Below are 57,671 nucleotides of genomic sequence, written 5' to 3'. Positions count from 1 at the left end.
GAAGTATGTAGCATAATTGACCAAGAGATCAAATGGAGTTTCATCTTTGCTATTTTTAACATCAAGCCTTGCACCTTTACTAAGAAGTGACTTGACAAAACCTTGGTATTTCGATTTACCCAAATCCAACCATTTTAATGTATGATGTAAAGCTGTATTTCCTTCTTTATCTTTATAGTTGATATCTAATTTATCTAAGTACTTATTAAAAAAATAATCCAAAAACTCTTCAGATTGGTATTCATAAGCATAGCTTAAGATTTCATTTCGTGATATTTCTATCCTTCCTTCAAAGAGCTTGAAAAATGCCACACGATCGTACATAATAGCAATTTGCACTAGAAATGTAATGTCACCAGCATCAATTGTAACTTTCTTTATTATATCATCACACTCTTCATACTTATTTGACTGGATATGTAACAACAATCCCAGAATAGTTCTTACATATTCGGATTCAGTTGGTTCTTCAGTCTCTTTAGCTTTGCCCATCTTGCCTATTTCTTTTAAACTCTTCTTTAGCCTTTCTATTTTCTCTTCGATTAATTTTTGACTTTTCGAACAATACATAATATATATTTCATTAAAAAATTTTTCTCTTTTCTCTTCTTGTTTAAGTTTACTCATCTCTTCCCGCAACAACTCCAGTTCATCACTACAATCCCCATACTCATACTTTCCTCTATCGTACTGGCTTTTTTTTGTTGGGTCAGATAACACTTTGCGTGCTACTGATATTTCCTTGAACTTTGTCAATTTCTCTTCAAGTTGAGCCCGTTGATCTTCTTCCGACTGTGATAGTAGCCTTCCGTCCTTCTTCTTTCCTTCTAGCCTATCTAGCTCTTTCACTTCCTCAAGCAATTTATCTGGATGAAGCTTCAATGCTAATTTGCGATATGCTTTTTTTATCTCACCATGAGTAGCATCTCTTTTTACTCCTAATATTTCATAATAATCAGGCATTTTTTTCTCCACTATTTTGATACATTTTTTATAACATTAGTAATACTATGTCTTTAAAAGAATTGGTACTATATAAGTATTTTAGCAAAGATTATAATATTTGTTAATTTATCAACAAATTGAGTGAAAATTTAAAGAGTTGTTTATGGTAATTGAGGAGCTACAACCGCATGACGTCTGCCATTAATCACTATTTCACTTATTGCAACTGCTGCAAAAACAAAACAATAATATACTTTTGTTAGTACGATGATAGGTGACAGAGAGGCAATGCTGCTTGCTAGTAATACGTGAGAACCATAAGGTAAGATACTTTTTGTGATAGAAGTAAATGTTTCTAATAAATACGCACTACGGTGTGGTGCAATGTTATATCTTTGTGCAAGTCTTTTCGCAATATTACTAGTTAATAAAATAGCAACAACATTGCTGGAAACTAAAATAGTAAACAGAGATGATATTCCCGCAATCATAAATTCAGCTTGAGTTTTTGTCATATTCACCTTATCGGTGAATATATCTATCTTTTTCTGACTGTATTCGTACATTAAGTGGCTTAATCCACTACTGAAGAGAATAAATATCATTACTTCATTCATCTTATAAAAACCCCTATATATGTCACGAGAATATTCAATAAGAGAATAATCAAAAAAAGCTATTCCTAATATCCCAGCAATAACCATATTAATAGCTAATGTTACTAGAGTGTTTATTTCAAATAAACCCATAATTATTAAAGATATATAAGGGATAATTTTGACTATGGATAAATAATTCAGACTTGAGATAGAAACAACTTCTGTACTATTTGAAATTATTACTAGATAAATAAGTATTATAAGACCTGTAACAGATCCTGTCTTGAAAGTGAGTTTTATTTTATCCTTTACTGAAGCTCCTTGTGAAGAAGTAGCAGCAATAGTAGTGTCAGATATCATTGAAAGGTTGCTGCCAAACATAGACCCATCTATCACAGCTCCAACACCCACTGCACAATCAAAAGCTCCATTTTGTGCTAAATTAACAGCTATTGGTGTTATAAGTGCAATAACTCCGATTGATGTGCCGATTGCACTTGAAATAAAAGTAGAAAGTAAAAACATTCCAGGAAGTAATAATCTTGCTGGAAGAAATCGAATAGTTAAGTTAGTAATAACATTTATACTACCAAGCGATTCAGTAACAGTAGAAAATGCTCCAGCAAATAGAAAAATCAAACATACGGTAAGAGTAGTTTTATTACCCATACCTTTTATAAGAGTATCAATACTATGTTGAATTTTGTTTTTATTGAATAGAACAGCAAAAAATAATGCTGGTAATAAGCAAACTAACGGTGAAATTTGATGAAGAGGATTACCAAGTCCGATAAAAGAAAAATAAATACCACTTCCAAGGTATAAGGCTAGAAAGATAATAAGAGGAAGAAATGAAAACACTTATCGTAGTTGAACAAACCAGAAATATACTAGAATAAGCTATTTTAAGCAAATACTAATACAGTGTTTTTCTAATAATTTTGAACATCTTAAGCCATCTACTTTTGAATAAATTCCATTTGCATTTCTTGTATACTATCCTCTATTTGCTTTATTTGTTCTATTAGCCTTTCCTCTAAGTCAAAATTACCGCCCAGCCTTGCTTTAATTTTTTCTTCTTGTAATACATTTAATTCTTTCCGTAATACTATGTTATTCCAGACAGTTTCTGCCGATCTCTTCTCACTTAATTGACTATTTAGTACGCTAGTTTTTTCAAATATAAACTTTATAACACTAGACTCCTGTAGCAGAATTTCTTTATTAAAGTTGCTCTCATTAGTTACCATATTAATTACGCACTGTTGTAATTTTTTCATCTCATTAGTAAATTCGAAATGAGAAAATTGCTCAAAAAATATAGGACGGTTCAAGATTTCAGGAAATTCTACGGCTATACGCAAAATTATGGCCTGATTTTGCTCTGCTTCAATTAGCTCTGGAGATTTATTGTAAAGATACTCACCTTTTGTTGCTTTGCTATTAAAAATCAGCTTTTTAAAGTTTCTTCTTAATTCACTGACCTTATTGTAAAAATAATCTCTATAATACCTTCTAATACTGCTGTTACCGATAGCATTGACATATTTCATGAACTTGTGCTCAAGAATTGAATATTTTTCCGGAGCAAATTTTTCATAATTTTGCAAATTGCTACCAATTATGTGATGCCATAAATATTCAGAGTGCAGTTCTGTTGAGTGGTTAAAAGCAGAGAGTACGTCTTCTGTCTTATATTCTAGCTCATTGCATATATCGTATGGGTCCTTATTGTTTGGCAAAGTTACGAACTTCAATGTGTATCCAGGCTCCAGTATCGGTAGAACAAGTTCTGCAATTCGAATAGCAGCATGACGTCCGGCACTATCGCCATCCATACAGATGGAAATTTCTTTAGCAAATTTCCATAGATTTTTTATCTGCTCTGCAGAAATTGCGGTACCAAGCGGAGCAACTGTATTGCTAATTCCCGCTTGATGTAGTGCTATTACATCCATATATCCTTCAACAACAAATAGATGCTGTTTTTTGCGTATTTCACTCAAAGCAAAGTTTAATCCATATAAATTTTCTCTTTTCTTAAAGAGCTGACTCTCTGGGCTGTTTAGATACTTCGGCTGTTGCTCAGAGTTCAGCGCACGTCCGCCAAAACCAATAACTTTGCCCGTGATGTTGTGTATAGGAAATATCAGCCGATCATAGAAATAATCACGAGAATTCTTATTTATTAACCCAACATCGATCAAAATCTCGTCTTTAATACCAGAGGAGTTCAAATATTCCTTCAAGCCAGAACTTGGTGCATAACCTATTCTAAATTTATCTATGATTTTGAGTGAGATCTTGCGCTGCCTTAAATAAGCCATAACACCTCGATTTTTCTGCGCGAACCAACTTGCAGCTAAATTCAGTGCTGAAAACAGTTTGTCATTTTCTTTAGCAAAGCTGAGGTTTTTGGGTAACTCAACACCTGCAACAGATGCCAAATTTTCCAACGCTTCCTTAAAACTTAAGCCCTCAGTTTGTGAAATAAATTCAAACGCATCACCATGAGCTGAGCAACCGAAACAGTAATATAAGCCCTTAACATTGCTGACCGAAAAAGATGGAGTTTTTTCGTTATGAAATGGGCAGAGTCCAACAAAACTATCTCCTCTTTTTATTAACCTAACTTTTTTTCCTACTATGTCGGACAACAATAATTTTGACTTTATAATATCTATATGATCCATTTTACCGAATGAGTAGTGGTAGGATAAAAATTATATAGAATTTATGCATATCTGACTCGAAATTTATTCAGAAAGATCAGGAGAGCTTGACAAAAAGCTCAAAATAAATTACCCATATAAATACCCTTAAGTTGCAATTTCTTATATGTCAGATGTGATATCAGTTGCTTCAGACCACGCAGGTTATGAACTAAAATCAGAAATAAAGGCTTACTTGGAAACTTTAGATTATACAGTGATAGACCGTGGCTGCACTGCTGAACAAAAGAGTGTAGACTACCCTGACTATGCTGCTGAAGTTGTAGAAGATATAACAAACAAAAAAGCAAATTATGGAATATTAATTTGCGGTACAGGTTTGGGCATGAGTACTGTGGCAAATCGTTTTGAAGGAATCTACGCTGCTTTATGTAATAGTGTTGAGATCGCAAAATTAGCTCGCGAGCATGGCAACGCGAATATACTTTGTCTTGGTGCAGGGTTTACTGCGAGTGGATTAGCAAAAGACATAGTCAAACAATTCCTCGAAACAGAATTTTCAAAAGAAAGTAGACATAAAGAACGCCTTGATAAACTTAGCAATATTAGCAAGAAAAAAACCACAAAAACTTATAACGAAGATGAAATATCAAAATTCGCTAAAATAGCAGGTGAATGGTGGAATGAGAATGGCAAATTCAAGCCATTGCACATGATGAATCCTGTGAGAGTATCATACATCGTTGAGAAAATAAAAGAATTAAAAAAATGCGATTTAAAAGAACTATCATTGCTCGATGTTGGTTGTGGTGGTGGCATTTTGTCAGAGTCAATGGCGCGTATTGGTATTAGCGTTGCAGGAATAGATGTATGTGAGGAAAACATAAAAGTGGCACAGTTGCATGCGAAGAAAGTAGGGTTAAATATAGAATACACACACACTAGCATTGAAGAGCTAAGCAATGACAAGAAGTATGACGTGGTTTTGTTGATGGAAGTGGTTGAACATGTCGATAATTTAGAGTTTTTCATGAAAAAAGCAATAGAGCTGTTGAAGCCAGAAGGGCTAATTTTTATATCGACGATAAATAGAACTATTAAATCCTTCTGTCTTGCAATAGTCGGCGCAGAGTACATATTAAACTGGCTGCCAAAAGGCACACATAATTGGAATAAATTTCTCAAGCCATCAGAAATTGCAAATCATCTAAGAGAGAACAATGTAACACTACAAGATATGACTGGTATGGAATATAATGTAATAAAGCGTGAATGGAACTTGACCAAAGGTGTGGATGTTAATTATATACTTTGTGGAAATGTTGTAATTTGAAATCTCATTCAAGTACTAGAAGGTAATGCAAATATTCTAGGCAGTTTTACTTTACTTAGCAGCTAATTTATCATATGTATTTCCATAGGGTATCGCTATATTAGAATATGTTACAATTACTAACCTTACTTGCTGTTATCACTTCGGTTGTATTCTTTGGTCATCTAGTTCCAATGGAAGTGAAAACCTTCTTGTATTCAATAAGCCTTAGTATAAAAGAGATCTTACTATTTATAATGCCTTTTATTGTTTTTGCATTAATCTTTAGTAGTGTTAACAATCTTAAGCAGTCGGCTATAAAGTTTATATTGTTACTTATTATAACGATTTTCTTGTCGAATCTAGCTTCAAGTTTAATAGCTTATTCTGTTGGGCATTTCATCACACAAAACACTTATTCAATACAAGATATAACATATGAAGAAACAATTGTTCCTTTATGGTCATTTAGGATACCTGCATTGCTTTCTAATTTTTATGCCCTTGCTTGTGGATTTGTGTTAAGCATATTAGTGTCCACAATATTACCAAAAAAAAGCAAAGAGCTCTCGAACAAAATGTTAGATTTAACTCTCTTTATTTTGAAGACATTTTTGACGCCAATTATTCCAATGTTTGTACTTGGTCTTGCTTTAAAAATGGAACATGATCAGGCTTTACCCATAATATTTAAGGATTACTCAATAATTTTTATTATTATATCATCTGCAACCTACCTTTATGTTTTTCTCTTATATGGAGCAGCAAATTCGTTCAAGATCACAAGCTGGATAGCTAGTATAGGTAATATGATACCAGCATTTATTACTGCAATGAGCACAATGTCTAGTAATGCAGCTATGCCGCTTACTCTTGAAGGAAGCAAAAAAAATGTAAAGCAGCATGATATAGCATCGTCTGTTGTGCCAATAACCGCTAGCTTTCATTTAGTAGGTGATTGCTTTTTTATTATAATACTATCAATGATAATGACTTTTGGTGGTGCATTGTCTGCAACAGACTATGTGACTTTCCTTCTCTACTTTCTGTTATTTAAATTTGCTATTGTTGCAGTTCCAGCGGGAGGGATTATGGTAATGTTGCCCGTTCTTGAGAAGTATCTTAAATTCTCCCCAGAGATGCTTTCATTAATTACAGCATTGTATATAGTGTTTGACCCAATAATAACTTCAGCAAATGTTATGGGTAACGGTGCGTTCACTATGATGTTTACAAAGCTCTATGATAAGCTTAAGTGATGTCCATTCTAGCAATTAATACTGTAGGTGCTGGTAGTTCAATAGCAGTAATTGATTACGATGGTAATTGTTTTGTAGAACGCAATTCTGCAAACAATAGTCATGCAGAATCATTTTTTCAAATACTGAATACTTTGTTTGATAAGCATAATTACAGCTACGATAAAATAGACCATTTAGCAGTGATAGTTGGACCAGGAAGTTTTACTGGAATCAGAGTTGGTATATCAACTGCACAAGGTATAAATCTTGCTACAAATAAGCCGTTATATGGGGTTAGTGCCCTGGAAGCTCAAGCATATGCAATATCGCTACTTTGTACAAATAGCAAAAAAAATATTAAAGCTATAATCGAAGATGATCAAAAGTTTTATACGCAGTTATTTGATTTCAATTTGTTACCGCTATCAAATCCTGCTGTAGTAAGTGAACTCCAGCCTGAAACGCACTGCATTACATATATGGATTGCAGTTTACCAAAGTTGGATGCTAGCCATGCAGGGCTATTAGTCCGTTATAGACTAAAAAATAAACAAAAATTAAATGGAGTTGAGGCTCTATATTTAAATGAGCCTCAGTATATGAAATCGTTGCCTATTGCGTAAACACTATTAATTTGGCCAAGTTTGTACATCTGACTTACTATTTCTTCTGCTACTTCTTTTATACTCATATTTGAATTTTCTACCTCTATAGCATTTTGTGGTACAAATAAATCTTCCTCCCTAAATTTAATACTATTTATATTAGTAACCTTCCTATTTTTTCTTTGCTTTTTTGATATAGTACGCTCTTGTAATATCAATGGATTGCACCTAAGTACTATAGGGAGGATTTTTGTGCTCATTTTTTTACTAAGTTCTACTACTGAGTTATATATTCTTATGTTGTAATCATTATTTTTAATTAATTCATCAACAAATATATAATTTTTTGAGTCAATAGGATAGGCTTCTATTGCCTGAAACATAACATGTGTAGTGTTATATATTCTATCTCGAGCTTCTTTGGAAGTTTGATTATATTCAAGTCCACTTACAATTACTGCATTTATCATACTAGATAATACTATTGCTGTAGAAAGTTTACCACTTCCTGGAAGACCAGTGATATATATGAAAAATTTTGTTAGCTGTTTTTTTATCTCAACGTTTATCATATTATTTTTAATATTAAAACCTACAATTATAATAACATAAAAACAAGGCTTTAAAACATATGAAACATTACATAAAAAGTCGCTTTTATAGTTAAAATACTATGTAATCTAGAAATGTAAACTCTAATCACCTAAGGCAAGTAAAAGTGCTTAGTATTTTAACGTAGGTTCACCTTTTAGTTTGTAATAAACTTTTTTTTACGTATAAATCTTTAGAAAATTTTAGTCAAGAGCTATGTTATTAACAAATAGTGAGTTGAAAAGAGACCTAGTTAACGCCTATCAAATTTTATCTTATCTTAAATTAGATGATCATACGTATACTCATCTCTCTGTACGTTCTGAAGATAAAAAGTCATTTTATGTTTATCCGTTTGGTATACGTTTTTATGAAGTAGATGAAAGTTCATTGATGAAAGTATCGTTTGATGGGAATATAATTGAAGGCAAAGAATATCAATATAATAAAACTGGCTATGTAATCCATGGCTTCATTTATCAAGCAAGGAAAGATATTCAAGCAATTTTTCATCTACATACACCTTCTATTGTAGCAGTTTCTTCTCTCAAGGATGGATTACTCCCAATAAGTCAGTGGGCGCTGCACTTTTATAATAAGGTATCTTACCATGATTATAATTCCCTGGCACTTGATGATACAGAAGGAAAAAGATTAATAGCTGATTTGAAAGAAAATTTTGTGATGTTAATGCGCAATCATGGATCTATAACATGTGGTCAGACTATACAAGAAGCAATGTTTTATACGTATCACTTAGAACAAGCTTGTAAAACTCAATGCCTGATGCTAGCAATGAATAGGGAGTTGTCAATTCCAAGTGAAGAAATTTGCTCAAAAGCCGTAAAGGATCTTCTGTCTTTCGAAAGCAATCTTGGTGAGAGAGATTGGCACGCATGGGTTAGGTTGATTAAAGGTAAGTTATAAAAGTTTCTGACTCTTCGATAGATATTAGATTTCTTGCATAACCAGCCAGTCTGAAATCCAATAATGGTTTCACACGCTGTAATTCATGCAAGAAGTCTAATGTCTCCATCTCTACTTAAGTTAACACCCTTAACTAAGCAGATACAAGTAAATATAGCCCTTCCCATAATAGTCCAAAAAGGTCATAAGAAAGAAGAATCGACAGCATGACGAAAAGATTTGAATAAAGGAATGTTTTTTCTGGTTCTGTTTTTTATAGCAAACCAATAATGCTCAATTTTGTTGAAATCTGGAGAATATGGAGGAAGATATAAAATTTCTGCACCAACTCCTTTAGCAAATCTTATTAGACTTATGAAAAGTAGCATTATCAAGGATAACAGTTTGTCCAGGTTCCAAAATCGGTGTCAGAAACTGCTCAAACCATTTATTAAAGATATCCATATTGCAGTGGCCTTTAAAGGTTAACGGAGCAATTATTTTTCTTCCACTTAAGGCTGCAACCATGCTAATTCGTTGAGTTTTCTTTCCAGATTTTAGGGCATAAAACCGCTGTCCTTTCTGGCAATACCCATAGGTTCAGTGTTATCAATGCCAGACTCATCTATATACACTAATTCTTTAGGTTCTTTTGTTGCTATAACCTTTGAAAATTGAGCTCGCTTTTCTTCATTTCTTTCTTTATATCCGTAGGTCTTTTTTTTCTTGTGAATCCTATATTTTTAAGTGCTCGATGAATTGTTTGTCTACTAATATTGCCCCAGCATCTCTGACTGAGTTTTGCCACCTTGCTCATTTGCAAATTCGGCAAATGCATTCCAGTCGGTAATTTTATGCCACGCTTCCAAGCTTTTTTGATTGAAAATCTCCCGTTTTCTCACGTCTTTTCTTCCACTCATATAAAGTTGTTTCTCCAATCTTAAATCTCTTGGCAACAGTTTCTCCACTCTCTCCTTCATCCAATGCTTCCATTACCTTTTTCCTTAAGTCATAACTATATGCTGCTGGCATGCTTACCATCACTACTATAAATCCATATCTTACCTTTTTTGGACTATTATGAGAAGTGCTATAACTAGTAAGTTTTTTCAATCCTGCTCCACAGCAAATTTTAATGCTATGTGAGTAGTTATAGTGCTGTTAACAATTAAAATGACAAAAACTAAGATGGTGATTAGTAGTGTATAAATATTCAAGGATAAATTTTCAAATTGAGTTAGCAATTTGAAATATACAAAAGTTGGCATTATCATTGGCAAAACAAGAATTTGCGACACTCCTGATGCTAAGTTATTTCGACCAATCATCAATGCATTTCCAGTAGCTGAAATATTAATGATTATCAGCGTATTAAATAATAAAGACACTCCAACTGCTATTGAATGTTCAATATTATTGCCTAGAATTGCAAAGCTGAACATGAAAGAAATCACTGAAATCGGTAACCCAAATAACAACCAGTGAGCGAAGATTTTATAAGCAACTATCAGCCTAGAAGAGAGTGGCTGTAAAAAGATTTGCTCTAATATTCCATCATGATAATCAGATGTAAATAAATTATTTGTAGAGATCTGCAAAACAAATGTAGCACATATCCATGTTAATGTTAATATGACTTCTTGTTTACTGTTGTTTTCAAGTGTATATGAAGATAAACTTAACATTATAATAAAAATACATACTATATAAGTAAGATTATTATCATTTATTACTAATTTTTTTACCAAACTAATCATACCAGGATTTTAAATGTTTATTATAAATTATAGTGTTTACTTTGAGGGTAGTATAATTTTTTGTGTTTACAAGTTATATAAGTTTTAATATATTTTATTGATAATGCTATGGAAAAATTAATAAAAATAAAGTTACCGGAAGATTACGTTCCTTCAGAAAATGAAGAATATATGAACGTAAAACAACTGGAATACTTTAGCTTAAAGTTACAATCAATACTCTCTGAACTGGAGAAACAAGATCTAGAAGATAGTAGTATTTATTCTGATAGTGAAAATGGAGAATTAATTAAGCGCCGAAAAGATAGAAAAGAAAAAATTAAGGAGGCGTTGGAAAAAATAAAATTAGGCATTTATGGTTACTGCGATGGAACGGGAGAAGAAATAGGAGTCGAAAGACTTAAAGCTAATCCGCTTGCTATGTATTGTATTGAAGAACAAGAGAGAATAGAAAAAGAAAAGAACGTGTATAACATTAATGATTAGAACTTGTTCGCGAATTCAAGCATATTTCTCTCTCCTTAACATAACTCTACTCATAGCCAGATATATGAAATTTTCAGTGAGTAAATCTTATTCTTTCGATAGTCTTCTATTCCTAAAGCAAAAGTCCTTTCTACAACCCACCTTCTTGGCTGTACTTTAAACCCCTCATTGGTAGTAGCTAAGGCGGTGTGTCTTTGTTGACTTAGAACCTACATGAAGGCCTTTTGACAATCTCAATATCCATACCATATTCTTCCTTTATATGATTTTTAAATTTTCTCCTTGGTATCCCATCACATTTTTTTAACTATAGTATATTTTTTTCTTACTTTCCTGTATGATACTCTGGAATAGCTTTCTATTCTTGTCCATTCCCTTTGACTTAGGTCTGCTGGATGCTTTTTTCTCATCTTTACCCAGCACTAAAACTTTAGATATTATAGCCTTTTACTAATCTCTGGACAAGCTCTAGCTTCGGTAAACTCAGTAGAAGGTTCTTTTGCAAAAAATGCAGCATGTACAGCATTTTTAATGAAAAAACACGCGGCAAGTGCAAATATTGCTGTTGGTATATAACACCAAGGAGAAGCTATACTAAAAAAAGTAGCAGAAGCTACTGTTAAGCAACAACAAGTAAATATTGCTTGAAGCATAATATACTGTCTATCAACACCACCATACTCGGCCATTAATTTTCTAACTTTGTTATTGCTGCCGTATGGCAGAGTAAGCGTTTTAATCAAATTCATTACACAATTATTAGTGAAATATGGAGCACACTCTATAACTCTGGAGCCATTAACCTTCTGATTAGGATCTGCACCATACTTTAGAAGCAACTCTACATATTTTTCGCGTTTATCGTTGTCACAATTGATTGCTTGATATAATGGAACTCGACCATTTTTATCTAACATATTAGGATTAGCACCATATTTCAAAAGTATTTCCATAGTATGATCATCATCACACAAAAACGCTTTAAACAACGGATTTTTACCATTTTTATCTAACATATTAGAATCAGCACCATATTGTAACAATAACTCTACAATTCTGCTGTCATCGATAACCCTACAATAGTATAACGAAGCTTCATTATGTAATAGCTTTATATTAGGATCAGCACCATTTTCTAAAAGAAGTTTCAAAATACTATAATTTCTTGAATCTTTAGCTTGCATTAAAGCAATAGATAATGGAAAGTAAATATAAATAAGTTTTTCATTGATGTAATCACCAAATCTTCCATCTTTACTGCTTTTGAATTTGGAAAAAAGCTTTTCAAGAAACTTTATATCCTGATTATATAGAGCCCTACTTAAGTAAAACCTCAAATCTCCAGGCGAATTAATTTCATTTAAATTTTCGTCAGTTAGATTTGTAACCTCTTCTATGCTTTCCTTAGTAAGAAATTCATATGCAGAACCTAGCTGCTTAAATTTTTCTTCATTTTGTTTCTTCACAACCTCATTTTTACCTGAATGTTTATCAGGATGATATTTCAAGGCTAATTTTCTATACGCTGATTTAATTTCTTGTTCACTGGGCGCATCGCTTGATTGAAAACCTAATATTTTTAAAGCTTCCTTTCTACCTACAATAAATTCCCCACTGAAATATGTTAAATTAAACGTAACCCAAAATTTCAAAAAGTAAAGCTTTTATGTCAAATTGCATCTATTTCATAACTGTACAAATATTGTAGATCAGGAAACTTCAGTCCTTGATACTGGAATAACATCTCTATACTACTCCGGGCCAATCTAAATATTAAGAAATTTACCATATAAAAAAAAGGCAGAAGAAACCCTATTATCTATTTTTTAAATTTACGTTCTTTATTGTCTCATTTGACGTTCACTAAACAGAATGTAGTCTAAGTACAAACTTGTGAAAGGCTTATGTGTAATGCTTCTCCACATAATCACTAATAATTTCCTTAAATTCTTCAAAAATATTATCACCTTGTAAAGTTTTGAAATATTTGCCGTCTTTGTAGACTGCTGAAACAGGTTTTTCTCCATACCCAGGCAGGCTGATCCCCAGATTTGCATGTTTGCTCTCTCCAGGACCATTTACTATGCATCCCATAACAGCAACTTTCATATACTCTACACCAGGATTCTTTTTCTTCCATACCGGCATATGAGTTTTTATGTAGCCATTTACTTCCTCAGTTAATATACGAAAACGATCGCTACTTGTGCGTCCACAACCAGGACATGAACTCACCTGAGGGTTAAAGTAGCACAAACCTATAGACTGCAGTATTTCCTGACATACTACCACCTCATTAGTGCGTGATTCACCAGGGCGCTGAGTTAAAGAAGCCCGGATAGTGTCTCCAATACCATTTTGCAATAAATAAGTAAGCCCTGCTGTGGTATTTACTACGCCTTTGTTACCCATACCAGCTTCGGTTAAACCCAAATGCAGCGCATAATTGGAAGATTTTGCAAGTGCCGTATAAACTAAAATTAAATCCTGCACTCTACTGACTTTACATGAAATGATTATTTTCTCTGCATTAAGGCCAATCTTTTCAGCTTTTTTTGCACTACCAAGAGCAGACATTACAAGCGTCTTACGTAATATAACATCAGAAGTTTTTGGATTACTAGATAAGGAGTTTTCATCCATTAATTTTTGTGAAAGGTACTTATCAAGACTACCCCAATTTACTCCAATTCTGACAGGAAGATCATGCGTTATTGCATACTCTATAATTTTTTCGAATTTTTCATCACGTTTATCACCAAAGCCTATATTACCTGGATTTATCCTAATTTTACCCAGAATTTTAATGTTGTCTGGATAATCCTGAATCAGCCTGTAGAGCTCATATTGTCCACAGCCTACTAATATCTTACCATCAAAGCCTTCTTTATTTATTTCCTCTACTATATAAGGTATTGCTTTTGCTACTTCCTCTGAGTTCAAAGCAATTCGCACCAATTCTGAACCTGCATGCGCTAGTTCTATTACTTCTTTTGCATATTTCTGAGCACTACTTTTTATGTTGTCAGAATCTATATGTGCACCAAGTGCCATGGATTGAACAACTATAGGATTATTTCCACCTATCTTCACTTGTCCAACTTTTACAGTATGAGTTTTATGCCTGGAAACCGGCGATGACTCATATGCATCATCACTCAATGTCAGGTCTCTATCTAGCATATTATTAATCGTGACACTATTTTACTGTGTCAACTACACTGCCAAATGAACTTGAACCATTTAAACTATGCTGTGGTGTTCTATTTAGATCAGTAATAGAATCATGAGAGCACGTTCTTCTTGATGGAGTTTCTTTTATAGTAACATTTATAGGGGAAACTTTTTTTTCTCGTGTTGAAGTAACTTTTTTCCCTTTTTGTTGTTCACTTTTTTTATGCTGCTTACTTTCATACTGAGAAACTGGCTCTTGATCTATAAATACAGCACCCTTTAAACGTGCAAGATTAATACCATGCTGATTGATCATAGCATCCTCCCCATCTTCAACTATGCAAGCTCCCACGTTGTTTGGCTCGTTATCAAGGCTAGCAATTTTTTTTTCTTTTAATTTTTTGATTAGATCTTCTTTATTCATAGCTAGATCTTGTAACTTTTTTTTCTTGAGGAGCTCCCTACGCTTCTCATACAGTTTATATGACTCAGCAAAATCCTCGTCTGCATGAAAGTTTGCACCACCAGGGTTACCAGGAGGTATGTACCTCTTACTGAACTTTACCTTAGACTTCGCTTCAACATTATGTACAGTAAAGAAACTAGAAACCAAAAGTATTAATATAAATAAAACTTTAGAAAAGATCTTAAGCATACTATAGTGAATATTGTGCTTTAAAAGATACCAATTAACAAACTTCAAGTAAATCAGAATCTCTACCAACTTTATAATACAAACATCTTTCTAAAAAATTTACTACCAAAACCTACATAATCTAAAGGAAATTTAAGGTGTTACAAATTTTACGTAACACCCTTTCAAGAAGAGCATTACACTCTTCCTTGCTGTAAGTTATTCTTCAGTTTTTCGGTATCATTCACATTATTAAACTTTCCGCTTGGCATATCTTGAGACAAGTCGTTTTTCTTCTCTTTATCAAGCTTAACTCCCTGATAGATACAGAATGCAACAAAACTAGTTACAGCTATTGCAGCAACAGCACTGACTATGGCACAAGTTAGTATTGCTTGTTCTTGTCCCCCTACCATGTCTGCAAATGTTTCTACTTTTTCTTCTAAGCCTGTAAATTTTTCTTGCAAGCCGCTTAAGTGCTCTTGCATAGCTTGAAACTGCTCAGTACCAATCTTGTCTTCTAATGCACCAAAAACTTTTTCAAACTGCTCAACATCTATCTTTTGAGCTTCTTGCCACTCTTTTAATGCACTAAATACCTCTTCAAACTGTTTAGCATCTATCTTTTGAGCTTCTTGCCATTCTTTTAATGCGCTAAATACTTCTTGAAACTTTTTAGCATCAATATTTTGACTTTCCTGCAATGCTGTTACATCCGATTTATCAAAACCGAATACAAATTTGGTTATACCCATTTTTAACCCCCTAGCTAATTAATATATTACTATTGTACGTTTTTAGTAGTTAATTTAGTATTAAACACTATACAACTGGGATCCAATAAGAAATATCTGGTCATGCGCTGGAACTTTTGAATTCCAGTTATGCAAGAGATCTATTGATCTTAAAATAACTTTCTTTGGTTTAAGTTAAGGGTTATTCTACCAATATCTCTCTCTTTCCTGAGTAACTCGGAGCACTGACAATACCTTCTTTCTCCATTCTTTCAACAATATTTGCAGCTCTGTTATAGCCTATTCTAAGTTGCCTTTGAATGTAACTAGTTGAAACCTTTTGATCTCTCTGAATGATGGCCACTGCTTGCTTGTATAGATCGTTCTCTTCATCTTCTGTTTCACCTTCTGATTCCGCGAAAGAATTTTCATCTTCTTGAGTGATTTCCTCCATGTAGTTTGGCTCACCTTGCGTTTTCAGATGATCAACTATATTTTGCACCTCATCATCACTTACAAATGGACCGTGCACTCGAATAATCTTACCACCAGAGGCCATATAAAGCATATCACCCATACCGAGTAACTGTTCGGCCCCTTGTTCACCAAGTATTGTACGGCTATCTATCTTAGAAGTAACAGCAAAACTAATTCTCGTTGGAAAGTTTGCTTTTATCACACCTGTTATCACATCTACAGATGGGCGTTGTGTTGCCATTATGATGTGTATTCCTGCAGCACGAGCCATCTGAGCTAAACGTTGAATAGAGCATTCTATATCTTTGCCAGCAACAAGCATTAAATCTGCCATTTCATCTACGATCACCACAATATACGGAAATGTCTCCATTTTAAGTGGTATTTTTTCAAATAAAGGTTTACCCGTTGTTGAGTTAAAGCCAATCTGTACAACGCGCTCCAACTCTATTCCGCTATTCATCGCTTCTGTAATTTTTTGATTATAGTTTATTACATTGCGCACATTTAAATATGACATCATGCGATAGCGATTTTCCATCTCTTTCACTATCCACTTAAGAGCAATAACAGCTTTTTTTGGCTCTGTTACCACTGGCGTTATTAGATGCGGTATTGCATCATATATTGAAAGCTCGAGCATTTTGGGGTCGATCATTATCATCTTGCATTCATCAGGACTTAGTCGATAAACAAGCGACAGAATCATCGTGTTAATTGCAACCGACTTACCTGACCCTGTAGTTCCGGCAACAAGCAAGTGGGGCATTTTAGTCAGATCTGCAATAACTGGTTTTCCGCTTATTTCCTTGCCAAGCGCAATTGGAAGATTTAAGTTTGCATTTTGGTATTCTGGCGATTCAAGTAAATCACGCAGCATTACAATCTCTCGCTCCTTGTTTGGCAATTCTATTCCCATGGCATTTTGTCCACGAATTATTGAAATACGTGCAGAAAGTGCACTCATTGAACGTGCAATATCATCTGCAAGACCAATCACTCTTGCAGATTTTGTACCTGCTTGTGGTTCAAGTTTGTATAAAGTCACAACCGGTCCATAACATACACTTATAATTTTTCCTTGCACGCCAAAATCACTCAGAACCTGTTCGAGCAGAGATAAATTCTTATTGCTCTCTAATGCATTCAACTGTTTTCTCTGCAAAGATTCTTCTGCTTTGGAAAGTAAGTGAATGCTTGGAAACTCAAACTCGCTAGAAGGTGGTTTAACAATTTCTTCGGCAGCTTTTTTCTTTCTTTCTTTCGGTTGTTGTTTAGTGGTTATATATTTTTCCTCTACTACTAATGGTGCTATTGAATAATCAGTAGTTTTACGTAACCTGAAAAACAGAACCTTTGTAAAAAGGGAAAATATTTTTTTACATAGGAAAAGCAAAGAATAAACCGTTCTCTTCCAACCAATCAATCCTACAATACCTATTGATGCTACTACTGTGAATATGTAAAACGGGCAGTGGTCAATTAGAGCATTACCGACTATTCCACCGTGCATGTATCTAGCAGTAATGCCAAGCGAAAGTTGCGACAATATAGCATATATTGCTACATTGATTAACGTTAGGTAGATAATTTTCAGCAATGATGCTCTGAAAATTAAAAAGTAAACTATGGTTGTAGCTATTGTAATACTAGCGAGTCCAAGAAATTGAACCAATATATCAGCTAAATATGAACCTACTACTCCGCCCAAATTTGTTACTTCCTGATTTGTAGCTGTATTTAAGGATGGATCTTTATAATTATAGCTAAAAACCGATATATATATATACATTAATAGTGACAAGTATATCGCTGATTTTAGCTGTTTTTTTAACATCTACTTAAAGTAATAAGTAATTGTATATTTTACAAAGTGAATTGCTATTATCAATATCATCACGGATAAATCTAATCCATTGAATGGTTGTATATACCTTCTGATAACCTTTAGTGGAGGATAAGTGAGTCTGTTTAAAGTTTGCATTATGCTGCTTACAATCTCATTATACATGTTAACTACATTCAATTTAATCAACAAATCGAGAGCAATTGAGCATATTAGAACGAAGCTGTAAAGATCAAGTAACAGGTTAAGTAAGTATATGATTGGATGCATATTACTAATTTACACTAAAACCTATTATGTGTAGTGATATGTATAAAATCAAGCCCCACAATAATTTTTATGCTGAAATAGGTGTAAACAATAAGCTATAAGATATTATACCCTTTGATTCCACGTGGATAAAAAACTTATTGATAAATTAACGGAGAGATGTGTACTGTATGAATAGCTTTTTGATCATGTTTATTACATGCAGGATAAGTGTTCAGGTACGTATGAAACCAGCGCTTCTTTTCTTGTCACCTCTTGTTACCTAAATAGCCTCTGTTCAAGTAGCCCCTTTGTTGTCATCCCAGTGCCCAGACACTGGGATGGCTTTGTTGCACCACTCAAGGAAAGAACAGGCAGTTACTGATGGAATTTGTTATAAAATAGATATTTAGCCGACAAAGGAAAAATATGCCAATAAGAATGAAAGTCAGTAACTGCAATGAATATAACAAATTTCTTCAAGAAAGGGGAAATGTTTTTCATTATATCAACGATGCCATTGAAAATTGGTACGAAAATAGTCCAAAAGTAGCAGGTGGCAACAATGTCTACAGCGACAAAGTAGTGATTCTAATTCACATAATAACCTATCTATTCAGGATTGGTCTTAGGCAAACAGTGGGATTTATAGAGAAATATCTTGAGCAAATAGGGAAAATTTTGCAAATTATCAGCTATTCGCAGGCTTCAAGAAGGTTTAAAAAGCTTAATATCAAAATCAACGACTGCAGAGTTGATAAGAACGATATGGAAGATATTGAAATTGCTATAGATAGTACAGGTATCAGCATCTACAATAATATTCCAGGCCATAGTAAGGCAAATGGTACAGATAGAAAGTATCGCCGCTATGAGCAAACAAGAAAGCTACATGTAATGCTAGAGATAGGTAGTAAAAAAGTTATAGCTGCAAAATACAGTAGTGGAGTTTATTCCGACCACTATGGAGCCTGTGATCTTATTGAAAGAGTGGATACCAAGTATAACATAAGCACGATATATGCAGATAGATCGAAAGAAGTTATACAAACTGTGCGATGAGCTTGACATAAAGACAAGGATTCCTCCGCAAAATAATGCAGTAGAGCATCCAAAGTTGGATTATATGAATGAGAGAAATTCTACAATCAAGCTCATAAAGTCATATGATGAAGATGGTATGAAGAGGTGGAAAAAAGAGATAAATTATTGGAAGAGATCTTATATAGAAAGTTTTTTCTCGCGACTGAAGCAAATATTTGGATTTAGTTTTAGGAATAAATCTGAGATTAATCGTGAGAAGGAACTGCTACTCAAGTGTTATTTGCTTAACAAATTTACTGAAATAGGCATGGCTAAGTTTGATATAGCTTCATGAATTTATTATACATTACCCACTATCCGAAGAGCTGTGCAACAAAGCCATCCCAGTGTCAAGCACTGGGATGACAAGAAGAAAGAGTACTGGCATTACATTAAATGATTCTCCTTATTTTAGCATTAAACGCGATGAAGAAAATCATTTATAATCGCTATAGCAACTAGTGTTGAAACCTGACGTACCTTTTGGCTTGACAAACGAGAGTTTTTATCTGATTTGACAACAAGGGCTTCTAGATGACTTTGAAAGTAAATATTACTATGCTTATCTTCGATAGCTTCTATTAATCCGTCATTGGCAAACGCTGCAATTTTATATCCAAGTAGCTCTAGCCTTCTTCTATTCTCTGTAGTATTACTTACTGTACCTGAATGAGCATTCGGAAAATAAGTTGAAAACCAGCCATTTTGATTAGGTAGTAAAAATCTAGCTACCACTTTTTCCAAACTACTACCTGGAACAATTTTTATCTGCTGAAGAGGTATATTCTCTTTTTGTGGATAGGATGCTGATTTTAAATGATTCTTCTCATCATTAACAACATTTGTTATTTCAATTTCTTTTGCATGCATAATGTCTTGTAAACCACCGCATATGGCAAGCAAATGAATTGTAGGATTGTCATCTACTATTTTTACAATTGCTTCATTCACAAGCTGGCGGTAAGGGTTAAGAGCTGAATGAAAGTTATCTGAAATAAATATTCTGTTTATCTTTTGCTCTTTGATAAATTTTGCAACTTCAACTTTTATTCGATCTAGTATCAGCTTTTTTGCCAATATTTCATCTTGTTTTGCGAACTCTTCTTGGATTTCTTTTAGATTAATTATTTTGTCGTAGTCAATGAATATAGTTTTAACCCCAAAATTATTGAATATCTCATAGATATTTTGAGATTCATCTGTTTGCAATAAACCAACAATTATATTATAATTTACTGCATTTTCCACTGTCAAAGCAGGTAATTCTTTGTTTACTTTTTCACTATAAGCGATATTACTTAATAGTAGAAATGTAATTAATAGTATATTAAATATTCTATTGTAACATTTATACATTATTTCCTAAATAATTATATTAATATTATAATATATTATAGAACATTAAGAAAAAGAATGTGGCCTGAGCAGGAATCGAACCAGCGACACAAGGATTTTCAGTCCTTTGCTCTACCAACTGAGCTATCAGGCCAACTACGTACTTTCATTTTTAGATAAAAAACGTTATCATGTCCATCAAAAGTTTTTGAAGTATAGAAACAAAGAATGAACATTAGTAACAAAATAGGAATTTATCCTGGTACATTTGACCCCATAACTTTTGGGCACCTTGACATAATAAAAAGAGCATGTAAGCTAGTCGATAAGTTGATAATTGGTGTTGCAGAGAATGTTAATAAACATACTAATTTTGACATAAGACTGCGCACAAGCATGGCTAAAAATGAAGTGAAAGGAGCAGGAATTGATGCAGATATTATATCCTTTAATGGGTTGCTAGTGAAGTTTGCCAAAGAGCAAAATGCTTCTGTTATTATTAGAGGACTGAGAGCAGTATCGGATTTTGATTACGAGTTTCAAATGAGTTGGGTAAATTATAAGCTCTTTCCTGAAATCGAAACTATATTTCTTCCTGCATCTGAGGATACTCAATTTATCTCATCAAGTTTTGTAAAGGAAATAGCGAGATTAGGAGGAGATGTTAGCAACTTTGTGTCAAAAAGTGTCCAAAGTGAATTGATTAATCTAAATAGGGTAGAAAATGGAGAATAAGTATTTGTTGTCTTTTTTATTTCCAAACGAGTATGTTAGATGTGTAAAATATTGTAAGCTAAAGGAGAGACATGTTAAAAGTGAGGGATAATAATGTAATAGTTTGCTGCCGTGGTGATGAAAATGATGATGGTTCTGGTCATCCAATAGTATACTTACACAAAGAAGGAGAAATGTATTGTCCTTATTGTAATAAGTCAATGGATGAAATAGTGAGTGCCGAAGAATTTCAATCTGTTGAGGTGAAAGTAATAAGCAAGAAGGAAAGAACCAAAGGTTAATAGTACTTCATTTTTTTAGCTTATGTAAATAGCAATGAGAGGGGCAGTAAAAATGAAACTATCCATACGGTCGAGTACTCCTCCATGGCCTGGTATAATACCTCCACTATCTTTAACATTGTAAACTCTTTTGATGAGTGACTCAGTGAAATCTCCAAGTTGGGCTAGAATAGCAACTATCAAACCAATTATTGGAGAATAAAAAATTGGAAATAAACTCAAAAATATTGAGCCAAAAATTGTACACACTATTCCAGCTAAGACTGCACCAAAAAGTCCTAACCAAGTTTTCCCAGGGCTAATGATTGGACAAATTCTAGTTTTACCAAAATTTTTGCCGAAAAAATAGGCAGCAATATCGATGCTCCAAATAGTTAAGATAAGCCATACTAATGCATATTTTCCCTGTGGTAGATTATATAGGCATATTAGCGAGGCATTTGGTAGTGCGATTAATAGTAATGCGAAAATGTATAAGATTCTATTGCCCTGAGTTAGATTATACCATTCAAAAGAAGATAAAACTGCAATTGAAAAAATTAGTAGATAAAATGATAAATCACTGAAATATGTAGCAAAAGAAAATATGAGTAATATTACTATTGAGGACAATATTCTAACCATAAAGTTATTATCTACCATATTTTTTTTCTCTTTTCGTATAATCTTCTAGTGCTTTGGTCAAATCTTGACAAGAAAAATCGGGCCACAAAGTATCACAAAAATACAATTCAGCATAAGCTGCTTGCCATAATAAAAAATTGCTTAACCTTTTTTCGCCACCAGTGCGAATTAATAAATCCAATTTTGGCAAATCTTTAGTATACAGAAATTTTTCAAATTCCTCTTCCAATACGCAATCAATATTTCCTTTTATGACGTTGTTGATAGCATGTATAATTTCCTGCTTTGCTCCATAACTAACTGCAACAGTGAGTAATAGACCATCGTTCTTATGTGTCACTTCTTCTGCTTTTTTGATTTGATCGAATATTTTACTGGGCAATAGACTTAAATTGCCAATAAAATTTAACTTAATGTTACAATTGTAAATGAATTTCATTTTATCTTCATTAGTTAAAGTGTAGTAAAATAAATTAAATAGGTAGTCTGTTTCGTTTTCAGATCTGAGCCAATTTTCCATGGAAAATGCATACAAAGTTAAGTAAGGTATGGCCAGGACTGTGCAATGCTTAGCAATATCAAATGCAACCTCACTGCCTTTTCTATAGCCATCAATTTTTACCCTTCCTTGATTGTTTGCCCACCTACCATTACCATCCATAATAATTGCTAGATGTTTTGGCAGAGATTCTAGATTCAACATTTGAATTCAACCTGTTCTAATTAGCTTAATGTCTATATCTCTGTATGAAACGTTCACTATATCCACCTAAAACTATATTATTACTGAAAAATCATTGATAGTCTATATTACAAAAATTTTCTCAACCTCGGTGTCAGCTGCCAGTGATTTTACTAAGAAATATGGCAAAAATGGTCTAAATTGAGCGTGTTTTCTTAATTTGATGCGTATGGTTTATTTAACACCCTCTTAAATTTATAAAGCAAAACCTTGGATATAAACACTTTTTAAGCTATGTCATGATATGTAACTGACTTGCATTTTTTCTTTCCGTGTCCCACTTAAGACATTACTAGGCCCATTTTTATCTTCTAGTAGTTTTATAATATCGCTAAGACTAGAATGACTACACATGGATTTTAACTCTTCAAAAGGAGTAAAACCGATTCCATTAACAACTTTCTGATTTCCTAGTAATTCTATTGTATCTACGTAGTTAAGATTATCACGATAAAATATGAGTCGAAATTTTTTAATGTTAAAAGAAATGATATTCTCAACAACCTCCTGATTTTTTAGTAGTCTTACAATATCGCTAAAGAGAAACTTATCATTACAAAGTATGAATTTAAGTTTTTCATAATCAATAAAATTGATGTGCTCAACAACTTGTTGATTTTCTAGCAACCTTATAATCTTGTAACTGCTACTAGTATAATTGCTACTATTAAACTTATCGCTATTATGAATGAGTTCAAATTTTTCATAATCAATAAAACAGAGGTATTCAACAACTTTTTGATTTCCTAATAACTCCATAATATTTTCACCACTAAACTTATTACTCTTGAGTATAAGTTGAAGCTTTTTATCACCAATAGAGTTAATTCGATCAATAGAACTCTGATCTTTTAGTAATTCTGTAACATTTTGCTCACTAAGCTTACCATCACTCTCAACTATCATCCATTGAATAAGACGGATATTCCTAATATCATTTTGATTTTTTGGTGGTATTCCCACATCTGCATCGTTGCAAAACTGAACATCATCAACATGTTTTTCATTAATTCCTTTATTTCCTAGTGCTTCTTTAGCGAAGTTATTCGGATCATTTTTTTCATCTTCCTCGTAATCATAATATCCATAATCTTCTTCATTTTCCTCACTATCACTACTCTCAAATTCATTATTGGTATTGCAAACCTCTCCACCTTTTAGTATTTCTAGAATATTGTGCTCCGAAGTTGCATGATTTATCATAGACCTAAACATTTCATCATCGTAATCGTTGATGTTATCAACAATTTCTTTATCTGATAGTAATTCTTCAATACCTTTGTAACTAAACTTATTATTATACTTGCATAAGATTTTAAGTTTACTGTAATTCATTGAATTGATGCCATCAACAACTCTTTGACTTGATAGTAATCTTCTGTTATAAGCCTTACATATCAGTTGAAGTTTTTCGTTATCTAAATCTTCTGCATTGCCTGCTTTATCAAAATCCATAATCTTATTTCAATTTACTTAGTATTTTAATTTTAAATATATAAAAAGAAATAATCAAGCATTATGATAAAAGGCCTAATGAATTTATTAGTTTATTTATGTTTCTTTTCATGTATAAATTTATAGAAAGTTTTATAAAGAAGTTGTTTTATGAGCAAAATTATAGAAGTCAGAGCACCAAAAACTCTTGGTGGTGAATCGGTTACGGAAGGTATAGTAAAAATAAAGAAAAATATCGGTGAAGCAATAAAAGTAGATGACTTGATCTTTGAAATTGAAACTGATAAAACGGCGCTAGAACTAACTGCAGAAGCTTCAGGACAAATAACCGAATTTTTTGTGAAAGAAGATGATGTAATCAGCCCTGATCAATTACTGGCAAAACTTGCTGTAGGAGAAGTAAAAGAAGAAGTGAAAAAAGAAGATAAAGGCGAAAGCGCTGATAAAAAAGATGCCCCTTCAGCTCGTAAAATTATGGAAGAAAATGCAATCAGTGCAGAAAGTATAAAAGGAACTGGCATGGGAGGCAGAGTAACCAAAGCAGATGTGATAGACCATATGAGTAAAGCTGAACAACCTGCGGTAAAACAATATGAATCGCCAAAAAGTGTAGCAAGTGGAGAGAGAAGAGAAGAACGAGTGAAAATGAGCAAAATAAGGCAAGTCATTGCTGCTCGTTTGAAATCATCGCAAAATACTGCTGCAATACTGACCACGTTCAATGAAATTGACATGAAAAATGTCATGGATCTAAGAGCAAAATATAAGGAAATTTTTGAAAAGAAATACGGAATAAAACTAGGTTTCATGTCGTTTTTTATAAAGGCAGCAGTGCAAGCACTGAAAGAAATTCGTGAGATTAACGCTGAGATTTCAGGTGATGAAATTGTATATAAAAATTACTATGACATAGGTGTTGCTGTTGGCACTGATAAAGGTCTTGTTGTACCAGTTATTCGTGATGCTGATCAAATGTCATTTGCTGAAATTGAACTAACTTTAGTTGCTCTTGGCAAAAAAGCACGAGAAGGTAAGCTGCAAGTATCGGAAATGGAAGGTGCAACATTTACTATCTCAAACGGTGGTGTATATGGTTCACTTCTTTCTACTCCGATAATAAACCCTCCGCAATCTGGAATACTTGGCATGCACTCAATACAAAATAGGCCAGTTGCTGTGAGTAGCTCAATTGAAATCAGACCTATGATGTACATTTCCCTCTCTTACGACCACAGAATAGTTGATGGCAAAGGAGCAGTTACTTTCCTTGTTAAAATCAAAAATTACATAGAAGATCCAAATAGATTGGTTTTGGAAATTTAAACAGATTAAAAAAAGACAAGTAAGTTTTTCTGAAGTTTTTAAGGTGGGTGTTACAGCTGTACAAACATTTGTTTATAAAAGTAACTTATACGAAAAATGGTCAGTGCTTACTGTACGAGCATTGTGATTTAGGCCTAAAAAATGCGAGTAGCCCATTTGGTGTTATCCAAGTAGCTGACACTGGGATCCAAATTGCAAGTAATGCATTAGGTTGGGTGAGTATAGGTCTTGCGTTATAGAATAACATCATTTACTATGTGCCATATTGCAATGTTTGTAAAGTTGTGTGTGTGGTCCACCAAAAGGGTGTCAGCTACTTGCATGACACTATCTGCTATTTTTCCTTATCTGAATGAATACAAAACGGTTTTTGGTTACTCACGAAATAGATTTGTCCATTTTGCTCTTATTATTTAAAACGCTTTTATGTCAAATATATCAAATTTTTATTGTCCCAAATTTGGGAGAAAAACCCTGGACTTGAAGTCCATCCTTTTAAGAATATAATTTTAAGGTGAAAAATCTGAAAGAATGTGGAATATTATAGAAAAAGCAGTCACTCTGTATATATATCACATAGTGTGGATAACAAAATATCGATATCCAGTACTAGTTGGAGATATTGGACAGAAAGCTAAAGAAGTTGTACAAGAAGTATGTGCAAATAATCAAGTAGAAATTATCAGAGGTAGAGTTGCGTCAAGTCATGTACACGTATACGTTTCTGTACCCCCATACTTAAGTATTAGTAAGTTAGTGCAGTTAATAAAAGGAAAAAGTTCCAGAAAAATCCAGCAAAACTTTCCAGAGCTAAAAAAGAGATACTGGGTTGTGGGCAGTAGGCTACTTTGTCAGGACTAGCGGAAATGTAACTGACGAAATGATAAAAAATTATATTGAAAATCACTCTAAAAAAGAAGATAAATTTGGTGACTTTCAAGTCGAAAGTTAGCATTCTATGCTCTCTCTCAATCTTTGGATTTTAATCCATAGTGGTTGAATTGACATATGTTAAAAACATTCTAAGATAAGACTATTTATAGAATAAGGGGGTATATAATGTTAACTAATTCTTTTAAAAAAAGTTTTGAAGCTGTTCAAGGTATATCTGAATCAGTATCGAGTGATAAACCGAATAGGACTTTCAATTTTCCTCCGAATAATAGGGTGAGAGCAGATGATCATCCATTTTTAGGTACCAAGCATGACCGCAAAATTGAATATTTAGATTGTGATGATGAAGAGTCAAAAAGGCGAATTCTTGCTGATAGCTCTCCTTATAATTCAGAAAATGAAAATCACGGTAAATATCTAAAAGGCAAGATTATTGATGAAACTAAGCAAGAAATTGCTCAACACATAGAAAACAGTGATGTAGAATCTGTACAGCTTAGAGTGAGAAGTCCAATTAGAACTATGTTGACTGCAAGAACTGTGCTGAATGATAATAAAGGAAAAATAAACATTAGTAATATTTTAACTAATGATTTTTTTGAAAGCAATAGGATAACGGCGGTTACATTGTTGCTACCTGGAGATGAAAAAAGAGGAATGCGTGGACGAGTTGATGAGCATGGAGTAAGAATTTATGAAGTAGCTAATGGCTCATATAACATGACTTTGAATTGGTACGATGAAGAAAAAGAATGTAAAATGAAAATTAATATTAGTGATGACGGTTCTATCAAGCTTATTGAAAGCAATGATATCACTTGGGAGCAAATAGCTGCACATAAAGAAGTAAAAGTAGGAAAACAATACGAAGCGAAGTCCTTGTATGATGCACTATCCTACTTACGTAAAGAAGGTTCTGAAATAGTAAAAGTTTCACAGAATCCTTCAACAAGTATGGAAAGTGTGACTATATCAAAACAACTTTCTTCTGCTCAAGGAGTAAGTAAATAAGAAGACTTTATGAGCTGCTTGCAAATATAGGCAGCTTATATTTCAGTATCCTTATTTCATGTTCTCTAGAGTATTTTTATTTCCTGTAATCTTTTTATAAAAACCATAGGCGCCAGTTGGTTTTAAAGTAAAGGTCAAGTATCTGGAATTCTGGACATAAAATCCTCCTGTGTAAAAAAAGTTAGAAAAAAATGCAGTGCATATACGACAGATATACACTGAAGAATATATTTTTTAATAAATTTGATTAAAAAGTCTGCAGACTAAAGATAGATTTTGAGCTCTTAAAATATCTCTAACTGTAATTATAATCTTACTATTACCCACAAATATAAATGGACATAAAAATAAAGTATTACAACATTAAAGTTTGCAAACATTGAGGGTAAAAAATGGCAAACAGGAATAATGAATGGGCTGAAAATGAATTTGGAGATGCTGTACTTGGAGATAAAAGGTTAACTGACCGATTAGTAAATATTGCTGATAGTTTTACAAGTTTACCTGAAAGCTCAATCAATCAGGCGTGTGGAAGTTGGTCAGAAGCAAAAGCAGCATATCGTTTTTTTCAAAATGAGAACGTGAAAGAAGGCGATATTCTAGCTTCACACGTTGCTAAAACAGTTGAAAGAACAAAAGCCCATAAAAAAATTTTTGTGATCCAAGATACAAGTTATATTTCATACACAGACCATGAAAAAACAAGTGGATTGGGAGTTATTACAAGAAAACATAGTCAAGGTATTATAATGCATACAGCTCTAGCTGTTAGTATAGAAGGTTTGGTACTAGGGATACTAGATCAAAAAATTTATTCAAGACCTGAAGAATCTGAAAACATAAAAAAAAAGAACAATGACAGTATCCGCATTGAAGATAAAGAGAGTATAAAATGGTTAGAAACTTTAAGCAACACAAACAACATTATTGATTCAACTCAAACTGAGACTATAACTATATGCGATAGAGAAGCAGATATATATGAGTTTTTTGAGCTTGCATATAATCTTAATTCGGCAGTGTTAGTTAGAGCTTCCAAAGATAGGGCAGTAAATAGAAAATCTCGATATCCTGAAAAAGGTGAGCAGAAGTTATGGGAATTTATTAAATCCTCTCATTGTGCAGGTACGGTAAAAGTTGAAGTTCCTGCAAAAGATAATAAGCCAAAAAGAACAGCACATTTGGAAGTTAGATTCGGAAAGTTTATTATGCATCCATCTAAGAATAGTATTAGGCATAAGACAGAAGAATTACTTAAATTACCACACTATGCAGTTTACGTTGTTGAAAAAGACTTTCCTTCTGAAACAAATCCGCTAGAGTGGATGCTTTTAACAAATCTTCCAGTCAATACCTTTGATGAAGCTGTTGAAAAAGTTAGGTGGTATTGTCTTAGATGGAAAATAGAAATATTACATAAAATTTTAAAATCTGGTCTCAAAGTTGAAGAATGTAGGCTTGGAACAGCAGAAAGGTTGATGCGATATTTAACAGTAATGAGTATTATTGCTTGGAGAATTTTCTTTATTACAACAATTGCAAGAACTGATCCAACATTACCGTGTACTACCTTATTAGCCGAAGAAGAATGGAAAGTTCTATATGTAAAAATACATAGAAAACCATGTTCAAATGCAACTCCTACTATAAAAGAAGCTGTTTCATGGATTGCTCAACTTGGAGGACATTTGGCTAGAAAAAATGATCTAGAACCAGGCCCCATTACTATTTGGAAAGGATGGAGACGTCTCTTTGATCTAGCAGAAGGATGGCGACTTGCTCACGAACTTTATATTTGTGGGTAATAGTAAGAATTATAATGAGGTTGGAAATATGCGGAAGTAATTTTTATACGTTAGCTACAGTTAAAACATAATTGACTTTGCCTAGTTAATATTTCAAATTATAAAAAAGGCAAATAATTTCTATGATATTGCAGGGTAAAAAAGGGTTAATAACCGGAATAATAAATAAGAGGTCAATAGCATATGGTATAGCAAAGACTCTCTCAGAGCACGGAGCTGAGCTTGCAATCACTTATCAAAATGAAGTAATAAAAGAGAAATTATTACCAATAGCGAATGAATTAAATGTGGAGCTAACACTACATTGTGATGTTTCAAATGAGGAAATCATACATAGTGCTTTTAAAGAAATAGAGGAAAAGTGGGGTGCTATTGATTTTTTGGTACATGCAATAGCATATTCTGATAAAAATGAGCTCAATGGTAAATACGTCGATACTTCACTAAACAACTTTCTCAATGCAATGCATATATCGTGCTATTCTTTTACTGCTTTAGCAAAAAGCGCCGAAAAAATGATGTTAAATGGTGGTAGTTTACTTACTTTATCTTACTATGGTGCTGAAAAAGTTATGCCAAATTATAATGTGATGGGTTTATGTAAAGCAGCACTTGAAGCAAGTGTAAAATATATAGCATGTGATCTTGGGCCAAAGAACATCAGAGTAAATGCAATTTCTGCTGGTCCAATCAGAACTTTGGCATCTTCTGGAATAAGTGACTTTCACTCCATATCGGAATGGAATAGAAGTAATTCTCCACTTAGACGCAATGTTACAATAGAAGATGTTGGCAAGGCAGCACTATACTTATTAAGCGACCTGAGTAGTGGTACAACTGGAGAAATTTTACATGTTGATTCAGGGTATAATGTTGTGGGAATGAAGATAGTAGACTAATACAGTACTGCAGATGCATGTGAAGCCTGTGTTTTTTTGTTATCCGAGTAATTGACATTGGAGCCCAGTGTCAGCTACTCGAATGACAACATTTTTTAATTAAATCTCGCACATTAACCATAGAGTTATTATTTTATAAGTATTTGTTGCTGCTGATCTTCTATTTTTACTTCCTCCATTTGGGTTAAGGGATTGTGCGTGAGGGTTGCTCTTGAAGTTGCCTTGCAAGGAAAAAGTCTTTTTCCTCCCGATCTTGGAGTTGCTTTGCAAGCAAGAAATCCTATTGTTCTTGTGTTTGTTTTGCTAAGACTTTATTCTTATTAAGCAGTGGTTAAAAATGAGCATGGCTTTTATTATAGAATGCCCCCCTATAGAAGTATATAGACTATGAAGACTTATCTTACAGGTTGTGGTACTTGTTGTTGATAAAATGTTTTTTCTACACGTGCTTCTTCCACACTGCACCTTCTTGATAAGACTGGCTCCTCAAGGCATTTTATACGTTGCTGTACATCATTAATGCACTGCCCTATAACATCACCAATTTTTCCATCAGCATTTTTTGCCAATAACTCATCAAACTCCCTCTCAATCTCTACTCTCTCAGAGATATCCTTTGAAAGATCACAATATTCCAAAATTTCATCTATCTGAAGTTGTTTTGCTAATAGAAAGTCTTCTTGCTCCTGCTGCTGTTTTATTAACTCTTGAGTTACAGTTTTAGCCCTAGAGTAATGATTTCCTTCAAGATATATTGTTTCTCTCTCTTTACTACCCCATAACTCGTCATTTAATTTATAACTCTCACGATTAAACATCTGATTTAGTTGATCATTGTTTATCATTTCAGGATTTGGTTCAAACTTTTGTTGTTTCTCTCTGCCGCTAACTTTACAATGGACATTAATTTCAATGTTGGCTAAAGAAGCTAATAATTGAATTTCTTCAATAAAAGGAAAATAACTTTTACTTTCTATTGCTTCTAGATAGGATTGATAGAGTTCAGGTTTGTCAAGAAATGAGCGTGTAATAAAATCACTGTTATATTCGGCATTATAGTCACTCTCACCAATGCCATCAAGAGCCTCTGCATATTCACTTAGATTAAGCACAGCTTGATTATGCGATATATTAAATTTGCTAACAGCTCTACTTACTAACCTCTTCACATTACCTTCAGCATTTTCAATTTTCCTATTTGTTTGCTTAACCAGACCCTTTATTTTATCAGACTTGCCAGTTAAATCCCCTGGCTTATTAAAAAACATATTAAAAACCTTTTCTAGCTGACCCTTTAAAGGAGCTGGCATACTTGGATCATCTAAAGATGTAAATCGACTTAAAAATTTGTGCCATTCCATTCTCATATCTTGCGCTCTTTCAGCTTTATATGTACCAGAACTGTTATCACCAAACACTGCATGAAAAAAGCAATTGCCATCACCTGCAGTATCATATTTAACTACTTGGTTATTAGAAGGTTCTTTTTCTACATTACTCTCTGAAGTCTTGCGTCCTTTAGCATTTTCAATACTGTCAAAACCATTTGGTAATTTCCGTTTTCTAAGCCCAACCATAATTTCTACCTTAATTCAAGCTATATGTTATTATATTAACTAACTTATTAATAAGTAACTAATTAGGTATAGCAAAAATTTTTTAATTATGCAATAATTAAGGCTTTAAATAGCAAATATGAGCTTTAACTGTGGTATAGTTGGGTTACCAAATATAGGAAAATCAACTTTATTTAATGCACTTACAGAGTCAAGTGCAGCTGAAGCTGCAAATTATCCTTTTTGCACAATCGAGCCAAATGTTGGCAAAGTGCCAATACGAGATCAGCGTTTGAAACAAATTGCCTCGATTGCTCACTCGGGGAAAATAATCTACAATCAACTGGAAGTTGTCGATATTGCCGGCTTGGTTAAGGGTGCGAGCAAGGGTGAAGGACTAGGAAATAAATTTTTGAGTCATATCAGAGAAGTTGATGCCATTGTTCATCTGCTCAGGTGCTTTACGGATGACGATATCAGCCATGTAAACAGTAAAATAGATCCAATATCAGATGCTGAAATAGTGGAAATGGAGTTAATTCTAGCTGATATTGATAGCATAGAAAAAAGGCTTCCTCAATTGGAAAAGAAAGCAAAGCAAGGTGATAAAGAGCTAAAGAGACAACTTGAATTAATGCAAGAGGTATTAGCTACTTTAAAATTAGGTAAACCGGCAAGAAGCTTGGAGAATATCGATGAAGATGAGATGAAGTTGCTTCAATTGCTAACAACAAAGCCTGTTATGTATGTATGCAATGTTGAAGATACGAATATCATAACTGGTAATGAACTATCTAAAAGGGTGGAAAAAATGGCAGAGGAAAACAAAAGCAAATTTTATTGTATTTCAGCGAAACTTGAAGCAGATATTGCAAATCTTGATAGTGAAGAGGAAAAACAGAATTTTTTATCAGAATTTGGCTTACAAGAATCAGGACTTGATGGAGTAGCACGTATTATGTATGAAGTGCTAAGTATGATAACTTTTTTTACTGTGGGCCCCAAAGAAGCACGTGCATGGCCAATAAAGATAGGATCAACAGCTGACAAAGCAGCAGGTGTAATTCACACTGATTTTGAAAAGGGATTTATAAAAGCAGAAACCATAAGCTTTGCAGACTATATAAAATATGGAAGCGAATTAGCTTGCAAAGATGCAGGGAAAATTCGCTTCGAAGGCAGAGATTATATCGTGCAAGATGGCGATATAATGCACTTTAGGTTTAATGTGTAGTATACATCTAACTACCAAAGTACCCGGGAGTCCAGCCTTTCTTTATGGCTTCCTCTTCGCTGATCTCATCTAGTTCCACGTCATGGAGAATGGAGCTAGGTGTTGTAACAACTTCTTTCCCCTGTGGTTGTATATTCTTCTCCTCCTCACATAGTACGTACTCCAGACGTTCTTCTAAAAATTCATGTAAAGCTTTACCTTCTATAAGCACATCTTCGTTTTGCTCATCTAATTTCAAAATTTCGTCTAGTTCAACATCTTTACCATTAATAGTTGCCTTACCAATCTCAATTCTTACTATTACCCACAAATATAAAGTTCGTGAGCAAGTCGCCATCCTTCTGCTAGATCAAAGAGACGTCTCCATCCTTTCCAAATAGTAATGGGGCCTGGTTCTAGATCATTTTTTCTAGCCAAATATCCTCCAAGTTGAGCAATCCATGAAACAGCTTCTTTTATAGTAGGAGTTGCATTTGAACATGGTTTTCTATGTATTTTTACATATAGAACTTTCCATTCTTCTTCGGCTAATAAGGTAGTACACGGTAATGTTGGATCAGTTCTTGCAATTGTTGTAATAAAGAAAATTCTCCAAGCAATAATACTCATTACTGTTAAATATCGCATCAACCTTTCTGCTGTTCCAAGCCTACATTCTTCAACTTTGAGACCAGATTTTAAAATTTTATGTAATATTTCTATTTTCCATCTAAGACAATACCACCTAACTTTTTCAACAGCTTCATCAAAGGTATTGACTGGAAGATTTGTTAAAAGCATCCACTCTAGCGGATTTGTTTCAGAAGGAAAGTCTTTTTCAACAACGTAAACTGCATAGTGTGGTAATTTAAGTAATTCTTCTGTCTTATGCCTAATACTATTCTTAGATGGATGCATAATAAACTTTCCGAATCTAACTTCCAAATGTGCTGTTCTTTTTGGCTTATTATCTTTTGCAGGAACTTCAACTTTTACCGTACCTGCACAATGAGAGGATTTAATAAATTCCCATAACTTCTGCTCACCTTTTTCAGGATATCGAGATTTTCTATTTACTGCCCTATCTTTGGAAGCTCTAACTAACACTGCCGAATTAAGATTATATGCAAGCTCAAAAAACTCATATATATCTGCTTCTCTATCGCATATAGTTATAGTCTCAGTTTGAGTTGAATCAATAATGTTGTTTGTGTTGCTTAAAGTTTCTAACCATTTTATACTCTCTTTATCTTCAATGCGGATACTGTCATTGTTCTTTTTTTTTATGTTTTCAGATTCTTCAGGTCTTGAATAAATTTTTTGATCTAGTATCCCTAGTACCAAACCTTCTATACTAACAGCTAGAGCTGTATGCATTATAATACCTTGACTATGTTTTCTTGTAATAACTCCCAATCCACTTGTTTTTTCATGGTCTGTGTATGAAATATAACTTGTATCTTGGATCACAAAAATTTTTTTATGGGCTTTTGTTCTTTCAACTGTTTTAGCAACGTGTGAAGCTAGAATATCGCCTTCTTTCACGTTCTCATTTTGAAAAAAACGATATGCTGCTTTTGCTTCTGACCAACTTCCACACGCCTGATTGATTGAGCTTTCAGGTAAACTTGTAAAACTATCAGCAATATTTACTAATCGGTCAGTTAACCTTTTATCTCCAAGTACAGCATCTCCAAATTCATTTTCAGCCCATTCATTATTCCTGTTTGCCATTTTTTACCCTCAATGTTTGCAAACTTTAATGTTGTAATACTTTATTTTTATGTCCATTTATATTTGTGGGTAATAGTAAGATCTCAATTTCACTAGGATTTACATTTAAACTAATAAAACAGTTAACAAAATTACCTTTCTCATCTTCTGCACTCCACCTAATTTTCATATCGCATGTTGCATCTTTTGCAAAATAGTAATTTCTTTTTCCATTATCATTCTTCTCAACCGTTGCTATTTTTTTATCGTTACTGTATATTTCTACTATCTTTACCTCATTTTTATTTCTTTCCATCCCTTCAATTTTGTCAGTGAAAAGACGGCTGATTTCTAAGCTACACCCAGGCTTAGAAATATTAATACTAAGATGATCATAATGATTAAGAGAACGTTTTGCATATGCGCATGGCACATAACATCCATCAAAAAAGGCAACTGCACTATCAGTTTTGAGAAATTCCTGTCCGTTACTCATCCCTTCTTCGACTCGAAGAAGATATCTACCCAACCTCTTTTTAAAATTCTTTCGCTTGTCTTCAGGAATAGACTTTTCATTCAATATACTTATTATTTCTTTTTGCTTACTTAATACTACATAATTAAAAAGGAAAATGTTCTTATTCCATCGATAATAATTCGCTATTTTGTCAAATGGATCTGCAGGCCAGCCTTTATTATAATTTACGTTATCCTTATCATCTTTACACAAATTATCCTTAAGGCCAAAATTCAATTTTCTAAAATCTGATAATACTTCTTCTACCCTATCTTCAAAAAATTGAAGTTTATTTTGAAATTCTTTCCCATAATTCATTTTCTCATTTATTTTAAGAAGATATTCACTAAATTTCTTCCTAAAATTTTCTTGATCTTTGTGGGCAAGCCTCTGATCTAATATATCTGTTATATATTTTCGCTTATTCAATATTACGTAGTTAAAAAGGTCACTTTTTTTCCTCCTTTCATAATCTTCTGCTATTTCGTTAAAACACTCATTACTGTTCTTAAAATCCAATTTTTCGAAGTCTTGGAGCACGTTTTTTACATCATCCTCACTAAATTGAAGATTTGTTTGAGGAGATGCGTCAGTTCTACTTTGATCATCAAGTTGAGGATTTTTTTTAGTAGATTGGACTAATAAACTTTCTGTGCTGTTAGAGAAAGAATGATTATTTTCTTCAGATTGAGAACTTTTCTTTTTAGACGTATTCGTAAAAAAATTAGTTAGTGAACTAAACATTAAGCACCTCTTAGTATTACTATTTAACTATAACTTAATGCCAAATGTTGTAAAGCTAAAATTAATATGTAAATTCATTTTTTTACAAGACAGCTACAGGTAGCTTCTACAAAATTATATAATTAGTATATAATAAATGTTCAAGATATTGATTTCGTTTGTATTTTTACTACCTTACCAGGTAATATTATTAATGAACGGGTCAAGCAGATATCTCGATTAAGTTTTACTCCATCCACAAGTTCTCCATTTGTTACTCCAGTTGCAATAAACACTGATTCACCCTTTGCCATATCTTTTATGGTGTAGATTTTTTCTGGGTCCGTGATATTCAAAATTTTTGCTCTTTCTCTTAACTGATCGGTGTCAAATATCAATCTTCCTTCCATCTGTCCACCGATTGAGCTTAGTGCTGCAGCTGCAAGCACTCCCTCTGGTGCTCCTCCTATGCCGATATACATATCGTGGTTGCCATTTATTAGTGAAACTACGGCTGCAACATCACCATCATCTATTAGTTTAACTTTTACTCCCAATCTCCTGATTTTCAATATTAATTCATCATGTCTTTCACGTTTAAGTACAGTTACTATAAGATCACTTGCTTTACATCCTTTTGCCTTGGCTAAATTGTCCAGATTCTTCTCAATCCTATTTTTTAGTGAGACTACACCCTCTGGGAGATTTTTTCCCACTGCTATCTTTTCCATATAAACATCAGGTGCATGTAAAAAATTACCTTTTTTTGTTGCAGCAAGAACAGACATTGCTCCTTGTTTATAATGAGCGCAAATCGTAGTGCCCTCAAGTGGATCAACAGCGATGTCAATCTCAGGGCCACTTCCTGTGCCAACTTTTTCTCCGATATATAGCATCGGTGCTTCGTCCCTCTCCCCTTCCCCAATCACAATTGTACCATTTATTTCAATTGAGTTTAGCACCGTACGCATTGCATCAACTGCAACCTGATCGGCCTTTTTTTCATTACCAAGGCCTGCCAATTTATATGCAGCAAGTGCTGCAGCTTCGGTTACTTTCACTAACTTATAGGCTAAATCTTCTATCATTTACTCGAGAATCATAAATCAATATATATCATGCCACTTGATACTGCAAGATTCCTTGACTGATTGTGGGAAAGTTAGTATAACATAAGCATTATAGTAATGGGTTTAATTATGGCATATAGTGATGGTGATGTTAAGAAGTTTTATCGCAAAATAGCTGCAATTTTAAAATTTGATAATAAAGGGATTGCTAGTCTTGAAGATCTAACAAAGGAAGGAAGTTGGAAAGAAATTAATTTTCAAGATAAATGTGAAGGAGGCCATTCATTAGGAGATTTACTTCTAAAACTTGCAGATGAAAATGACAACCTACGTATTAAAGAATTTTTCCTTAAAAACGGATTCAAGCTTCCTGAGCAAGAACAAATAGCTGAAGCGGTAAATGAGAAGGAAGAAGAGGAGCAAAACATACCTGATGTGGAGGAGAGTAGAGCAGAACTTAGCAACAAAAATGAAGATGATCAATTTTCTACTTCATACAACAAGATAAAGAAAATTGTAGCTAGCAACCCTAATATAACTGCTGAGGAGTTTTGTAATGAGCTTGAAAAAGAGAAAATAGATATAAAAATAACAAACCAAGATGGTTGGACTTTGCTTTATTATGCTGTCCGTTCAGAAGGACCTGGTATTATCGACGATCGCATTATATTCCTAAAGATTGTTGAGTTACTCACAAATTTAAACATCGGAATCGATTTTAAAGATACTGCTTCCAAAACTGTGTTGGGTACAGCTGCAATAAATAAACAAGCTGATGTTATAAAGATACTCTTGGATAGTGGTAAATTTAATGAAGAAGAAAAATTTAACGCTCTGCGTCTTGCTATTATCCAAGGTAATGTTCAAGAAGTTAAAGCATTTTTAGGTTATGTAAATGCTGAAAGCAGACAAGCAGCTTTAGAGTGTGCTGTGAATAATACACAAAATAATACACAAGAAGAAATTACTCAGGTACTTTTAAACTTTATTACACCAGAAACACCCAATGTAAAAGAAAATAGAGCAAAACCTTGCAGCAGTAATGGAAATATTGGTAATAGATCTGTAGCAACAGCGCCTCCAGTTAGTACTAACGGTAATAATAACAAAAATGAAACGCCTGTATCAACAAGGGCTGACCCAACTGTCACACCAAATAATGATAAGAAAGCTAACGGCTTTGTAGAGGCTCAATTTTCTCCACCACATGAAAAAGAAACTAAATACAAAAAAAGTAAGGAGAGTTTTTACGCCTCATTAAGGAGTGATGTTGTTGGAGTTGTTATTGCAGGATTGTTTGTTGCTGCTGCTGTGATGGTTCCATCTTTAGCTGGTGCATTAGTTTGCAGTGTCCTAGCTATTTTAGTTGTAATAGTAACTGGATTACATGTAAAAAATTCTACACTGCCAAGTTATAGAGCAATGGAAGAAAATAAGGTTGAGCATATAAACCCAAGCATGCAAACGCTGTAAGTTGAGAAACTGGGACTCTAACTCCTAGAACGGTGTTGTAAACCTGTGTTAGTTTCTTCTACTTTATTAAGATTAAGTGGGACTAGTGCGATTCGAACGCACGGCCTTCGGATTAGGAATCCAACGCTCTATCCTACTGAGCTATAGTCCCATGTCTTCTGCTATTTATGCAAAATTATAGCAAAAAGTCTCGCATTTTTCTAGGCACCCTGTACAATTAATTCACAATAATAAAAAATATTTCTGTATTTCTTGAATGTAATACTGTTATATTTAATAATACGATTCCAATTGAAAGATTAATGCTAGTTAACAATATTAGTTACTTTTATAGTAATCAAGATGGCTTTGCTTTAAGCAACATCAACATTCAAGTGAAGAAAGGAAGTGTTGCCTGTTTACTAGGTCATTCTGGCTGTGGCAAGTCAACAATTCTAAAATTAATCGCAGGAATAGAAAATCCAAAATCTGGAACCATTGTTATAAATGATAAATTAGTTGCAAGTAACAAAGTGTCAATTGCTATAGAGCGTAGAAATATCGGATTGATTTTTCAGCATTCTGCATTATTTCCTCATAAAACAGTAATAGAAAATATAACTTTTGCTATTTGCAGTACTTCTAAGAAAGAAAAATACCTTACTGCATTGGAAATCTTAAAGCTATTTAATATAGAAAAATATGAAAACATGTACCCTCATGCTTTATCAGGAGGACAGCAACAATTAGTTGCAATAGCAAGAGTAATGGCGCAAAATCCTGATGTTGTTTTGCTCGATGAACCATTTTCTAATTTAGATATACTGCTCAAATATCGAATAAGGCACCATATATTGTCACTTTTTAGAAGCAAAAATATTCCTGTACTCATGGTAACTCATGATCCGCAAGAAGCGTTGAAAGTTGCAGATTTTATTTACGTGATGAAAAATGGTAAAATTATTCAATCAGGAGTTCCTAGCTACATATACCACAGACCTAAAGATGATACGTTAGCAAAATTTTTTAGTGAGCTTCCTTTTACTCTACAGCTAAACTAAACTTAATGTTAGGCTAAAACTATTATAAGATAATTAAAAACTCTTGATTTATAATTTAATAAAAGTGATATAATTTATGTATCACTTGGCTTCAGTCAAGTTTTAATACCTAAAAGTTAATATTTTCAACGGAGGTACAAATGAGTTTAGGTCCATGGCAGCTGTTTCTAGTCTTAATAATAATCTTAGTTCTGTTTGGTGCAGGTAGGTTACCACAAGTTATGGGTGATTTAGGCAAAGGCATTAAAAACCTTAAACAAGAACTTAAGGATTCAGAGAAACTATCATCTAATGAACCAGATCGTTAGCTTCCTTATGTTTCGTGACACGCACTAAAGTGCGTGTCATTTGTTTAAACAAGGCTAAAGAATTGAAGAGGTATGATTGAAGTACAGTAATAATTATGTTAGTTAGAATGTTATTAAAGGTTAATCGTGGAAGAAAGTGAGAAATTGACTGAAGATAAAAAATTGGCCTCTGATATTCTAAAAGAGGTTGCAGATACCAATAACAACGATAGTGATAAAGTAACATTGTTCGACATCAAAACAGCTTTACATGAGCGCGGTTTTGGTATTTTAATAATCATCTTCTCTTTACCGCTATCAGTACCTATACCTGTTCCACCTGGCTATACAACCATTCTTTCTATACCTTTAATCTTATTTTCACTGCAGCTTCTATTTGGGTTTGATTCTCCTTGGATGCCTAATTGGCTAGAAAGGAAATCTTTTCAACGTTCAACACTAGCTCTCGTGGTAGAGAAAACTTCACCTATATTAAAAAAAATAGAAAAGTTCATGAAACCAAGAATGTCTTTTATTTTTCTTGGTCCGGGTGAAAAGATTCTAGCTTTTATGATGTTGCTTTGTGCAATAATAATAGCTCTTCCATTACCTTTTACTCACTTCCTTCCTGCAATTGGTATAACTCTTATTTCACTCGGCATTATGGGTAAAGATGGATTTTTATCTACGTTAGGAGTGTTAGTTTCATTCTGTGCGTTATTGGTTACCCTTATTGTAATAGTTAAAGGACCAAAACTTATAGCCGGAACACTTTCTCTTCTTAAAAGCCTTATAACTTAAAAGCTTTACAACACTTTAATAAAAGAATGAAGTACAGCATGAAATGAATAATCGATATTGAAATATAGCAATAACTATGTTAGTTAGAAGTTATATTGTTATTAAAGGGTAACTGTGGAAAAAAGTGTGAAATTGACTGAAGATAAAAAATTGGCCTCTGATATTCTAAAAGAGGTTGCAGATACTAATAATAACGATAATGATAAAGTAACATTATTTGATATTAAAACAGCTTTACATGAGCGTGGTTTTGGTATTTTAATAATCATCTTCTCTTTACCGCTATCAGTACCTATACCTGTTCCACCTGGCTATACAACCATTCTTTCTATACCTTTAATCTTATTTTCACTGCAGCTTCTATTTGGGTTTGATTCTCCTTGGATGCCTAATTGGCTAGAAAGGAAATCTTTTCAACGTTCAACACTAGCTCTCGTGGTAGAGAAAACTTCACCTACATTAAAAAAAATAGAAAAGTTCATGAAACCAAGAATGTCTTTCATTTTTCGTGGTCCTGGTGAAAATATTTTAGCATTTATAATGCTGCTTTGTGCATTATCGATAGCAATCCCACTTCCTTTAACTAACTTCATTCCTGCAATTGGTACAACTCTCATTTCACTGGGTATCATGAGCAAAGATGGATTTCTCTCTATAATGGGAGTATTAGTATCATTGTGTGGGTTATTACTTACTCTTGTCGTAATAGTTAAAGGACCACAGCTTATATTTGGAGCATTTTCTTTTCTAAAAAGCTTTGTATATGGTTAAGCTTTACAACACTTTAACAAAAAAAAAAGAGCCCTTTACACCGATCGATAAAGATCATATAAAAATGTACGTTTGTGGGCCAACAGTATATGATACAGCACATATAGGTAATGCACGTTCTATTGTTGTTTACGATGTATTATTTCGACTGCTTAAATTTTGTTATGGAAAAGTTACTTATGTGCGTAATATAACCGACATCGATGACAAGATAATCAATGCAGCAAATGAGAAAAATAGTAATATAGAAAGCATTAGCAAATATTACACTAAAACTTTTCATGAAGACATGGAAAGCATAAATTGTGCAGAACCAACATATGAACCAAAAGCAACGGAAAACATAGATAACATTATCAAGTTAATTGAGTCTTTGCTGCAAGCTGGTCATGCTTATGAATCCAATAAACATGTATATTTTAGTGTAGAATCTTACCCTGAATACGGCGTTTTATCAGGAAAAAAAATTGATGAATTAAACTACGGTAGTAGAGTTGAAGTTGGTGAAAATAAAAAACACCCAGGAGACTTCGTACTTTGGAAACCTGCAAACGAAACTGACTATAAACTTTCAAGTCACTGGAATAGTCCATGGGGAGAGGGAAGACCAGGGTGGCATATAGAATGTTCAGCAATGTCATATGCTTACCTTGGCAAAGATTTTGACATTCACGGTGGGGGTATAGACTTGCAATTTCCTCATCATGAGAATGAAATTGCACAGAGTAAATCTGCATTTGCTGAGTCAACGTTTGCAAAATATTGGGTACACAACGGGTTTCTTACGGTAAATGAAGAGAAAATGAGCAAATCCTTATTTAATATAGTCAAAGTAAGGGATTTGTTAGATAGTGGAATAAAGGGTGAAGTAATACGTTATGCGCTGCTTAAAACTCACTACAGAAAACCACTTGATTGGACAGAAAATGTTATCTCTGAGTCGCAAGAAACTTTAAACAAGTTTTATCGGTTATTACGTAGTACATGTATTGAGGAAAGTGATACAGAAGTCTCTAAAGATTTTATAGAGGCTTTGAAAAACGATTTAAACATTCCTGAAGCTGTAGCCATATTGCATGAAATGGCTACAGAAATCAATAAGACAAGTAATGAATATGAGAAGCTCAAATTAACTAAGAAGTTTGTTAAAAGCGCAAGGTTCATTGGTATTCTTGAGTCAAGTTATCAAGAGTGGTTTGCAAGTGGTGTGAGTCATCAAGAAATAGAAAGGTTGATAGACTTAAGAAAAGTAGCAAAACAAAATAAAGATTATGATACTGCAGACAAAATAAGAGAGCAATTGAAACAAATGGGGGTTACAATTTCTGACAACGAAGATGGTACAACAACTTGGTATGGAAAATTATCTCCTATTGTTTATAGATAGCCTAGTATCATCGCTTATCTTACCCATACATCAAGGTTTTGTACTTTACACTATGTTATGCTTTAGGTCAAACTACGATCAACTACTTATATTACTTTTTGGAGTATTAGGATCCAGTCTTGGTGGAATAGCTAACTGGTATTTAGGTAGAATAACAATTTTTATCAGAAGATCACATCACAAATTAGAGAATGAAGACAAAACACCAAAAATTGTAAGGCACCTACTGATTTGTGCAGTTGCATTGCTTTCGTGGGTACCAGCACTTGGAAGTGTGACTCAGATTTTATCCGGTTACTTCAAGTTAAACCTTTATATTCTTGTTCCCTTAATTATTTTATCTAACTTCCTCTGTTTGTTGTATCTAACGTTTACCATCTAACTAAACATCAATAAACAACTTTTCTTCTGGTCATATTGAGCTAAATTTCTTCTTCAAACTACCTTTTAAAATGCTTTTATTACTTTTTGTCATAATACGATCAAATACTCCTAATAACCTCTTAAGTAAGCTTGGGGTTAGCGAAGAGATAGGATTAACAGATACGTTGTTGTTTTTATCATCACCATTTGCTTTGTAGTCTATTGAAATAATCCCCCTACTCTTTCCACCAGTCAGAAGTTTTCCGATTATAGGGATTTTCAACAAAGATTTGTTAATTGAGTATGCCGGTATTACTTGTCCTTCAACCTGGAATTTATAACCCTTAATATCGAGCGTACCACTAGTGCTAATGCCTAGTTCCGCTCCTTCAAGCCAAGATTCTTCAATTTCAACAGTGCCATCTTTATATGAAAAAGGTGCATTACACTTATAAAAATGTACACCTTCGTTCTTTATAGCATTTACAATACCAGGCAGTGAAGACATTGATAATAAAGTGGTAAGCAGTGGAGCATCTTTGATATAGAAATTGCTGATAGATAACATACCATAATGTTCTCCATTTTCTCTCTTAGAAGATAGATAAAGAGATAATTTGCCATTTTTAACTGATTTACCAATACCTAAAGAACGCAAAAGCATACCTGAATTATCCGAATATATTTCAAGCCCTATTTCACTATGTTCTACTAGTATATTACTGTTATCTTCTAAAAACTGTCCTGTGAATTGACTTCCACTACAATCACCTTTAGCACAAGTTACATTTAGCTTAGCATCTTTTATGATAATTCCTTCTTTCATAATTATATTATCAACATTCATAGTAACTTCTATTTTGTTATTTAATCGATTACTATCTTTGCCAAGTAAACCTAACACATCACTTAAGTTGATTTTCTCACCGTGAATAGTTATGGCATTTTTCTCCTTACCTGATTCAATTTCTATACTAAAATTATTATCAGGTAATTTAAAGTTGCTAGAATTTAAATATAGATTTCCATTTTCTACTCTTCCGCTAAATTTTATGTCTAGATCATTTCCTACAACATCTAGTTTATCTATTAGTAACTTACCTACTCCTTTTAGCCTTGTAGAAAATAAAACTTCATTGTGATCTTCAAAATGGTTTTTCCACCCTAAGTAGCTTGAACGCAACTCGAGCTCTGATAAATCTATATTACCATTAACATACCCTGTTTTGTCTTGATACATTACTGACTCTATATTTGCATTGATATAGCCATCACCGAAATTAAGTATTTGAGCAGGCAAATCTCCAGTCAAACTCCAGGCAAAATTTTCATTTTTATTGCTACTTTTGAGGTCAAATAGCAGCTGTGTATTATTTACCATACCACTGCCATTTAAATCAATAAAATCTCCGCCGAAATCAAGCTTAATCTCATATTTACCAAGACTGCCATTATACGCGACAAAATTATCAATTTCAGAATGAAATTTGGCTAAAAAATCTACTTTTTTATCATCAGCATTTAAATTAAAAATGTGAAAACTGAATACAGATTTTGCTATTCCACCTATACTGTCCCTTGTAATCTTCATCATATCATCCAGCTTAAATTTTATAGGTTCATATAACCCATAAGCATCACTTACAGCCTGACCATTAATTGTGAGAACAGAATCCTCTTTATTAAGAGATTGCATCTCAATTTCGCCACCATCAATATTGAAATTCTGGAACTTAGCGCTATTTACAATAATTTTGAGATTGTTATCCTTGAGGGTTAACTCACCGTTCAAGTTCTCTACTCGTTCAAAATCCTCATCAAATTGAACGCTGCCATTTTCTATATCAGCAACAATTACAATACCTGACAGATCATCATTTATTAAACTATCGATTTTACCGTTAAAACTTATAATTGTATTTATAATATTCCCATCAATATTATTACAATACCACTTTCTAAATTCATTGTTCACTAGACCATCTGGTACATAAGTACATAAATCTTTTGCAACAAGTTTACTAATATTAACTCTAAGCAAAGCATGATTTGTGCCAAAGTTCATTTTACCAATCAAAGAAAGGTAAGTATCATTTAACTTAAAATGAAAGTTTTTTATGCTAATGATTTCATCACTATATGTCAAATTTACATTAGTCAAGGCTAAGTTTTTACCTGAGTGACTCTCTGTATTTAACACGTATATGTTTCCGTCCACAACTTCATCCTTTCCATTAATTCTAATTGAAAAGTTTCCTTTGAATCCTATTTCTTTGTCCAAATTGTAACTTTTAACTAGTGTGGAAAATTCGTTAAATAGCCCCAACTTTAGGTTATAGAATGTTCCATAGAAATTTAGTAAATTATTACGGTTTTTTATCGTAATGGATAAATCATCTAGAAACCCTTTACCTTCTTTTGTATGGACACGAATATCCAAAACATTGAAATCTTCCCCCTTCCCTACATATACTTTATCAATAAAAAATTCACCTTCCATGCTTTTATTGATAGCAATGTTAGTAATTTTAATCCTTGAGTCTGCATTGAAGTAGAAAAAAAATTTTCTTATTGTCTTTAGCAGATTTTTTGTACTACTCATCTTCTCTGTCATTACAGATGTTATCTCTTTGCTCTCCTCCCTCTTGATATATATGTGTACATTATCAGCTAAAACCTGAGAGAACTTTTTGGAACTTAACTTAAAGTGTACGAAAAGCTCAGGAACTTCTATTGTAAAATCAGGATTTGTTATTTTTAAATCTGTAATGACTAGCTTGCCATCTTGATGCCAAATAACCGAAGTACTCTCCATGCTGACATCCGAATTGGTAAATATCTTTAATATTTTTTTCTTTATATAAAAATTAATATAACTAATATTGATTTCTAGAGGTCCCTCACCTTTAAAAAAGATAAAGAAGCAGGATATAAATAATAAAATTATAGAAAATGATATAGTAATTTTTTTAAGCATTGATTATTGCTTTTCTTGCTAGAATATCAGCTTCCTCATTGTATTTGTCACCATTATGCGCTTTCACCCAATTCCAATTAATTTCGTGTTGCAAAGCAGCATTATCTAATTCTTTCCATAATTCTATATTTTTTACTGACTTCTTATTACTTGTCTTCCAGCCGTTCATTTTCCACTTATTTATCCATTCTGTTATACCGTATTTAATATAGAGGCTATCCGTATACAAACTGATATTACAAGGAAATTTTAATACCTTCAGTCCATTGATCACTGCTGTTAACTCCATTTTATTATTTGTAGTATTTTCTTCTCTACCACAGATGTTCTTTCTATGATTTTGAAATAATATGATTGCTGCCCACCCTCCTGTCCCTGGGTTACCAGAGCATGCTCCATCTGTGTATATTGTCACTTCCTTTTTCTTCATCTTTAACTGTAGTGAATTAATAAAGTATATCGTTGCTTCTATAAAATCACAATTTTTATAGATATAGAGGCAATTTAAGCCGCACCTTTAAATTTTATTATGGAAATAAAAAAAAGTGCTACAACGAGCATTATTAGAAGAGAAAGTAAAAGATAGTTTTTATGTTCTTTCATAGTTAAAATAAGTCAATAGAACAAAAAATAATACTAGCAAATAGAGAAAATAGATAAGAAATTGAGTAAGAAAACATTTTTTTCTGCGAGCTATGATTCTTAAGCCTTATAACTGATATGGCAAACCAAATAAAAACGCAACCTTCAATAATTGCCATACTGAGGTAGAATAATGACTTTTTCAAAAATAGTGCTGGGAGTAAGCTAGTTAATACCAACAATATACTATAAATTAATATATGTTTTCTTGTCTTTTTCGGTCCATGGATAACATTAAACATTGGTATCGATGCTTTTACATAGTCCTCAGATCTATTTAAAGATAGAGCCCAAAAATGTGGTGGAGTCCACATAAAAATTATTAAAAATAGAATAAAACTTTCCCAACTTACAGAGTCAGTTACAACCGCCCAGCCAATCATTGGAGGAAAAGCACCTGCTGCACCACCGATAACGATATTCTGCGGAGTACGCCTTTTTAGCCAAATTGTATATACGAAAACGTAAAATAATATGCTAACTGCAAGTAAAGCAGCAGAAATATAATTTACTGCTATTGCCATGATAAATACTGACAATATTCCAATAGTTATGCCAAACTCAAGCGCGCTTTCTGCAAAAACTCTACCTGAAGGTATAGGACGATTTTTTGTCCTCTCCATAACCAAGTCTATATCTCTGTCATACCACATATTTATTGCACCTGCAGATCCTGAACCAAGAGCAATGCACATAAGAGATATTAGTGCAAGGAAAGGATGAATGCTACCTGGTGCAGCAACCATTCCAGCAATTGCAGTAAACACTACAAGGTACATTATCCTTGGCTTCAGCAAATGCCAAAAGTCCAATATTGTCGATTCAACGTTTAACAAAGCACTTATATACACTTTATTTTACCACTGGTGGCTTTTCGAAAGTATGAAAAGGTGGTGGTGAAGATACCGTCCACTCTAAGGTATCACCCCCCCAAGGATTATCTCCATTTTTTTTGCCCCACTTAAAGAGATGTATAACTATAAATACAAAAAACATAACTGAAACAAAGGACATATATGAGCCAATTGAGGATATATAATTCCAAGGGATAAACGCGTCGGGATAATCAGGTATACGCCTTGGCATACCTGCTAATCCCAGGAAATGCTGGGGTAAGAAAGTGACATTGGTGCTAATAAAAGTGAGCCAAAAGTGTATCTTTCCTAAACACTCGTTATATTGCTTACCTGACATTTTGCCTATCCAATAATAAAAACCGGCGAAAGCTCCAAATAATGCAGCAAGCGACATGACATAGTGAAAGTGAGCAACGACATAATAGGTATCGTGCAAAAGCTTATCTATTCCACCGTGAGAAAGAATTATTCCGGTTATACCACCTCCAACAAACATGAAAATAAAACCTAATGCAAACAGCATTGGTGTCTTCAATTCAATCGCTCCACCCCACATAGTTGCAATCCAACTAAAGACTTTTACACCAGTTATAACACCAATGAAAATTGTGCTAGTGCTAAAAAATATAGCAGCATCCTCGCTAAGCCCAACAGTAAACATATGGTGAGCCCAAACCATGAAGCCAAACGTTGCTATTCCTATCATGGCATAAACCATTCCCATATAACCAAATACTGGCCTATGAGAAAAAGTTGACACAATCTGACTGATGATACCAAATGCAGGAAAAATAATTATGTAAACTTCTGGATGACCAAAAAACCAAAACAGATGTTGAAATAACACAGGATCACCACCACCAGCAGGATCAAAAAAGGAGGTACCTATATTACGATCAGTGAGCAGCATAGTTATAGCACCAGCAAGTACCGGTAAGGCAACAATTAACATAAATGACGTGAGTAAAATAGACCAAACAAATAGTGGTATCTTAGTTAGTGACATACCTTTTGCACGCATATTGAATATGGTAACTATAAAGTTGATCGCCCCAACAATTGATGACATACCAGCAACATGAAGTGCAAGTATAGCAAGATCAACTCCTGCACTTGGGTGAGACATGATTTGCGATAGAGGTGGGTATAAAGTCCATCCTGTTCCAGGACCTTCGCCAGCAAATACCGAGAGGATAAGCAAAATAAAAGATGAAACTAACAACCAAAAACTTAAATTATTCATACGAGGAAATGCCATATCTGGTGCACCAATCATGAGAGGTACGAACCAATTACCAAATCCTCCCATTAAGGCTGGCATTATCATAAAAAACACCATTATTACCGCATGCCCTGTAATCATTACGTTATATAGCTGGTAATTATTGTTAAGTATATTAATGTGCATTAGCTGAGTACGAATAATTACCGATAATAATCCACCAATAATTCCAGCTAATATGGAAAAAATAATGTATAGTGTCCCTATATCTTTGTGATTAGTAGAAAACAGCCAACGTCTTATACCTTTTGGTACATCACTCATATCTATACTCCAAACTTAACTTACTAATTTTTTATCTTCAATCCACTTATTAAAATCTTCTTTACTCACTGCTTCAACAACAATTGGCATAAATCCATGACCTTGACCACATAGTTCATAACATTGCCCATAATAAATACCGGGCTTTGTAACGTTAAACCATGCTTCATTCAGCCTACCTGGTATTGCATCAATTTTTATACCAAAAGCAGGTATTCCCCAGCTATGTATTACATCTCCTGCTGTCACTTGTAAACGAATATTAGTATTGATAGGTAAAATAACGTTATTATCAACAGAGAATAGTTTTAAATCTCTTTCGGTAAGGTCTTCTTTTCCTTTTATATAGCTGTCAAATGAAATACCTTGATATTCTGGGTACTTGTAACTCCAATACCATTGATGACCAATAACTTTTAGTGTTATGTCAGCTTTTGGCACTTTCTCCTGTAGTTTAATTAATTCAGCATTTTTAAAAGCCAATACCCCAACAATAATCGTTGGTATAACAAACCAGATAATTTCTACAAAGATATTATGAGTTATTTTACTGACATTTTTCACTTTGCCCTTACGAAAGCGAAATACTACATAAGCAAGCAGGGCCCATACAAAAAGCATAATTGCAATCATTACACTCATCACAAACGAATGTGACTTAACTACAACCTCCATTATCTCAGTTGCAGGCGCAGGAAATCCAAATTGCCAAGAAGTAGGAGCAGAAGCAATTGATATATTTGAGTAAAACATTATCAATAATGCAAGTAACTTCACCATATTTTTTGCTGTAAAACTAACTGTATAATAATATATATACACTTACTATGCAAACAGAGATTATAGAATTTACACAAGTGTTTTGCTAAATATTGAATCAAAAGTAAATGATGATTAATGTTTTTTTAGCATTTAATAAATATAATAATACGATACTAACTTGAGGAAAAAGCATTTACATGAATCTATTTTAAGTTAAAATATTATAATATTTTAAGTTAAGTATTTACTTTAAGGAAGTTCTATAATAAGTTTAATAGTGTCTGTTATTGCTAATAACCCTCTAGCCTCACACCTAAAAGCAGTAACAGACACTATTAAACTTTAAGTAAGTTTGCCTATTTATAATTCATTGAGGTAAAAATCTTACTAATTCCTTTAATTCTATTATACAGCTGAGTTTACTAATTAACCTTTAATGTTTACGTTAGCATTTGCATCTTAAATCAAAGATTTACATATTATAGAAAATAATTATAAAATAATACACTACTTGTGTGTAAATTTTTTTGCATATCAAACTCTGTAAACAAATTTTCTAGAAAAGCCAAATAAATTATCTCTCTATGAAAGATCTATCGAATGTTGCAATTATAGGTGTAAACAAGAACGATAAAAGAGTGCGAGATTGAGTAACTATATATACTTCTACTGGCATACCAGGATATAGGTATACGTTTTTAAATTGAGCAAGTTCTGATTTTGGTATCACCACTCGCACTGAATAATAACGCCCCATCCTTGGATCATCAAGAGCATCAGGGGAAATATGGTTTACTATACCGTTAATTAAACTTAAGCGACGTGCACTATAAGCGCTCAGCCTTACTTTAACTTTCAGCCCTTCTAGTCCGTCGATAGAGACTATATTGCTATCTTTCTTTTTTGCTGACAGTATCTCTTCTATGTTTCTGGTTAGAACTTTAGCATCTATTATTAGATCATCATCTGATGGTACTATACTCAGGATTGGGACTCCAGATTGTATAACACCACCTTCAGTGTGGTATCTTATATCTGTAACTATACCATCTTGAGGTGATTTAATTATTGTACGTGCTAACGAATCTTCAGCAACCATCAGCCTCTCTTTTAAGTCTGCAATAGATGTATTAACTTCCTTAAGCTCAGCATTTGCTCTTTCTTGAGCATCATTCTTCACATTTATAATCTCTAACTCATTTTCTCCAATCTTTTGCTGTACTTGAGATATTGCAGAACGGTAATGTCCAACTCTACCCTCAATTTCAGCAAACTGTTTTTCTAAAGCTAAAATGTGTGGTTTGCTTATATGGCCACTATCAAGTAATTGTCTTTTTGTTTCTAACTCCTCAGTTATCAAGTCATATTGCTTATGGGCTGCATTTAGTTGAAAATTTAGCCCTGCTAATTCATCATTTAACTGCTTTATACGTTGTTGCAGTATGTCAGTTTTTCCTAATATACTCTTTCTCTGAGAGTTGAACAACTTTACCTGATTCTTTATCGCTTTATTTACAAGTTCATCGTTAGATAATCTTTTAACCTCATCAGAAAATTCTAGCGTATCTAAGTCTCCCCTAATTGCAATAAGTCTTGCTTCAGTTGCCAAAAGTGATAAGAGTTTTTCTTTAATTATACTCAAATTTGCCTTTTCGTTAACATCACTTAATAAAACTAAAGGCTCATCTTTTTTAACTGCTTGACCTTCTTTTACTAAAATTTTGCTTATTATTCCCCCACCCAAGTGTTGCACTATTTTTCTATTTGAAGAGACAATAACTTCTCCACTTGCATGCACTGCTCCGTCAATTGGAGCTATAGCTGACCAAATACCACCTATTCCAAAAAAGATGAATATCACCACTAAACCAAAAAATAGTGGTCCCCATGTGACTTTTAGGACTTCATTTACGTTATTACTCTCACGTTTAAAAATAAAATTTATCATCGCATCAATCCATGCGAACGTCTTATCCAAAAATTGATATTTCTTCTTTCTATTTCCTGCCCTTTGCATATCTATATCATCACTACCAATTAGGCCTGTCAAAGAAAGTCCAGCACTAAGCTTTTTTAACTTACTCATTATAATACTACTGCGAATTCTTGTTAACCAGGATAACACACAAAAACAAAGAATCTATACCTTAAGTACTTTACTTAGACTACGGAACATCAGAATAAACTATTTAGTAACAATTCTTATACTCCATTCAATGGTTCATCATTAGGCTAGAAAATCAAAAAGGTTTTACAATAACCATAATAACTATAATTATTATTAACACTGTTACTGCTTCGTTTAAAACACGAAAATAAACGTGAGTTTTCTTATTCAAGCCCACTGCAAAATTTTTCCTATGCTTTGCAAGTAGGACATGAATAGCAAACATTAAGAATAATGCTAGCGCTTTTACATGAAACCACCCTTCGCGATATGCTTCCCTAATAATCATTAGCATAATTCCAAAACTAAGGGAGAAAAGCATTGCAGGGTTTATGATATATCTAAGGAGTCTCTTCTCCATTATTTGAAGTAAGCTGTCATTTTCTGACCCTGGTTTTACAGATGCATGGTAAACATAAAGCCTTGGCAAATAGAGCATACCTGCCACCCACATAATTACAGAGATAACGTGAAAAGCTTCAAGCCAGTGATAGTAGTCCATATAGATAGTATTATAAAATGTTAAAGATTTCTGGTATGATCTCAGTTTAATAAAAGAAAGTCAATATGAAAGCAGGAAATTTCACTAAAGAGCAAGTGATTGGGTTCTACAGAAAAATGCTTCTAATACGCAGATTTGAGGAAAAAGCAGGACAATTATACGGAATGGGATTAATAGGCGGATTCTGTCACTTATCAATAGGGCAAGAAGCAGTTGCAGTTGGGACTCAAGCTGCATCAAAACCTGGTGATGCTTTTATCACAAGCTATAGAGACCATGGCTTAATGCTTGCATGTAATTCTGATCCAAATGTTGTGATGGCAGAACTAAACGGCAAAGAAACAGGGTGTTCAAAAGGTAAAGGTGGCTCCATGCACATATTTGATGTTGAAAAAAATTTCTTTGGTGGACATGGAATAGTAGGTGCACAAGTCCCAATTGGTACAGGAATAGCATTTGCTAATAAATACAAGAAAAAAGATAACGTTGTATTCACATATTTTGGTGACGGTGCTGCAAATCAAGGACAAGTATATGAATCATTTAATATGGCATCTTTGTGGAAGTTACCTGTGGTTTATATCATAGAAAATAACGAATACGCAATGGGAACTTCTGTGCAAAGATCAACTTTAGTAACTGAACTATATAAAAGAGGAGAGAGTTTTGGTATTCCTGGAAAACAAGTTGATGGAATGGATTTTTTCTCTGTCTATGAGGTAACAAGTGAAATAGCTGAGCACGTACGTGGGGGAAAAGGACCTATCTTGCTTGAAATGAAGACATATCGATATCGTGGACATTCAATGTCAGATCCTGCTACTTATCGCTCAAAAGAAGAAGTTGAAGATATGAAGCAAAATCATGATCCTATAAGCACCTTAAAGCAGTATATAACAGACAATAAAATCGCTTCTGATGAAGAATGCAAAGCTATTGATAAGGAAATACGAGATTTAGTAAAAAAGTCAGAAGATTTTGCTAAAAATAGTAAAGAGCCAGGCATTGATAAACTATATACTGATGTTTATAAATTTGTTAGCTAATCAGTTGCCATCAAAATTATGTTTTGGCCTACTATAGATATTTTTTGGCAGCACTTAACTTTATTATATAACAGCCTAGTCAATAGAAACTGTAGTAACTCTTATATTATTGATATACACCGCTCTTGGATCATAGGTTAAATGAGTTTTATTTGACTTTTTGTGCTAGTTTGCAGAATATAAAGTTATTAATTGAATAAAATACATGACAAAAGAAAACTGGGAGACAGTAATTGGACTTGAGGTACACGCTCAGGTTTCTTCTAAGACAAAGCTATTTTCTAGTTCACTAACGGAATTTGGCACTGAGCACAATACTCAAGTTTCTCTAGTTGATGCAGCAATGCCAGGTACATTGCCAATATTAAATTATTTCTGCATAGAGCAAGCAATATGTACCGGTCTTGCACTTTCTGCAGAAATTAATAAATGCTCTTACTTTGATCGTAAAAATTATTTTTATCCCGATTTACCACAAGGTTACCAAATAACCCAGTTATTTGAGCCAATAGTTAAAAATGGTAAAGTGTTTATCAATAATAATGAAAAAGAAATAAGAATCGCAAGAATTCACTTAGAGCAAGATGCAGGAAAGAGTATTCATGAAGAAAGCAAAACTTACGTAGATTTAAATCGTGCAGGTGTTGCTTTAATGGAAATTGTTTCAGAGCCAGATCTTCGTTCATCTGCAGAAGCTGCAGAATTCATGAAAAAATTGAGGCAGATTTTGCGTTACATCGGTTCATGTGATGGTGATATGGAAAAGGGGTCACTTCGCTGTGATGCAAATGTTTCTGTTCGCCCAAAGGGTAGTAGCACATTTGGCACTCGTTGTGAAATAAAAAACTTAAATTCAATACGTTATATTGTACAAGCTATAGATTATGAAGCACAAAGGCAGATCAAAATTTTGGAAAGCGGAGGAGAAATAAGTCAAGATACCTTATTGTTTGATGTCACTTTAGGAAAAACAAAAGTGATGAGAAGCAAAGAAGATTCAAGTGACTATAGATATTTCCCTGAACCTGATTTGCTACCTGTTGAAATAAGCCAAGACAAAATTGATTCTATTAAATCATCTTTACCCGAGTTGCCAGATCAAAAAAAACTTCGATACATAGAGGAATTAGGTATCAATGAATATGATGCAGACGTTATCACTTCTGATAAAGAAATTGCCGATTATTTTGAAAAATTAGCAAAAAAGCATGATTCAAAGATTGCAGTTACCTGGTTAACCGTAGAGCTTTTCGGTCGTTTAAACAAAGCAAATATTGATATTGTTAGCTCCCCAATTAAAGCAGATGCTTTGTCCGAGCTCCTCGACTTTATCGTCGATGGAACGATCTCTGCTAAACTTGGCAAACAAGTTTTTGATATTATGTTTGAAACTGGCAAACCTGCGTCTTTGATTATAGAAGAACAGGACCTCAAGCAAATAACCGATAGAGATCAAATATCGGAAATTATCGACACAATCGTCAATAACAACCAAGATAAAGTTCAAGAATATAAAAGCGGTAAAACAAGATTATACGGATTCTTTGTTGGCGAAGTTATGAAATCCACTAAGGGAAAAGCCAGCCCTGATGTGGTGAATTCAATTTTGAGTGAGAGATTAAGTAATTAGTCACATTTTTTTATTTACATAACAGCACATCTCGTAGATATTCCAAGGTCTTTGTTACGATATCTGTATATCATGACATATAACTTTTTTACCATTTGTTGGTACTGTTTTTAAAATTATGTGAGGTTGAGGATGCCTGAAACTTATCCTGCTTGGGGAAGAAAGCGGTCTCTTCATGGTGATATCTACCAACTAAAGTGGGTAATGCTGCTTCTCAAACGTGCAGTAGATGTTGGATATTCTTTCCGTTTAGCTACAGAAATGGAATCAGCTACGGGTTTTGATGATATTGTTTTTCAGGATAGGAAAAATGAAAAAATAGTACATAGGTTTATACAAAACAAACACAAGCAAAATGAATGCGAAAAAATCGGTGTAGGTAAATTGCTTTCAAAAAATAAAAGTGGTGAATTTAGCGTTCCAAAATATTTTGTTTCCTATCTAAAGATTAAAATTAATCCAGATTTTGCAGATGGTGACCTAAAGGACTTTACTATCTGTACTAATATCGGTTTCGATCTAGCTCAAAGTACAACACAAAATACAATAAAAAAGTTGAAAGCAAAAACTTCGGGACCAAACAAAGGAATAGAAATTGCAGTTGAAGTAATAAGCACTAGTGATATTTTTTTTAAATACGGCGGTACGAGATACAAGTTCTCTTGTACTCACGATAACATGATTTCAATAGTGCAACCGGCATTTAAGAGTGCTGTAAAAGAAGCAATAGAAGAATTGGAAAAGGAGATAAAAGAACTTCAAGGTAAATCAGATCAAAACTCAAAAAGAAAATTGGAAAGAAATCAGGTATGGCAACGTGAGTTTGAGCGAATGACAAATGAAGGCAAGTTAGAAGAGAATATAAGGGAATTTTTTGATAAATTAGTATTTGCAGTAAATCAACCTAACGAGATAAAACTAGCGGAAATCATTGAGAATGAGTTAGGCAAAGAATTTAATAATATCGATAAAAAGAACGTTTATGGTCGCTTTCTGGTAGAAGTTCTGGATTGGATGAAAGCAAGAGAGGGAAAGTTTCTATCACATGAAGAAATAAATGAGTTTTTTGAAAAAATAAGAGAGGAAATTTTAGGAGCGGTATGGTTTGATGTAAGAGGTCCAGTCAGACTATTTACAGGAAGAGATGAGGAATTGGGAATGCTACATGATTCGCTACAACGCAATCCCAAAGGTGCTGTAATTTCATACATAACGTCTATTAGTGGTCCTGGGGGGATGGGAAAAAGCCAGTTAGCTAGAAAATATGCTTGTAAATATAGAAGATATTATGACGACAATGTTATATGGATAGACGCTGAAAACTTTGAAGCTATGAAAGATTCTTTCTTAAGGTTAGCTAGAAATAGATTAGGTATTTCCCCTAAAGATAAGTATGGAAACGACAAAACGATAGAAACTATTGTTAGAGAAGTATATGCTTTCTTCGCAAGAAGGAGGAGCCTGTTCATTTTCGATAACGTTCAAGAGTACAAAAAGATAAGTAAATTTTTGCCATTTTCTTTATCTCCTGATCTTAACAAGCCTCATATTTTGATTACCTCGCATGATCAGGAACTGGAAAAGGGAATAGACGTTATAAAGCTAGGAGAATTGGAACAAAGAGACGCTATAGAGTTTGTTAAAAAAGGATTTAATATACTAAAAAAAGATAAATCGCAAGATCGGGAGATAGAAAATTTGGTAAGAAGGTTGCAATGCTTTCCTTTAGCTATACAACAAGCAATATCATATATCGAAGATCAGAGAATAATAGAGAAGTTTAAAATTAGTGATTACCTAAAAGAGTATGAAAAGAAAGCTAAGAAGTTGCTTAAGTCTAAAATATTTCAAGGAATTGATAATAACTATACTAAAACAACTTTTACAGCTTGGGAAGTTACGATGGATAAAGTAAGAAGTGATGAACAATATGGACCATTAGCTTCAGAGATTTTAGATGTTTTGGCTTATTTTGCACCTGATAAAATCGCTAGAGAAATATTCTTAAATTCGGTAAGTGATTATAAGAAAAAGCAGTTAAAGCTAGCCATCCGTTTACTTGTGAGATATTCCATGGTGGGCGGTGAACAAAACCAAAGTGTATTAAATGTCCATAGGTTAGTACAGGAAGTAACAAGATTAAAATTGCAAGAGAAAGGTAGAGAGGAAGAAGTTCTTAGGAAAGCTCTAAATTTGGTGAACATTGGTGATGT

Annotated in this window: 50 protein-coding genes, 2 tRNA genes and 5 pseudogenes (2 of these 57 only partly in view); 25 read left to right on the top strand and 32 right to left on the bottom strand. The window is 33.5% G+C overall.

Annotated elements, in window-relative coordinates:
• The 4 genes and pseudogenes from MJ631_RS08120 to dnaG form a co-directional block, all read right to left on the bottom strand.
• Nucleotides 1–492: the start of a TomO hydrophobic C-terminal domain-containing protein gene (locus MJ631_RS08120; protein WP_458694709.1), read on the bottom strand. The gene continues 798 nt to the left of window position 1, outside the view; only the first 492 of its 1,290 coding nucleotides appear in the window; it begins with the start codon at nt 490–492; its stop codon lies beyond the left edge, outside the window.
• Between the two features lie 189 nt (nt 493–681).
• Nucleotides 682–963 (bottom strand): annotated as a pseudogene (locus MJ631_RS08220) (DnaJ domain-containing protein); the annotation flags it as partial.
• A 143-nt stretch (nt 964–1,106) separates the two neighbouring features.
• Complete coding sequence (locus MJ631_RS02465; protein WP_262986601.1) at nt 1,107–2,405, bottom strand: Na+/H+ antiporter NhaC family protein; 1,299 nt, start codon at nt 2,403–2,405, stop codon at nt 1,107–1,109.
• 98 nt (nt 2,406–2,503) lie between these two features.
• The gene (gene dnaG, locus MJ631_RS02460) at nt 2,504–4,237 is read right to left on the bottom strand and encodes a DNA primase (protein ID WP_019236374.1); all 1,734 of its coding nucleotides are present in this window, start codon (nt 4,235–4,237) and stop codon (nt 2,504–2,506) included.
• Nucleotides 4,238–4,382: 145 nt separating this feature from the next.
• Between dnaG and ubiG the strand changes: the two genes are divergently transcribed.
• The 3 genes from ubiG to tsaB all read left to right on the top strand — a co-directional run bounded on the left by ubiG (nt 4,383) and on the right by tsaB (nt 7,392).
• Entirely contained in the window at nt 4,383–5,549 is a 1,167-nt protein-coding gene (gene ubiG, locus MJ631_RS02455) for a bifunctional 2-polyprenyl-6-hydroxyphenol methylase/3-demethylubiquinol 3-O-methyltransferase UbiG (RefSeq protein ID WP_052264730.1), read from the top strand.
• Nucleotides 5,550–5,656: 107 nt separating this feature from the next.
• On the top strand, nt 5,657–6,787 hold the full coding sequence (locus tag MJ631_RS02450; protein ID WP_214303424.1) for a cation:dicarboxylate symporter family transporter: 1,131 nt from the start codon (nt 5,657–5,659) through the stop codon (nt 6,785–6,787).
• A complete protein-coding gene (gene tsaB, locus MJ631_RS02445; protein WP_007302675.1) occupies nt 6,787–7,392 on the top strand; it encodes a tRNA (adenosine(37)-N6)-threonylcarbamoyltransferase complex dimerization subunit type 1 TsaB in 606 nt (201 codons plus the stop codon). Before MJ631_RS02450 ends, tsaB begins: the two co-directional genes overlap by 1 nt.
• Here the strand turns inward: tsaB and MJ631_RS02440 are convergent.
• Nucleotides 7,362–7,946, bottom strand: a complete 585-nt coding sequence (locus MJ631_RS02440) for an adenylate kinase family protein (RefSeq protein WP_019236376.1) — start codon at nt 7,944–7,946, stop codon at nt 7,362–7,364. The genes tsaB and MJ631_RS02440 overlap by 31 nt on opposite strands.
• A gap of 235 nt (nt 7,947–8,181) precedes the next feature.
• Between MJ631_RS02440 and MJ631_RS02435 the strand changes: the two genes are divergently transcribed.
• Entirely contained in the window at nt 8,182–8,892 is a 711-nt protein-coding gene (locus tag MJ631_RS02435) for a class II aldolase/adducin family protein (RefSeq protein ID WP_007302673.1), read from the top strand.
• Nucleotides 8,893–9,074: 182 nt separating this feature from the next.
• On the opposite strand, the pseudogene MJ631_RS02430 reads toward MJ631_RS02435, so the two are convergent.
• Together MJ631_RS02430 and MJ631_RS08010 are read right to left on the bottom strand one after the other, a co-directional pair.
• Nucleotides 9,075–9,903 (bottom strand): annotated as a pseudogene (locus MJ631_RS02430) (IS630 family transposase).
• 77 nt (nt 9,904–9,980) lie between these two features.
• On the bottom strand, nt 9,981–10,628 hold the full coding sequence (locus MJ631_RS08010) for a heme exporter protein CcmB (protein WP_007302672.1): 648 nt from the start codon (nt 10,626–10,628) through the stop codon (nt 9,981–9,983).
• 108 nt (nt 10,629–10,736) lie between these two features.
• Between MJ631_RS08010 and MJ631_RS02420 the strand changes: the two genes are divergently transcribed.
• On the top strand, nt 10,737–11,114 hold the full coding sequence (locus tag MJ631_RS02420; protein ID WP_007302671.1) for a TraR/DksA family transcriptional regulator: 378 nt from the start codon (nt 10,737–10,739) through the stop codon (nt 11,112–11,114).
• A 15-nt stretch (nt 11,115–11,129) separates the two neighbouring features.
• On the opposite strand, the pseudogene MJ631_RS02415 reads toward MJ631_RS02420, so the two are convergent.
• The 7 genes and pseudogenes from MJ631_RS02415 to MJ631_RS08005 form a co-directional block, all read right to left on the bottom strand.
• Nucleotides 11,130–11,440: pseudogene (locus MJ631_RS02415) on the bottom strand (IS5-like element ISWpi1 family transposase); the annotation flags it as partial.
• A gap of 111 nt (nt 11,441–11,551) precedes the next feature.
• Nucleotides 11,552–12,718, bottom strand: a complete 1,167-nt coding sequence (locus MJ631_RS02410) for an ankyrin repeat domain-containing protein (RefSeq protein WP_399489224.1) — start codon at nt 12,716–12,718, stop codon at nt 11,552–11,554.
• Between the two features lie 298 nt (nt 12,719–13,016).
• Nucleotides 13,017–14,297, bottom strand: coding sequence for a flavodoxin-dependent (E)-4-hydroxy-3-methylbut-2-enyl-diphosphate synthase (gene ispG, locus MJ631_RS02405; RefSeq protein WP_007302669.1), 1,281 nt, complete (start codon nt 14,295–14,297; stop codon nt 13,017–13,019).
• A 16-nt stretch (nt 14,298–14,313) separates the two neighbouring features.
• A complete protein-coding gene (locus MJ631_RS02400; RefSeq protein ID WP_012481754.1) occupies nt 14,314–14,943 on the bottom strand; it encodes a TRP75-related protein in 630 nt (209 codons plus the stop codon).
• Nucleotides 14,944–15,119: 176 nt separating this feature from the next.
• Nucleotides 15,120–15,677, bottom strand: coding sequence for a hypothetical protein (locus tag MJ631_RS02395; RefSeq protein WP_007302667.1), 558 nt, complete (start codon nt 15,675–15,677; stop codon nt 15,120–15,122).
• Between the two features lie 181 nt (nt 15,678–15,858).
• Nucleotides 15,859–17,970 (bottom strand): DNA translocase FtsK, encoded by a 2,112-nt coding sequence (locus MJ631_RS02390; protein WP_012481755.1) that lies wholly within the window; start codon nt 17,968–17,970, stop codon nt 15,859–15,861.
• Nucleotides 17,971–18,249, bottom strand: coding sequence for a YggT family protein (locus MJ631_RS08005; RefSeq protein ID WP_012481756.1), 279 nt, complete (start codon nt 18,247–18,249; stop codon nt 17,971–17,973).
• Nucleotides 18,250–18,657: 408 nt separating this feature from the next.
• On the opposite strand from MJ631_RS08005, the pseudogene MJ631_RS02385 reads away from it, so the two are divergent.
• Nucleotides 18,658–19,606: pseudogene (locus tag MJ631_RS02385) on the top strand (IS5 family transposase).
• A 122-nt stretch (nt 19,607–19,728) separates the two neighbouring features.
• Here MJ631_RS02385 and MJ631_RS02375 read toward each other — a convergent pair.
• Both MJ631_RS02375 and MJ631_RS02370 read right to left on the bottom strand, forming a co-directional pair.
• Complete coding sequence (locus tag MJ631_RS02375) at nt 19,729–20,667, bottom strand: gamma-glutamyl-gamma-aminobutyrate hydrolase family protein (protein ID WP_007302834.1); 939 nt, start codon at nt 20,665–20,667, stop codon at nt 19,729–19,731.
• Nucleotides 20,668–20,727: 60 nt separating this feature from the next.
• Nucleotides 20,728–20,800: transfer RNA gene (locus MJ631_RS02370), tRNA-Phe, on the bottom strand.
• 74 nt (nt 20,801–20,874) lie between these two features.
• Between MJ631_RS02370 and coaD the strand changes: the two genes are divergently transcribed.
• Together coaD and MJ631_RS02360 are read left to right on the top strand one after the other, a co-directional pair.
• Entirely contained in the window at nt 20,875–21,381 is a 507-nt protein-coding gene (coaD, locus tag MJ631_RS02365) for a pantetheine-phosphate adenylyltransferase (protein ID WP_007302835.1), read from the top strand.
• 71 nt (nt 21,382–21,452) lie between these two features.
• Nucleotides 21,453–21,662 (top strand): zinc-finger domain-containing protein, encoded by a 210-nt coding sequence (locus MJ631_RS02360; RefSeq protein WP_007302836.1) that lies wholly within the window; start codon nt 21,453–21,455, stop codon nt 21,660–21,662.
• Between the two features lie 15 nt (nt 21,663–21,677).
• Here MJ631_RS02360 and MJ631_RS02355 read toward each other — a convergent pair whose 3' ends face one another.
• From MJ631_RS02355 to MJ631_RS02345, 3 genes are all read right to left on the bottom strand, one after another.
• Nucleotides 21,678–22,304, bottom strand: a complete 627-nt coding sequence (locus MJ631_RS02355; protein WP_007302837.1) for a phosphatidate cytidylyltransferase — start codon at nt 22,302–22,304, stop codon at nt 21,678–21,680.
• Complete coding sequence (uppS, locus tag MJ631_RS02350; protein ID WP_007302838.1) at nt 22,294–22,989, bottom strand: polyprenyl diphosphate synthase; 696 nt, start codon at nt 22,987–22,989, stop codon at nt 22,294–22,296. The genes MJ631_RS02355 and uppS overlap by 11 nt, the downstream gene beginning before the upstream one ends.
• Before the next feature lie 276 nt (nt 22,990–23,265).
• On the bottom strand, nt 23,266–24,483 hold the full coding sequence (locus MJ631_RS02345; RefSeq protein ID WP_019236332.1) for a hypothetical protein: 1,218 nt from the start codon (nt 24,481–24,483) through the stop codon (nt 23,266–23,268).
• Nucleotides 24,484–24,633: 150 nt separating this feature from the next.
• Here MJ631_RS02345 and odhB point away from each other — a divergent pair, with 150 nt between their 5' ends.
• The 6 genes and pseudogenes from odhB (at nt 24,634) to MJ631_RS02315 (ending at nt 30,415) form a co-directional block, all read left to right on the top strand.
• Entirely contained in the window at nt 24,634–25,806 is a 1,173-nt protein-coding gene (gene odhB / locus MJ631_RS02340; protein ID WP_214303386.1) for a 2-oxoglutarate dehydrogenase complex dihydrolipoyllysine-residue succinyltransferase, read from the top strand.
• A 68-nt stretch (nt 25,807–25,874) separates the two neighbouring features.
• Nucleotides 25,875–26,045, top strand: a complete 171-nt coding sequence (locus tag MJ631_RS02335; RefSeq protein WP_246433223.1) for a hypothetical protein — start codon at nt 25,875–25,877, stop codon at nt 26,043–26,045.
• Nucleotides 26,046–26,339: 294 nt separating this feature from the next.
• Nucleotides 26,340–26,758: pseudogene (tnpA, locus tag MJ631_RS02330) on the top strand (IS200/IS605 family transposase).
• Between the two features lie 107 nt (nt 26,759–26,865).
• Nucleotides 26,866–27,711: a hypothetical protein gene (locus MJ631_RS02325; RefSeq protein WP_007302842.1), complete on the top strand. Its 846-nt coding sequence runs from the start codon at nt 26,866–26,868 to the stop codon at nt 27,709–27,711.
• Nucleotides 27,712–28,103: 392 nt separating this feature from the next.
• A complete protein-coding gene (locus MJ631_RS02320; protein ID WP_214303148.1) occupies nt 28,104–29,516 on the top strand; it encodes an IS4-like element ISWosp2 family transposase in 1,413 nt (470 codons plus the stop codon).
• 122 nt (nt 29,517–29,638) lie between these two features.
• Nucleotides 29,639–30,415, top strand: coding sequence for an enoyl-ACP reductase FabI (locus MJ631_RS02315; RefSeq protein WP_214303384.1), 777 nt, complete (start codon nt 29,639–29,641; stop codon nt 30,413–30,415).
• Between the two features lie 395 nt (nt 30,416–30,810).
• Here the strand turns inward: MJ631_RS02315 and MJ631_RS02310 are convergent, their stop codons facing one another.
• Nucleotides 30,811–31,992 (bottom strand): hypothetical protein, encoded by a 1,182-nt coding sequence (locus tag MJ631_RS02310; RefSeq protein WP_214303383.1) that lies wholly within the window; start codon nt 31,990–31,992, stop codon nt 30,811–30,813.
• Nucleotides 31,993–32,110: 118 nt separating this feature from the next.
• On the opposite strand from MJ631_RS02310, the gene ychF reads away from it, so the two are divergent.
• A complete protein-coding gene (gene ychF / locus MJ631_RS02305) occupies nt 32,111–33,205 on the top strand; it encodes a redox-regulated ATPase YchF (RefSeq protein ID WP_214303382.1) in 1,095 nt (364 codons plus the stop codon).
• Between the two features lie 7 nt (nt 33,206–33,212).
• Here the strand turns inward: ychF and MJ631_RS02300 are convergent, their stop codons facing one another.
• The 4 genes from MJ631_RS02300 to glpX all read right to left on the bottom strand — a co-directional run bounded on the left by MJ631_RS02300 (nt 33,213) and on the right by glpX (nt 37,222).
• Entirely contained in the window at nt 33,213–33,515 is a 303-nt protein-coding gene (locus tag MJ631_RS02300) for a hypothetical protein (protein WP_262986598.1), read from the bottom strand.
• Entirely contained in the window at nt 33,506–34,918 is a 1,413-nt protein-coding gene (locus tag MJ631_RS02295) for an IS4-like element ISWosp2 family transposase (protein ID WP_262986597.1), read from the bottom strand. The genes MJ631_RS02300 and MJ631_RS02295 overlap by 10 nt, the downstream gene beginning before the upstream one ends.
• Nucleotides 34,919–34,943: 25 nt before the next feature.
• Nucleotides 34,944–36,158 (bottom strand): hypothetical protein, encoded by a 1,215-nt coding sequence (locus MJ631_RS02290; RefSeq protein ID WP_262986596.1) that lies wholly within the window; start codon nt 36,156–36,158, stop codon nt 34,944–34,946.
• 140 nt (nt 36,159–36,298) lie between these two features.
• Nucleotides 36,299–37,222, bottom strand: coding sequence for a class II fructose-bisphosphatase (gene glpX / locus MJ631_RS02285; protein WP_214303462.1), 924 nt, complete (start codon nt 37,220–37,222; stop codon nt 36,299–36,301).
• 114 nt (nt 37,223–37,336) lie between these two features.
• Here glpX and MJ631_RS02280 point away from each other — a divergent pair, with 114 nt between their 5' ends.
• Nucleotides 37,337–38,680 carry an ankyrin repeat domain-containing protein gene (locus MJ631_RS02280; protein ID WP_214303380.1) on the top strand — a complete coding sequence of 448 codons (1,344 nt, stop codon included), beginning with the start codon at nt 37,337–37,339 and terminating at the stop codon, nt 38,678–38,680.
• Nucleotides 38,681–38,757: 77 nt separating this feature from the next.
• Here MJ631_RS02280 and MJ631_RS02275 read toward each other — a convergent pair.
• A tRNA-Arg gene (locus tag MJ631_RS02275) sits at nt 38,758–38,831 on the bottom strand.
• A gap of 151 nt (nt 38,832–38,982) precedes the next feature.
• Between MJ631_RS02275 and MJ631_RS02270 the strand changes: the two genes are divergently transcribed.
• The 6 genes from MJ631_RS02270 to MJ631_RS08115 all read left to right on the top strand — a co-directional run bounded on the left by MJ631_RS02270 (nt 38,983) and on the right by MJ631_RS08115 (nt 43,348).
• A complete protein-coding gene (locus MJ631_RS02270; protein ID WP_007302769.1) occupies nt 38,983–39,720 on the top strand; it encodes an ABC transporter ATP-binding protein in 738 nt (245 codons plus the stop codon).
• 140 nt (nt 39,721–39,860) lie between these two features.
• Nucleotides 39,861–40,028: a twin-arginine translocase TatA gene (gene tatA, locus MJ631_RS02265; protein WP_006013840.1), complete on the top strand. Its 168-nt coding sequence runs from the start codon at nt 39,861–39,863 to the stop codon at nt 40,026–40,028.
• Between the two features lie 126 nt (nt 40,029–40,154).
• Entirely contained in the window at nt 40,155–40,808 is a 654-nt protein-coding gene (locus MJ631_RS02260; RefSeq protein WP_007302768.1) for an exopolysaccharide biosynthesis protein, read from the top strand.
• Between the two features lie 114 nt (nt 40,809–40,922).
• Nucleotides 40,923–41,579 carry an exopolysaccharide biosynthesis protein gene (locus tag MJ631_RS02255; protein WP_007302767.1) on the top strand — a complete coding sequence of 219 codons (657 nt, stop codon included), beginning with the start codon at nt 40,923–40,925 and terminating at the stop codon, nt 41,577–41,579.
• On the top strand, nt 41,572–42,966 hold the full coding sequence (gene cysS / locus MJ631_RS02250) for a cysteine--tRNA ligase (protein WP_012481729.1): 1,395 nt from the start codon (nt 41,572–41,574) through the stop codon (nt 42,964–42,966). Before MJ631_RS02255 ends, cysS begins: the two co-directional genes overlap by 8 nt.
• The gene (locus tag MJ631_RS08115) at nt 42,935–43,348 is read left to right on the top strand and encodes a YqaA family protein (RefSeq protein WP_012481730.1); all 414 of its coding nucleotides are present in this window, start codon (nt 42,935–42,937) and stop codon (nt 43,346–43,348) included. The genes cysS and MJ631_RS08115 overlap by 32 nt, the downstream gene beginning before the upstream one ends.
• Nucleotides 43,349–43,378: 30 nt before the next feature.
• On the opposite strand, the gene MJ631_RS02245 is transcribed toward MJ631_RS08115, so the two are convergent.
• From MJ631_RS02245 to hemJ, 7 genes are all read right to left on the bottom strand, one after another.
• Nucleotides 43,379–46,306, bottom strand: a complete 2,928-nt coding sequence (locus MJ631_RS02245; RefSeq protein ID WP_263858703.1) for a DUF3971 domain-containing protein — start codon at nt 46,304–46,306, stop codon at nt 43,379–43,381.
• Nucleotides 46,299–46,736 (bottom strand): ribonuclease HI, encoded by a 438-nt coding sequence (gene rnhA / locus MJ631_RS02240; protein ID WP_007302764.1) that lies wholly within the window; start codon nt 46,734–46,736, stop codon nt 46,299–46,301. Before rnhA ends, MJ631_RS02245 begins: the two co-directional genes overlap by 8 nt.
• Before the next feature lie 175 nt (nt 46,737–46,911).
• Nucleotides 46,912–47,799, bottom strand: coding sequence for a heme o synthase (locus MJ631_RS02235; protein ID WP_007302763.1), 888 nt, complete (start codon nt 47,797–47,799; stop codon nt 46,912–46,914).
• A gap of 1 nt (nt 47,800) precedes the next feature.
• Nucleotides 47,801–49,351 carry a cytochrome c oxidase subunit I gene (gene ctaD / locus MJ631_RS02230; protein WP_019236326.1) on the bottom strand — a complete coding sequence of 517 codons (1,551 nt, stop codon included), beginning with the start codon at nt 49,349–49,351 and terminating at the stop codon, nt 47,801–47,803.
• 15 nt (nt 49,352–49,366) lie between these two features.
• Nucleotides 49,367–50,131, bottom strand: coding sequence for a cytochrome c oxidase subunit II (coxB, locus tag MJ631_RS02225; protein WP_007302761.1), 765 nt, complete (start codon nt 50,129–50,131; stop codon nt 49,367–49,369).
• 556 nt (nt 50,132–50,687) lie between these two features.
• Entirely contained in the window at nt 50,688–52,199 is a 1,512-nt protein-coding gene (locus tag MJ631_RS02220; RefSeq protein ID WP_007302760.1) for an HlyD family type I secretion periplasmic adaptor subunit, read from the bottom strand.
• Nucleotides 52,200–52,353: 154 nt separating this feature from the next.
• Nucleotides 52,354–52,782 (bottom strand): protoporphyrinogen oxidase HemJ, encoded by a 429-nt coding sequence (gene hemJ / locus MJ631_RS02215; RefSeq protein WP_012481732.1) that lies wholly within the window; start codon nt 52,780–52,782, stop codon nt 52,354–52,356.
• A 65-nt stretch (nt 52,783–52,847) separates the two neighbouring features.
• Between hemJ and pdhA the strand changes: the two genes are divergently transcribed.
• The 3 genes from pdhA to MJ631_RS02200 all read left to right on the top strand — a co-directional run.
• A complete protein-coding gene (gene pdhA / locus MJ631_RS02210; RefSeq protein WP_214303378.1) occupies nt 52,848–53,828 on the top strand; it encodes a pyruvate dehydrogenase (acetyl-transferring) E1 component subunit alpha in 981 nt (326 codons plus the stop codon).
• A 205-nt stretch (nt 53,829–54,033) separates the two neighbouring features.
• Complete coding sequence (gatB, locus tag MJ631_RS02205; protein WP_262986593.1) at nt 54,034–55,458, top strand: Asp-tRNA(Asn)/Glu-tRNA(Gln) amidotransferase subunit GatB; 1,425 nt, start codon at nt 54,034–54,036, stop codon at nt 55,456–55,458.
• Nucleotides 55,459–55,590: 132 nt separating this feature from the next.
• Nucleotides 55,591–57,671, top strand: partial view of an ankyrin repeat domain-containing protein gene (locus MJ631_RS02200; RefSeq protein ID WP_214303376.1) — the 5' portion only. It continues 796 nt past the right edge of the window; the window shows 2,081 of its 2,877 coding nt (coding positions 1–2,081); its start codon is at nt 55,591–55,593; its stop codon lies off the right edge, out of view.

It is taken from the genome of Wolbachia endosymbiont of Oryzaephilus surinamensis (assembly GCF_025617515.1).
Classification (GTDB): domain Bacteria; phylum Pseudomonadota; class Alphaproteobacteria; order Rickettsiales; family Anaplasmataceae; genus Wolbachia.
Note: the sequence above shows the minus strand (reverse complement) of the source record. Positions and strands in the feature narration are given on the sequence as shown.

What these genes read in the sequence shown, in the direction of transcription:
- dnaG (WP_019236374.1), bottom strand. Translation starts at nt 4,237, where the DNA reads ATGGATCATATAGATATTATAAAGTCAAAATTATTGTTGTCCGACATA.
- ubiG (WP_052264730.1), top strand. Translation starts at nt 4,383, where the DNA reads ATGTCAGATGTGATATCAGTTGCTTCAGACCACGCAGGTTATGAACTA.
- MJ631_RS02450 (WP_214303424.1), top strand. Translation starts at nt 5,657, where the DNA reads ATGTTACAATTACTAACCTTACTTGCTGTTATCACTTCGGTTGTATTC.
- tsaB (WP_007302675.1), top strand. Translation starts at nt 6,787, where the DNA reads ATGTCCATTCTAGCAATTAATACTGTAGGTGCTGGTAGTTCAATAGCA.
- MJ631_RS02440 (WP_019236376.1), bottom strand. Translation starts at nt 7,946, where the DNA reads ATGATAAACGTTGAGATAAAAAAACAGCTAACAAAATTTTTCATATAT.
- MJ631_RS02435 (WP_007302673.1), top strand. Translation starts at nt 8,182, where the DNA reads ATGTTATTAACAAATAGTGAGTTGAAAAGAGACCTAGTTAACGCCTAT.
- MJ631_RS08010 (WP_007302672.1), bottom strand. Translation starts at nt 10,628, where the DNA reads ATGATTAGTTTGGTAAAAAAATTAGTAATAAATGATAATAATCTTACT.
- MJ631_RS02420 (WP_007302671.1), top strand. Translation starts at nt 10,737, where the DNA reads ATGGAAAAATTAATAAAAATAAAGTTACCGGAAGATTACGTTCCTTCA.
- ispG (WP_007302669.1), bottom strand. Translation starts at nt 14,297, where the DNA reads ATGCTAGATAGAGACCTGACATTGAGTGATGATGCATATGAGTCATCG.
- MJ631_RS02400 (WP_012481754.1), bottom strand. Translation starts at nt 14,943, where the DNA reads ATGCTTAAGATCTTTTCTAAAGTTTTATTTATATTAATACTTTTGGTT.
- MJ631_RS02395 (WP_007302667.1), bottom strand. Translation starts at nt 15,677, where the DNA reads ATGGGTATAACCAAATTTGTATTCGGTTTTGATAAATCGGATGTAACA.
- MJ631_RS02390 (WP_012481755.1), bottom strand. Translation starts at nt 17,970, where the DNA reads ATGTTAAAAAAACAGCTAAAATCAGCGATATACTTGTCACTATTAATG.
- MJ631_RS08005 (WP_012481756.1), bottom strand. Translation starts at nt 18,249, where the DNA reads ATGCATCCAATCATATACTTACTTAACCTGTTACTTGATCTTTACAGC.
- MJ631_RS02375 (WP_007302834.1), bottom strand. Translation starts at nt 20,667, where the DNA reads ATGTATAAATGTTACAATAGAATATTTAATATACTATTAATTACATTT.
- coaD (WP_007302835.1), top strand. Translation starts at nt 20,875, where the DNA reads ATGAACATTAGTAACAAAATAGGAATTTATCCTGGTACATTTGACCCC.
- MJ631_RS02360 (WP_007302836.1), top strand. Translation starts at nt 21,453, where the DNA reads ATGTTAAAAGTGAGGGATAATAATGTAATAGTTTGCTGCCGTGGTGAT.
- MJ631_RS02355 (WP_007302837.1), bottom strand. Translation starts at nt 22,304, where the DNA reads ATGGTAGATAATAACTTTATGGTTAGAATATTGTCCTCAATAGTAATA.
- uppS (WP_007302838.1), bottom strand. Translation starts at nt 22,989, where the DNA reads ATGTTGAATCTAGAATCTCTGCCAAAACATCTAGCAATTATTATGGAT.
- MJ631_RS02345 (WP_019236332.1), bottom strand. Translation starts at nt 24,483, where the DNA reads ATGGATTTTGATAAAGCAGGCAATGCAGAAGATTTAGATAACGAAAAA.
- odhB (WP_214303386.1), top strand. Translation starts at nt 24,634, where the DNA reads ATGAGCAAAATTATAGAAGTCAGAGCACCAAAAACTCTTGGTGGTGAA.
- MJ631_RS02325 (WP_007302842.1), top strand. Translation starts at nt 26,866, where the DNA reads ATGTTAACTAATTCTTTTAAAAAAAGTTTTGAAGCTGTTCAAGGTATA.
- MJ631_RS02320 (WP_214303148.1), top strand. Translation starts at nt 28,104, where the DNA reads ATGGCAAACAGGAATAATGAATGGGCTGAAAATGAATTTGGAGATGCT.
- MJ631_RS02315 (WP_214303384.1), top strand. Translation starts at nt 29,639, where the DNA reads ATGATATTGCAGGGTAAAAAAGGGTTAATAACCGGAATAATAAATAAG.
- MJ631_RS02310 (WP_214303383.1), bottom strand. Translation starts at nt 31,992, where the DNA reads ATGGTTGGGCTTAGAAAACGGAAATTACCAAATGGTTTTGACAGTATT.
- ychF (WP_214303382.1), top strand. Translation starts at nt 32,111, where the DNA reads ATGAGCTTTAACTGTGGTATAGTTGGGTTACCAAATATAGGAAAATCA.
- MJ631_RS02295 (WP_262986597.1), bottom strand. Translation starts at nt 34,918, where the DNA reads ATGGCAAACAGGAATAATGAATGGGCTGAAAATGAATTTGGAGATGCT.
- MJ631_RS02290 (WP_262986596.1), bottom strand. Translation starts at nt 36,158, where the DNA reads ATGTTTAGTTCACTAACTAATTTTTTTACGAATACGTCTAAAAAGAAA.
- MJ631_RS02280 (WP_214303380.1), top strand. Translation starts at nt 37,337, where the DNA reads ATGGCATATAGTGATGGTGATGTTAAGAAGTTTTATCGCAAAATAGCT.
- MJ631_RS02270 (WP_007302769.1), top strand. Translation starts at nt 38,983, where the DNA reads ATGCTAGTTAACAATATTAGTTACTTTTATAGTAATCAAGATGGCTTT.
- tatA (WP_006013840.1), top strand. Translation starts at nt 39,861, where the DNA reads ATGAGTTTAGGTCCATGGCAGCTGTTTCTAGTCTTAATAATAATCTTA.
- cysS (WP_012481729.1), top strand. Translation starts at nt 41,572, where the DNA reads ATGGTTAAGCTTTACAACACTTTAACAAAAAAAAAAGAGCCCTTTACA.
- MJ631_RS08115 (WP_012481730.1), top strand. Translation starts at nt 42,935, where the DNA reads ATGGAAAATTATCTCCTATTGTTTATAGATAGCCTAGTATCATCGCTT.
- MJ631_RS02245 (WP_263858703.1), bottom strand. Translation starts at nt 46,306, where the DNA reads ATGCTTAAAAAAATTACTATATCATTTTCTATAATTTTATTATTTATA.
- rnhA (WP_007302764.1), bottom strand. Translation starts at nt 46,736, where the DNA reads ATGAAGAAAAAGGAAGTGACAATATACACAGATGGAGCATGCTCTGGT.
- ctaD (WP_019236326.1), bottom strand. Translation starts at nt 49,351, where the DNA reads ATGAGTGATGTACCAAAAGGTATAAGACGTTGGCTGTTTTCTACTAAT.
- coxB (WP_007302761.1), bottom strand. Translation starts at nt 50,131, where the DNA reads ATGGTGAAGTTACTTGCATTATTGATAATGTTTTACTCAAATATATCA.
- MJ631_RS02220 (WP_007302760.1), bottom strand. Translation starts at nt 52,199, where the DNA reads ATGAGTAAGTTAAAAAAGCTTAGTGCTGGACTTTCTTTGACAGGCCTA.
- hemJ (WP_012481732.1), bottom strand. Translation starts at nt 52,782, where the DNA reads ATGGACTACTATCACTGGCTTGAAGCTTTTCACGTTATCTCTGTAATT.
- pdhA (WP_214303378.1), top strand. Translation starts at nt 52,848, where the DNA reads ATGAAAGCAGGAAATTTCACTAAAGAGCAAGTGATTGGGTTCTACAGA.
- gatB (WP_262986593.1), top strand. Translation starts at nt 54,034, where the DNA reads ATGACAAAAGAAAACTGGGAGACAGTAATTGGACTTGAGGTACACGCT.